Raw genomic sequence first — 57671 nt, 5'->3', positions numbered from 1 at the left:
ACATTTTCCACGTTAGTGAGCAGATTGATAGTGGTACAACTGTTAAGTTAATTAATAACTTATTAATTGGTTTTTATACAGCTGGTGTGAGTGAAGCTTTAACATTAGCGAAAAAGAACAATATGGATTTAGATAAAATGTTTGATATTTTAAATGTAAGTTACGGTCAAAGTAGAATTTATGAACGTAATTATAAAAGTTTTATAGCACCTGAAAACTACGAGCCAGGATTTACTGTGAACTTATTGAAGAAAGATTTAGGATTTGCAGTTGACTTAGCTAAGGAAAGCGAACTCCATTTACCGGTAAGCGAAATGTTATTAAACGTATATGACGAAGCGAGTCAAGCTGGATATGGTGAAAACGATATGGCTGCTTTATATAAGAAAGTTAGCGAGCAATTAATTTCTAATCAAAAATAAATTATACAAAGGAGAGAATACAATGATTACAACTGAAATTAAACGAGTAAAAAATCACATTAACGGTGAGTGGGTTGAATCGACAGGTACGGAAGTAGAAGCAGTTCCAAATCCAGCGACTGGAAAAATTATCGCTTACGTTCCACTATCTCCAAAAGAAGATGTTGAAAAAGCTGTTGAAGCGGCAAAAGCAGCATTCGAAACATGGTCTAAAGTACCAGTTCCAAATCGTTCAAGAAATTTATATAAATATTTACAGCTATTACAAGAAAACAAAGATGAGCTTGCAAAAATCATTACGCTAGAAAATGGTAAGACGCTAACGGATGCAACAGGTGAAGTACAGCGTGGTATTGAAGCGGTAGAACTTGCAACATCTACGCCAAATTTAATGATGGGTCAAGCACTTCCGAATATCGCTAGCGGAATTGATGGATCGATTTGGCGCTACCCAATTGGAGTTGTTGCTGGTATTACGCCGTTTAACTTCCCGATGATGATTCCGTTATGGATGTTCCCACTTGCAATTGCTTGCGGTAATACATTCGTATTAAAAACATCTGAAAGAACGCCACTTTTAGCGGAGCGACTTGTAGAATTATTCTATGAAGCAGGTTTCCCAAAAGGCGTATTAAATTTAGTACAAGGCGGAAAAGATGTTGTAAATAGCATTTTAGAAAATAAAGATATTCAGGCTGTTTCGTTCGTTGGCTCTGAGCCGGTAGCCCGTTACGTATATGAAACAGGTACGAAACACGGAAAACGTGTACAAGCGTTAGCAGGTGCGAAAAACCATGCGATTGTAATGCCAGATTGCAATCTTGAGAAAACAGTACAAGGTGTAATTGGATCTGCATTTGCAAGTAGTGGAGAGCGCTGCATGGCATGCTCAGTAGTAGCAGTAGTGGATGAAATTGCTGATGAATTCATTGATGTATTAGTAGCAGAAACGAAAAAATTAAAAGTAGGCGATGGCTTTAACGAAGAGAACTATGTTGGACCATTAATCCGTGAATCTCATAAAGAGCGCGTTTTAGGCTACATTAATAGCGGTGTAGCAGATGGGGCAACTTTATTAGTAGATGGCCGTAAAATTAATGAAGAAGTTGGAGAAGGTTACTTTGTAGGTGCGACAATCTTTGATGGCGTGAATCAAGAAATGAAAATTTGGCAAGATGAGATTTTTGCTCCAGTATTAAGCATTGTACGAGTTAAAGATTTAGAAGAAGGTATTAAACTAACAAATCAATCTAAATTTGCAAATGGTGCAGTTATTTATACGTCAAACGGTAAACATGCACAAACGTTCCGTGATAATATCGATGCTGGTATGATCGGTGTAAACGTAAATGTCCCAGCACCAATGGCATTCTTCGCATTTGCAGGAAATAAAGCGTCATTCTTTGGTGATTTAGGTACAAATGGTACAGATGGCGTTCAATTCTATACACGTAAAAAAGTTGTAACTGAGCGCTGGTTTTAATATAAAATAAACAGCCAAATTAGTTATTAAATGAAAACCACCACTATTAATAGTGGTGGTTTTCATCTTGTTAATTACTTTTTTCAAAAGCAAGTTTAATACCAAAACCAATTAAGACGACTCCCGTTAACCCTTGAATATAACGCTGCGTCTTCGGTTTTTTCATAAAAGCACTAATTTTATCAATTAAAAATATATAAAAAGCGAACCAAATGGCTGTTAAAACGAGGTAAGTAAGGCCCATTACGAGTAGTTGGATAAACGTATTATGATTTGGATTTAAAAATTGCGGTAAAAACGTTAAAAAGAATACTGCAACTTTAGGGTTTAATAAATTCGTAAGAAACCCTTGTCGAAAGCAAGAGGTGTGTTCATCTTCATTATTTAAAGATATATCGTTCGTATCAATGCCTTCTTTATTTCTTACTGCTAAAAGGGCTTTAATACCAATATAAATTAAATATAGAGCCCCAACGTACTTGAAAATAGAAAATAAAAGAGCTGACTTTACAATAAGTGCAGAAAGACCAATTACAGCAGCTAAAGTATGAATTAATAGTGCAATACATGTACCAAACACTGTTTTCACTCCACCGACTTTACCAGCAACCAATGTATTTTTCGTAGCCATTGCTGTATCTGGACCAGGTAAAATGATAAGGCAAATAGACATAATGATGAAAAGAAGATAATTTTCTATCATAGCCGCCCCTCCTTTTTATTTTTAGAATATTTGATTAAAATCAGTGTAGCACAAAAATGGATTTAATAAAATTAAATTTTGTTAAAAATAATTAAATAAAAAAGGCTATATAGTAGCTGTAATTACACTACTATATAGCTTCGATTTTATACCGCTATTTGCGGGTAGTAAAATTTTCACCGCACAAGATTTAGCTGAAGCAAAGAAGTTAGGTAGGGGATGAACGAAACACCCCCTCATGACAATTTCATTTTATGCATTAAGTAAGTTAAAGAAACGATTCACATCTTCTTCTGAAACGTCACTTAACTGTTTATATTTATAATTCGGATTTTGATCTTTATCAACGACAACGGAGCGTACTCCTTCGAAGAAATCTTCATGTCTCATGAAATTTTTAGCAAGTATAAGGTCCGTAGCGAAACATTCTTCAACGGATTTATCTTTTCCATCAATAAACTGTTTTAATGTTACTTTTAGTGAAATAGGGGATTTTGATAACAGTGTTTCTTTCGTTTTTAGAGCAAAGGAACTTTCATCTTTCTCCAATGAATGGATGATTTCTTCAATTGTATCGAAAGCAAAATGTGAATTAATTACTTCTAATGAAGGAGCGAGCTCGCTTTCTAAGTTTGGAGCAGTTGCAAATATACGAATAACTTCTTTTAAATTAGTATGTACATCATCTTCTTTATGCCAATTTACACTTTCAAGTTCAGTAAGAAACTCTGGTAATGAATCAGATGTCATAAAGTAATCAGCAGCATTAATAAATAATACGTCAGAAGCTTTTAAAATAGATGCTGTTAAAGCAACGAATCGTCCTGTATATCCAGGCGTTTTATTTAAGAAATATGCAGCTCCGACGTCTGGGAAGAAGCCGATATTCATCTCTGGCATTGCCCATTTCGTACGCTCAGTTACAATGCGATACTTCGCACCATTTGTAAGACCGACACCACCGCCCATTACAATTCCATCTAAACAAGCAATAATCGGTTTTGTATATTGATAAATATATGTATCAATTTCATACTCTTCTTCAAAAAAACGTTCTGCATGTTGCAATGCCACTTCATTGGAACGTGCTTCATAAAGAGTTTTAATGTCGCCGCCTGCACAAAAACCTTTTGTGCCAGCTCCTTTTAACACGATAAGTGCAATACGCTCATTGTGTTCCCACTCTTTAAGTTTTTGTCCGATAGGCTGTAACATGTCATAAGATAAAGAATTAAGTGCTTTTGGACGGTTTAAAGTAATTGTCGCAACGCCGTTTTCACTAACAGAAAATAAAACGTGTTCAGTCATAATGCATCCTCCCTTACATATCTTCTTATTCTTAATTCTTGATATGTACTGAAATGTCCTTTATAAATTTTGTCAAAAGTTGACGGTAAATATTAATTTGGTCACTGCATATTTTGACGAGTTATCTTTGCAGGATTTCAGAGACTGAGGGGGAATATTACAACATTACTGTAAGTGTAATTATTTGAAGTTATAATGATAAAAGCGCTATTATATAGGTGTGAATTGTTCATTATCAATTCTAAAAGAGTGTTTGAAGAAAAAATAAATCGTACAATTGTAATAAAAAATTTTACACTGAATTAGAAATAGAGAAAGGAGAAATCGGAATGCCAGGACCTTTACTATTGTCGGTTATTATTTTGTCTTTTTTAATGATAGGAATAACGCAGTATTTTCATCATACAGATACGACAGAAGAAGTGAAGGATAAAGTACGTCTCGTATTTCCGATTTTTATAATATCTATTTCATTCTGTATTTTATTAAATAAAGATGGCTACATTGTCGCAGTGTTCTCATTTTTCGTCGCAATCGTCTTAATTACCGTTTTATATTATGTAATGAAAGACTTTATACAAAAATAAAGATGTCATAATAGGCATTTTTATTTTGGGGAAAATATAAAATTTCACATACCGTATTTTATATAAAATACATAAAACATATAACAATAGAAAAGTGTGTACTTTGCTGTGTATGTACTTGTCAATCTTGCATAGCCACTATACTATTAAAATGTAGAGATTATAAAAAGGGGTTGTATCTATCATGAAATTTGAGATGCACACAAAAATTATTTCAAATGAAAAAGAAGTAAGATTACATATTGAAGAAAATATATTTCAATTAATATTGGATGGTTATCACTTATTTACAGTTCAAGAAATATTACCTTTATATAAATCAAATGAAGAAAGAATTGGAAGTGCAACGATATTGAAGCTAGAGTGGGAGAACGGAAAAACTACAATAAACTATCAACTCGTTTCACTAAAATCAGTAAATTAAAAGGAGTAGAAAAATATGAAGTTATTTCATACAGCGGATTGGCATTTAGGGAAGCTTGTTCATGGCGTGTATATGACTGAAGACCAAAAGATTGTATTAGATCAGTTTGTACAGGCTGTTGAAGAAGAAAAACCAGATGCTGTAATTATTGCAGGGGATTTATATGACCGAGCAATTCCACCTACAGAAGCAGTAGACTTATTAAATGATGTGCTGCAAAAAATAGTTATTGATTTGCAAACACCAGTTATTGCAGTAGCTGGTAATCATGATAGTCCGGATCGTATCCATTTTGGAAGTAGTTTAATGAAAAAACAGGGATTACATATTGCAGGTCAATTTCAATTCCCGTATGAACCTGTCGTACTAAATGATGAATATGGAGAGGTTCACTTCCATCTAATACCGTATGCAGACCCAAGCATAGTAAGGCACGTGTTGAAAAATGAAGACGTACGTTCTCATGATGATGCGATGCGCATTTTTATGAATGAGCTCTCTGAAACGATGGATAAAGAAGCTAGACATGTATTTGTTGGACATGCATTTGTAACTTCTTCAGGAGAAGCGGAGGAGAATACAAGTGATGCAGAAAGACCACTTTCAATTGGTGGTGCTGAATATGTAAATAGTCATTATTTTGATAAGTTTCATTACACAGCGCTTGGACATTTACATCAAGCGCATTTCGTACGTAATGAGACGATTCGATATTCAGGTTCACCACTTGCCTATTCAATTTCTGAAGAGAAACATAAAAAAGGTTATTACATTGTAGAACTGAATGAAACTGGTGAAGTAGCAATTGAAAAAAGGTTACTTTCACCACGTCGTAAAATGCGAACAGTAGAAGCGAAAATAGATGAATTATTACAGCACCCAGTAAGTGAAGATTACGTATTTGTAAAATTATTAGACGAAAACCCTGTCTTACAGCCAATGGAGAAAATACGATCTGTATATCCAAATGCAATGCACGTTGAAAGAGCGATGCAAAGACGAGAACTCACAGATACAAATGAAGTAACTGTTTCAAGACATAAAACGGATGATTTATCTCTTTTAAAGGCTTTCTATAAAGAAATGAAGGGGTTAGATTTATCAGAAGAGAAAGAACGCCTATTTATAGATGTATTACAAACAGTGCAAGAACGGGAAGGTGAACGAGGATGAGACCGATTCAGCTTATTATGACAGCATTCGGGCCATATAAACAGAAAGAAATAATCGATTTTGAAGATCTTGGAGAACATCGTATTTTCGCTATTTCTGGGAATACAGGAGCTGGAAAAACAACGATTTTTGATGCGATTTGTTATGTGTTATATGGTGAGGCTAGTGGAGAAGAACGTAGTGATACGAGCATGCTTCGAAGTCAATTTGCTGATGATAATGTTTATACAAGTGTTGAATTAACCTTTCAGTTAAAAGGGAAACGCTATGAAATAAAACGACAACTTGGACATAAAAAACAAGGGAATAAGACTATTACAGGACATGCAGTAGAATTATATGAAGTTATTGATGGAGAAAACGTTCCAGCCGTCGATCGTTTTCATGTAACAGACGTAAACAAAAAAGTGGAAGATTTAATTGGGTTAAGTAAACATCAATTTAGCCAAATTGTTATGTTACCCCAAGGGGAATTCCGAAAACTATTAACATCTGAGACGGAAAACAAAGAAGAGATTTTACGTCGTATTTTTAAAACGGATCGTTATAAATTAATGCGTGAGTTACTTGATCAAAAGAGAAAACAATGGAAAGACGTCTTACAAGAAAAACAAAAAGAGAGAGAGCTCTATTTCCGTAATGTTTTTAAATTACCAATCCGTGATGGAGCATTATTAGAGACATTAGTGGCACAAGAACATGTAAATACGCATCAAGTAGTAGAAGCGTTAGAACAAGAAACAACCGTGTATAAGGCAGAGGTTGAGCAATTACAAGTAGAACAAGATGTTCAAACGAAGCAATTAAAGGATGCAGAAACACGTTTTCATGCAGCAAAATCTGTAAATGAGAAATTTATAGATTTACAACAAAAGAATGAGAAATATAACACTTTACAAGAGAACCGTGCAGCAATTGAAAGGAAAGAAAAATTCTTTAAACGTGCGGAACAAGCAAAGCACTTATTACCATTTGAACAATGGTATGAAGAAGCGATGGAAAATGAGCAGAAAGCTGAAAGTTTGTTAAAACAGATAATCGTCAAACAAGAACAGATAATGAATAGCTTTGAACTTGCTCAGGAGAAGTATGAAGTAGTAAAGAATAAAGAAGCTGAACGAGAAGAGGCTAAAAAACTTGTTCAAAGATTAAAAGAGTTACAAGCGATTATTGAATCATTAGCTGAGAGAAAGCTGAATTTACAAAATGCCGAAATTCAAATAGGGAAATTAAAAGAAAGTATGCAAAAGTTAGATCAACAACTAGAAGAGCATACAAACCAAAAACAGAGAATGTCTGATGAATTGCAGCAATTAGAACAAGCACTTGAGCAATATGTAGCTAAAGTGGAAGAACTAACGAATATGCGAGAAGATGCAAAAGTTTTAAAACAAGCATATGATGTTTGGCAAGAAAAACAAAAATTCGAGCAAGAAAAAGAAGCGGCAAATAATAAAATGCAAGTGGCAGTTCGTGCATATGAAAACATGGAGCGCCGCTGGTTAAGTGAACAAGCTGGTATATTAGCTCTTCATTTACATGACGGTGAATCTTGTCCGGTATGTGGTAGTACGAGTCATCCACAAAAAGCTACAGAGCAAAGTAATGCGATCGATGAAAAAGAGTTAAACGATTTAAGAGATAAGAAGAACATTGCTGAAAAATTCCATGTGCAAGTAGAGGAGAAATGGAATTTCTATCGACTACAATATGAACAAGTGATAGAAGAAGTTGTGAAGCGCGGCTACAATTCGGAAAAATTAGCTGAAACATATAGTGCACTTGTTCAAAAAGGAAAACAATTAGCTGCAGATGTTAATACGTTAAAAGCAAGTGAAAAAACACGTAAGCAGATTGCTGCGAACATGAAAAGCGTAGAAGAAAAAATAGAAGAACTTCAGAAACAAAAACGAGAATTGGAAACAATGCAGCACCGTACAGAAATGGAGTGTATGCAACTTCGTACGTCATATGAACATGATAAACGAAATATTCCAGAAAACTTACAAACAGTACAAGCTTGGAAAGCACAGTTTGACCAAGCTATGCAGGAACTTAGGTTAATGGAGGACGAATGGAAGAAAGTGCAGGAAGCGTATCAGCATTGGCAAAATGAAAATATACGTATTCAAGCAGAACAAAAAGGTGCTTCTAATCAATTTGAAAGTGCAAAATTAAAGAAAGAAGAGACTTTCGCACGCTTTATGAAAGAGCTAGAACAAAGCGGGTTTACAGATGAATTCACGTATAAAAAAGCCAAATTAAGCGATCCCGAGATGGAGATGTTACAAAAAGAAATTCAAGGTTATTATTCATCGCTTGAAGTGCTTGCAAAACAAATTGAAGAGTTAAACTCAGAATTAAAAGATAAAGAGTATATGGATATTACATCTTTAGGTGAACACATAAAAGAACTAGAAATTAATCTCGATATCATTAAAGAAAAACGTCAACGTGCGCAAAATGCGGTAACATATATTTCTGATTTACATGAAAACATTAGACGTATTGACGAACAAATTCACGAGGAAGAAAAAGCCTTCCAAGAACTTGTTGATTTATATGAAGTAATGAAAGGTGATAACGAAAGTCGTATATCATTTGAACGTTACATCTTAATTGAGTATTTAGAACAAATTGTTCAAATCGCAAACGAACGACTACGTAAATTATCAAATGGACAATTTTATTTAAAACGAAGTGAGCGAGTTGAAAAAAGAAACCGTCAAAGTGGATTAGGTTTAGATGTGTACGATGCATACACTGGCCAAACACGCGATGTAAAAACACTATCCGGTGGAGAGAAATTTAACGCATCACTTTGCCTAGCGCTAGGAATGGCAGATGTCATTCAAGCATATGAAGGCGGTATTTCCATCGAAACGATGTTCATCGATGAAGGGTTCGGTTCATTAGATGAAGAATCGTTAACGAAAGCGGTAGATGCCTTAATTGACTTACAAAAATCAGGCCGATTTATCGGTGTCATCTCACACGTTCAAGAGCTGAAAAACGCAATGCCAGCTGTATTAGAAGTAACGAAGCAGAAGGATGGGTGTAGTCAGACTAGGTTTGTGGTGAAGTAAGCTTAGAAAATGGAGTAGGGAATCTACCGATACTTTTAGTGTCATATGTATGAATAATAAAACGTCGTCTCTTCATATTGGAGGCGACGTTTTATTTTATAAAATATCTATGAATTATCTGTAGAAGGCGGCGTATTCTCCAAACGATTATAAGTTTTAAAGGCTGAAATTGCTGAGATAACCCCGCCTACTAAAAATAAAGCGGATCCTCCAACTAAGATGATACGACTGACATATGTTTCCCGTGCTTCTTCGACTTCTTCTTGTAACGCTGTAGGCATATGAATCCCCCCTTTATAAAAGTTGTTTTATAAATAGTATATACAAACGCCTAAAATGTGTTAAAATAACTGATGATTTTATGCAGTGGGTAATTAGATGAGTAGGATGCGAGTGGCTAAGTAAATCTTCATCATAAATTTATGTGAACTTCACATAGAGCACATATTAACATTGTATTATGTATATGTACCAAATAAATAAATAAAGTGAATGTAAGTTCTGTTTTCAAAAATTTAAAATCCTTTTATTTCTATATGAAAGTTTTAATCAAGGGTTTTAAAAAATTTGGAAATAGATCTTATGAATATGGAATTCATATAAAAGGGGAATGTCTTATGACAACATATACGAGTGAAATGAGAAAAACTTTAGTTTCAGAAGAAGATGTAGATATTTTAAAAATTATGGCGCATCCAATCCGACTGCAAATTGTAAATGAATTAAGTACGAGAAAAACTTGTAATGTAACACAATTAACAGAGTTACTGAATATTCCGCAATCTACTGTTTCACAACATTTATCAAAAATGAAGGGTAAAGTGTTACGAGCAGAGAGAAGAGGTTTAGAAATTTATTATCATATTAACAATTTAAAAGCGAGTAAGATTGTTAATGTTTTAGGGTATATAAACTAGTGAAATATTTTTATATAAAATAGCCCCTGCTGTTGAGCAGGGGCTATTTTGTGTTGTTTTATGTATTTGTATTTAAAACTTTATAGTTTTTATGATTTACAATTGTTCGATCAAATTCAAAAGTACCACCGCTTACATTTGTAATTTCAACTAAGACCGATTCAGTATAAAGTTTTAATACAGATCCTGTAATCTTTAAATTATTTCGTTGAAAAAGTATAGTATCCCCTACGTTTGCTTTCATAGTACCTCCTCATTAAAGACAGAAATATTTTTTTATTATATATATTAAACCACGGATAGATATATTAGTGAATATTTAGTTTTATTTATTGGAAAAAAATTTGTGATTTTATAAAAAATAAGGTGGATTGAAGTATAAAAAATTTTTCTATTGTATTTAATCAGTAGTTTTTTGTATTTCATCCTTCGTTTTTTGTAACTGATTCCATGTTTTTGACGCTCTATCTTGTAAGTGCTTACATAAACAAAAACATCTTATACAATGAAGGTGTCAAATCAAAAGAGGTGACCAAAATGAACATAAAAAAAGTAAATTTAGCGAATAGCATTGAAATAGAAAGAGGAGGCGGAAAGGTATGAAAAAATCAACTGTTAATCCATGGCTTGTTGTCCTTGGCACAGTTATAGTACAAATGGGGCTTGGGACGATATATACATGGAGTTTATTCAATCAGCCTTTAGTTAGTAAATATGGTTGGAGTCTTAACGCTGTTGCGATAACTTTCTCAATTACTAGTCTTTCTTTAGCATTTTCAACTTTATTTGCGAGTAAATTGCAAGAAAAATGGGGACTTCGTAAACTTATTATGATAGCTGGATTAGCATTAGGACTAGGATTAATACTTAGTTCACAAGCATCCTCACTAATATTACTTTATGTACTAGCGGGAGTTGTTGTAGGTTATGCAGATGGTACAGCATATATCACTTCACTATCAAATTTAATAAAGTGGTTTCCAGAGCGTAAAGGTTTAATTGCTGGTATTTCTGTCTCTGCATATGGTTCAGGTAGCTTAATCTTTAAATACGTTAACGCACAGTTGATTGAATCAGTTGGTGTATCCCAAGCATTTATATACTGGGGTTTAATTGTTACAGCTATGATTGTAATTGGTGCTTGTTTAATCCATCAAGCTGCAGATCAAGGAGCAGTTCATGAAACAAAAACTGAGGAATACACAACGAAAGAAATGTTAGGCACAAAACAAGTATACTTATTATTTATCATGTTATTTACATCATGTATGAGTGGCTTATACTTAATTGGTATGGTAAAAGACATTGGTGTTCAACTTGTAGGACTTAGCGCAGCAACAGCAGCTAATGCGGTGGCTATGGTTGCAATCTTCAATACATTAGGTCGTATCATTTTAGGACCGTTATCGGATAAAATTGGGCGTTTAAAAATCGTTACTGGTACTTTTGTTGTTATGGCGAGTTCAGTCTTAGTTCTAAGTTTTGTAGATTTAAATTATGGTATTTACTTCGTATGTGTAGCAAGTGTAGCGTTTTGCTTTGGTGGAAATATCACTATTTTCCCAGCTATTGTTGGTGATTTCTTCGGTATGAAAAACCATAGTAAGAACTACGGAATTGTGTATCAAGGATTTGGATTTGGGGCGCTTGCAGGTTCCTTTATCGGTGCACTTCTAGGTGGATTCAAACCAACGTTTATGGTAATAGGTGTATTATGTGTCGTGTCATTCATTATCGCAATTTTAATTCAAGCACCTAAGCAGAAAAAAGAAAAAGAAGAAGAGTATCGCAGCGTAGCATAAGTATATAAATCTTCTATAACAATATGATTACGAAAAAGCATCCTATTCTATTAATTAGGATGCTTTTTTTTTATGAGTTATTTTAACAAGGTTAAATTACTTTTATGATTTTCATAGATGTAAAAGTGAGTGAAATGCCTATTTGGATTATATTGAAATACAATAAATTGATACATCGTATTCAAAATATATATTAAATCTTAAATGACAAAAAAGACATTCATTAGTATTTGTAAGATATATTTTTAGAAAAATATTGAGAAAATATATACTTGAGTTTTTCATAAAGCATTGTAAATGAACGTATCTCTAGTTTAGTTTCTTCAATTTTAAAAAGAGGACTTTGAATTTTATTTATAATATAAGTACTTTTAATGCGTTTACATATGATTTTATTAAGAAGCATTAAAATGGTTTATCTGAAAAATAAAAAAAGATTGACAAGTTTATTGAGAAACATTATCATTTCGGTGTAAGATGGTAAATGAAAAACATTATCAATAAAATGGATTTTAAAGTAATGCGCACTTGACCAATTAGTTTAGTAAGTGTATTATTTTTTACAACACAACTGATAATGAAAATCAATATCATCGGTGTTACTTAATGAAATTAATGTTTATGTGAAAGGATAGAGAAAATGAACTTAGGGGAATTTGATGGGAAAACAGTTTTAGTAACAGGTGCAGCACAAGGCATAGGCAGTGTCGTTGCCAAAATGTTTTTAGAAAGAGGAGCCACAGTTATTGCGGTTGATCAAAATGAAGAGGGGTTAAATGTACTCTTAAATCAAAATGAATTAAACAATACACGTATGAAACGTATGAAAACGTTTCGTTTAGATGTGAGTGATAGCGCCGCTGTTGAAGACATGGTAAATCATATTGCAAATGAAATAGCGCCAATAGATATTTTAATAAATGTTGCAGGTGTTTTACGTATGGGACCAATTCATTCGTTAAGTGATGAAGATTGGAATAAAACATTCTCTGTAAATACTACAGGGGTTTTCAATATGTCCCGAGCGGTAAGTAAAAATATGATGTTAAGAAAATCGGGGGCAATTGTTACAGTCGGTTCAAATGCGGCAAATACGCCAAGAATGGAGATGGCTGCGTATGCTGCGTCAAAGGCCGCAACGACGATGTTTATGAAATGTTTAGGACTAGAGCTTGCGGCATACAATATACGCTGCAACTTAGTTTCTCCAGGTTCTACTGAAACTGAGATGCAAAGATTACTATGGGCTGATGAGAATGGAGCTAAAAATATAATTGCTGGTTCTCAAAATACATATAGACTTGGAATTCCATTACAAAAAATTGCACAACCTTCAGAAGTTGCTGAAGCAGTGTTATTTTTAGCCTCAGATAGAGCAAGTCATATTACAATGCACAATTTATGTGTTGATGGCGGTGCTACGTTAGGAGTTTAATAAAAATTCAGGAGGTTATTATATTATGAATGAACATATAGCTGTAAAGGAATTGTCAGAAAAACTTTTAGAAGATTATAAGACTGAATCTTCATTCTTTTTCGCTTCACCAACTCGAACGATATTAGCAGAAGGAGAGTTTACTACAGTAAAGCATCGTGAAATTGAAAGTTTCCCAGAGCTTGTGCAAGCGACATTAAGTAATGCGAAACAAGCTGGAAATCCAAATCCTATCGTTGTGGGTGCTTTGCCATTTGATCGTAGAAAAGAAGTCCAACTCATCGTACCAGAATATAGCAGAATTTCTGAGCGTTTACAATTGGATACAACAAATCAGCTTGAAACAAATGAGAATGTAACATTTGAAATGACACCAGTGCCAGACCCTGAAGTTTATATGAATGGTGTGAAGCAAGGAATTGAAAAAATACAGGACGGTGATTTAAAGAAAATCGTTCTATCCAGATCGTTAGATGTTAAATCTTCCGAAAAGATTGATAAGCAAAAACTTCTGCGAGAATTAGCAGAGCATAATAAGCATGGTTATACATTTGCTGTAAATTTACCGAAAGATGAAAAAGAGAACAGTAAGACGCTAATTGGAGCAAGCCCTGAATTACTTGTTTCACGTAATGGTATGCAAGTTATTTCTAACCCGTTAGCTGGTTCAAGGCCACGTAGTGAGGACCCAGTAGAAGATAAAAGAAGAGCAGAGGAATTACTTTCTTCGCCAAAAGATTTACATGAACATGCGGTAGTAGTTGAAGCGGTTGCCGCTGCACTTCGTCCGTATTGTCATACATTACATGTTCCAGAAAAGCCATCAGTTATTCATAGTGAAGCGATGTGGCATTTGTCTACAGAAGTGAAAGGTGAACTTAAGGATCCAAATACTTCTTCTTTACAATTAGCAATTGCCCTTCATCCTACGCCAGCAGTTTGCGGAACTCCGATGGAAAAAGCAAGAGAAGCTATACAGCATATTGAGCCATTTGACCGCGAGTTCTTTACAGGAATGCTAGGATGGAGCGATTTAAATGGAGATGGAGAATGGATTGTTACAATTCGTTGTGCTGAAGTACAAGAAAATACACTTCGTTTATATGCAGGAGCTGGAGTTGTTGCTGAGTCAAAACCAGAAGATGAGTTAGCAGAAACATCAGCTAAGTTCCAAACAATGCTAAAAGCTTTAGGGTTAAGAGATAGTTCACTTAATGAAAAATAGGGGGAAGAAAGAATGCTAGTAGGTTATACAGAATGGCCAAAAGAATTTGCCGATCGTTACCGAGAAGCAGGATGTTGGCTTGGTGAAACATTTGGAGGAGTGTTAAGAGAGCGGGTTGAGAAATATGGAGATCGAATCGCGGTTGTAAGTGGTAAGAAGCATATAACATATAGTGAACTTAATAAAAAGGTAGATCGTTTAGCAGCAGGTTTACTGAATTTAGGAATAAAGAAAGAGGACAGAGTTGTAATCCAGTTACCTAACATTATCGAGTTTTTCGAAATATGTTTTGCACTATTTCGAATTGGAGCGCTTCCTGTCTTTGCACTACCTTCACATCGAAGCAGTGAAATTAGTTATTTTTGTGAGTTTGGCGAGGCGAGCGCTTACGTTATTTCAGATAAGGCTCTCGGTTTTGATTATCGAAAATTAGCAAGAGAAGTGAAAGAGAAAGTGCCAACTTTACAACATGTAATTGTAGTGGGAGAAGAAGAAGAGTTTGTGAACATAAATGATCTGTATATGGATCCCGTCTCATTACCAGAAGTTCAGCCAAGTGATGTTGCATTTCTCCAATTATCAGGAGGCACAACAGGTCTTTCTAAATTAATTCCTAGAACACATGATGACTATATTTATAGTTTACGTGTTAGCGCTGAAATTTGTAATTTGAATGCAGAAAGCGTCTATATGGCAGTTCTTCCAGTAGCACACAATTACCCAATGAGTTCTCCAGGGACATTTGGAACTTTCTATGCGGGTGGAAAAGTGGTATTGGCAACTGGTGGTAGTCCAGATGAGGCCTTTGCTCTTATCGAAAAAGAAAAAGTTACAATTACAGCGCTCGTTCCGCCATTAGCAATGATTTGGCTTGATGCTGCATCTTCTCGTAATGCCGATTTATCAAGCCTAGAGGTTATTCAAGTAGGTGGTGCTAAGTTTAGCGCTGAGGTTGCAAAACGTATACGTCCTACATTTGGATGTACGTTACAGCAAGTGTTCGGTATGGCGGAAGGATTAGTGAACTATACAAGATTAGATGATCCGGAAGAATTTATTATTTATACACAAGGTAGACCAATGTCTGCACTCGATGAAGTACGAGTTGTTGATGAAAATGACAACGATGTACAACCTGGCGAAGTAGGTAGTTTATTAACAAGAGGTCCATATACAATTCGTGGTTACTATAAAGCCGAAGAGCATAATGCACGATCATTTACAAAGGATGGATTTTATCGCACAGGTGATCTTGTAAAAGTAAATGAACAAGGATACATCATTGTAGAAGGAAGAGATAAAGATCAAATTAACCGCGGTGGTGAGAAAGTTGCTGCGGAAGAAGTTGAAAATCATCTATTAGCACACGATGCGGTCCATGACGTAGCAATTGTATCTATGCCTGACGATTATTTAGGTGAACGCACCTGTGCTTTTGTTATAGCTCGCGGACAAGTTCCAGCAGTAAGTGAATTAAAAATGTTTTTAAGAGAACGTGGTATAGCGGCTTATAAAATTCCAGATCGAATTGAATTTATTGAAGCATTCCCGCAAACAGGAGTCGGAAAAGTCAGCAAAAAAGAACTACGTAAAGTCATTGCTGAAAAGCTTATTACAGTAAAACAATAATAAAAACCGGAAGGAAGTGATTAGATGGCTATCCCATCTATTTCAGTATATAAAATGCCAATTGAATCAGAACTACCAAAAAATAAAGTGAATTGGACACCAGATCCGAAACGTGCAGTACTTTTAATTCATGACATGCAAGAATATTTTCTTGATGCATATAGCGATAAAGAATCACCAAAAGTAGAACTTATTTCAAATATAAAAATGATAAGAGAAAAATGTAAGGAACTTGGTATACCAGTTGTTTATACAGCACAACCTGGTGGGCAAACGTTAGAACAACGAGGTTTATTACAAGACTTTTGGGGTGACGGTATACCTGCTGGACCAGATAAAAAGAAAATTGTTGATGAACTTACTCCTGATGAGGATGATATATTCCTCACAAAATGGAGATATAGTGCATTTAAAAAGACAAATCTATTAGAAATTTTAAATGAACAAGGAAAAGATCAACTCATTATTTGCGGTATTTATGCGCATATTGGCTGTCTTTTAACAGCTTGTGAAGCATTTATGGATGGTATAGAGCCGTTCTTTGTAGCAGATGCAGTTGCTGATTTTTCACTAGAGCATCATAAACAAGCATTGGAGTATGCATCTAATAGATGTGCAGTAACGACATCAACAAACCTACTGCTAAACGATTTACAAAGTGTAAAAGATGATGAGAGTGAAGGAATCACTATACAGGAAGTGCATGAACTAGTTGCACAACTACTTCGTGAGCCAGTAGAGAGTATTGATATTGATGAGGACTTATTAAATAGAGGGCTTGATTCGGTCAGAATTATGAGTTTAGTAGAGAAGTGGCGTCGTGAAGGGAAAGAAATCACTTTTGCACATTTAGCAGAACGTCCAACTGTTGCAGGTTGGTACAGTTTACTATCTTCACAAACAGCACAGGTGCTGTAACAAATAGACTACATAATAAAGGGGTAGTAAAGAATGCCTAACAGTCAAAAGATTCGTCATTCGTTATCATCTGCGCAGTCTGGTATGTGGTTTGCGCAACAATTAGATCCGCTTAATCCGATATATAATACTGGGGAATATGTAGAAATAAACGGGAATATTCATCAAGACATTTTTGAATTAGCTGTACGTAAAGTTGTAATGGAAGCAGAAGCACTTCACGTTCGCTTCGAAGAGGATGAAATTGGCCCATGGCAAGTTATTGAAGAATCACAGTTTCATATGCATTTTATTGACGTTCGGAAAGAAGAAAACCCTGAAGAAGCTGCTAAAGTATGGATGAAAAATGATTTATCTATGCCAGTCGATTTGAAAAAAGATACTTTATTTACTGAAGCACTTATTCAAGTTGAAAATAATCGTTTCTTTTGGTATCAGCGCATCCATCACATTGTGATGGATGGCTATGGATTTTCACTTCTTAGCCAAAAAGTGGCGAATGAGTATACATCACTTATAGAAGAAACAAACAAGAATGAAAAGCCGTTTGGTTCTCTTACAAAAGTCGTGCAAGAAGATATTGAGTATCGTGAGTCTAAAAAATTTCAGGAAGATCGTACTTTTTGGTTAGAAAAATTTGCGGATGAACCAGAAGTTGTAAGCTTGGCAGAGCGAGCACCGAGAACATCAAATGGATTTTCACGAGAAACAGCTTATTTATCTAGTTCTAGCACGAAAACTTTATTAGAAGATATCAATATTTCGTTAACAAGTTGGCCGGAATTCATTGTCGCTGTAACAAGTATTTATATGCATAAGTTAACAGGTGCAAATGATATTGTTTTAGGTTTACCGATGATGGGACGTCTAGGTTCGGTATCTATTCATACACCAAGTATGGTAATGAATTTAGTGCCACTTCGTATTACAGTAACTCCAAATATAACTCTTGCGGAATTATTGCAGCAAGTTTCTAAAGAAATCCGAGATGTACGTCGCCATTATAAATACCGTCATGAGGAATTAAGAAGAGACTTAAAGTTACTAGGTGAAAATCAAAGGTTGTTTGGACCGTTAGTGAATGTTATGCCTTTTGATTACGGGCTAAATTTTGCTGGAAATCGTGGTATTACGCATAATTTATCAGCAGGACCTGTCGATGATTTATCAATAAATGTATATAAACGTTTTGATCAAAATGAGCTAATGATTCATTTTGATGCAAATCCTGAAGTATATAATGGCGCGGAGCTAGCATTGCATAAAGAAAGATTTATGAGTCTATTTGAATTAGTAGTAAATAATTATGAGAAAAACGAGTCGATTGGAAAAATAAACATTACTCTGCCTGAAGAAAATCATAAAGTTTTATTGGAATGGAATGAAACGAAGGAAGACGATGAGTTAATCAGTCTGTCTATATCATTTGAAAAACAAGTGCAAAAAAATCCCAATAAACTAGCCATTACTTGTGACGGTGTAAACCTTACGTATAAAGAGCTAAATGAACGAGCGAATGAACTAGCACATTATTTAGTAGAAGAAGGAATACGACCAAACCAGTTTGTAGCTTTAGTATTCCCTAGATCAATAGAAATGGTAGTTAGTATGCTAGCAGTCTTAAAGGCTGGTGCAGCGTATTTACCAATAGATCCAGAATACCCAGCAGAAAGAATTAATTATATAGTAAATGATGCAAAACCAGTTTGTATCATAACACATTCATCTGTTTCATCTAAGTTAGTTATAGAAAATGATATGAAAAAAATTGTATTAGATGAAGAAGAAACGAAACTAGCGTTACATACATATTCTCGTATGAATATAGCATGTAAGAATGATGTATCACTTTTAAACCCAGCCTATACAATATATACTTCAGGCTCAACAGGAAACCCAAAAGGTGTAATTATTCCTATGAGAGGTTTAAGTAACTTTTTAATGGCTATGCAACAAAAGTTTTCATTAAATGAAAATGATCATTTATTAGCAGTTACAACGTTTGCGTTTGATATTTCTGCTCTAGAAATTTATTTACCTCTTATTAGTGGTGCAAGTTTAACAATTGCGCAAAAAGAAGACATACAAGAGCCATCGGCATTAACGACACTTTTACAAGAAGAAAGAGTGACCATTATGCAGGCTACACCGACGCTTTGGCAGGCGTTAGTAATTGATTATCCAGAGAAGCTACAAGGGCTAAATATACTTGTTGGTGGTGAAGCTCTTCCAGCGCATTTAGCAAATAAATTAAAAGAATTAGGTTGCTCAATAACTAATTTATATGGACCAACTGAAACGACGATTTGGTCTACTTTCATGAACATTGATGAAGGTGAAAAGGGTATACCTCCTATTGGAAAGCCAATTTCCAATACAGAAGTGTATGTATTGGATGCAGGGTTACAACCAGTTCCACCTGAAGTTATTGGGGAATTATATATTGCAGGGGAGGGACTTGCAAGCGGATATTTAGGAAAACCTGAGTTAACAGCTGAACGGTTTGTTGCAAATCCTTATGGAGAATCAGGGAAGCGCATGTACCGTACAGGAGATCTTGTGAAATGGCGTAGTGATGGTGCGTTAGAGTACATTAGTCGCGCAGATCATCAAATTAAAATTCGTGGATTCCGAATTGAATTAGCTGAAATTGAAACGGTATTACAACGACATGAAAATATTCAACAAGCGGTAGTAATGGTACGAGAAGATCGTCCAAATGATAAACGCATCATTGCGTATATCGTTGCAGAAGAAAAGGAACTGATTAATCTTTCAGAAATTCGTTCTTATGTTTCAGAAAGTTTAGCGAATTATATGATACCATCGGCATTTGTTGTGCTAGAAGAATTACCATTAACGCCAAATGGTAAGGTTGACAGAAAGAAATTACCTGCTCCTGATTTTAATGGAATGAACAACGAGAGAGTTGCTAGAAATCCGAAAGAAGAAATATTATGTGATTTATTTGCAGAAGTACTTGGTGTTTCTCGAATTAGCATTGATGATAATTTCTTTGAAATGGGTGGACATTCACTTCTCGCATCTCGTTTAATGGCAAGAATTCGTGAAACGTTAAGTGTGGAATTAGGAATTGGGAAACTATTTGAATCACCAACTGTTGCCGAACTGGCGAAACAATTAAACCATGCAAAAAGCGCAAGACCAGCTATTCAGAAAGCAAGTAGGCCAAATGAAGTTCCACTTTCATTTGCACAGCGCAGGTTATGGTTCTTAAATTGTTTAGAAGGTCCAAGTCCTACTTATAATATTCCGCTAGTCATTCGTATGAATGGAATATTGAATCGGGAAGCATTACAAGGTGCTTTTTATGATGTAGTTGAGAAACATGAAACACTTAGAACAATTTTCCCTAACGTATTAGGTAGTTCCTATCAGAAAATTTTAGATATGGAAAACTTAAATCTAGAAATGGTTATAACTAATACATGTAAAGATGAATTAGAAAGTGTACTTTCAGAGGCGGTAAGATATAGCTTTAACCTCGATTTTGAGCCGGCAGTTCGTTTGCAACTTTTTACAGTGAGTGAAAACGAACATGTATTATTAATTTTATTACATCATATTGTAGGTGATGGCTGGTCATTACAGCCGTTAACGAGAGACTTTACAGTGGCGTATAAAGCGCGATGTCAAGGTGACAGAATTCAGCTGGAGTCACTTCCCGTTCAATACGCAGATTATGCACTTTGGCAACAGCAATTGCTAGGTGATGAAACGACACCAGAGAGTCTTATTTCAACACAATTAGATTTTTGGAAAGAAGAACTTAAAGGTTTACCAGACCAAATGGAGTTACCTACAGATTTCCAGCGTCCAATTGAGACGAGTTACCGCGGGGAAACAATTCATTTTCATATAGATGAAGGTATGCATAGTAGGTTAGTAGAGCTTGCACGTGAAAATGGAGCTAGTTTGTTTATGGTATTGCAAGCAGGGCTTAGTGCACTATTTACAAGATTAGGTGCAGGCACTGATATACCAATTGGAAGTCCGATTGCTGGAAGAAATGATGATGTACTTTCAGATATTGTTGGTTTATTTGTAAATACATTAGTGTTACGTACAAATACGTCAGGAGATCCAAGTTTTAAAGAATTATTAAATAGAGTGAAGCAGGTAAATCTTGCAGCTTATGAAAATCAAGATGTTCCATTTGAAAGGCTTGTTGAAGTGTTAAATCCAGTACGTACTCGAAACAGCCACCCGTTGTTTCAAGTTATGTTAGCTTTTCAAAATACACCAGAAGCAACGTTTCATGTACCAGGTTTAGAAGCGAGCCTTGAAATTCAAAGCGTCGGTTCTGCAAAATTTGATTTAACATTTGAAATTAGTGAGAGTAACGGGGTTGATGGTACTCCGAACGGTTTACATGGATTACTAGAGTTTAGTACCGATTTATATAAACGTGAAACGGTTCAAAAACTAATAGAACGATTCATTTTGTTATTAGATGATGCAGCTACAAATCCGGATCAATCAATTGGCAGATTAGAAATATTAACTGTAGCAGAGAAAAATACAGTGTTAGAAAAGTGGAATGGTGGTTTTCAAATTGCACCAGAAATGACATTGCCACAATTGTTTGAAAAGCAGGTTCATATAAATCCAAATTCTATTGCTGTTGTCTTTGAAGATAAGAAATTAACTTATGAAGAGTTAAATAGAAAAGCAAATAAAATAGCTCGATTCCTAATAGCAAAAGGGATTGGTCCTGATCAACTCGTTGCTTTAGCGATGCCAAGATCATTAAACATGGTTGTAAGCTTATTAGCTGTTCTTAAAGCTGGTGCTGGATACCTTCCGTTAGATCCAGATTACCCAGCAGACCGTATTTCATTTATGCTACACGATGCGAAACCAACATGTGTTTTAACGAATTCAGAAGTGGAAATTGAATGTGATGAGGCACTAAAAGTTTTAGTTGATGATGTAAAAGTAATAGCAGAAGTTGAGAAATATAGTGGAGAAAATATTGATGAAGTGGAACGCATTAAGCCATTATCTCCATCACATATTGCTTACGTTATTTATACGTCAGGCTCAACGGGTAGACCGAAAGGCGTTATGATACCTCATCAAAATGTAGTAAGACTTTTAGGAGCAACTGATCATTGGTTCCAGTTTGACGGAAACGATGTTTGGACGATGTTCCATTCATACGCTTTTGATTTCTCGGTTTGGGAAATTTGGGGACCTTTATTATACGGAGGGCGTTTAGTTGTAGTGCCACATACTGTAAGTCGCTCACCGAAAGAATTTTTACAGCTTCTTGTTAAAGAAAAGGTTACGGTTTTAAACCAAACTCCATCAGCGTTCTATCAATTGATGCAAGCAGATCGTGAAAATGAAGAGATTGGCCAAAAATTATCTTTACGATATGTTGTTTTTGGAGGAGAAGCACTTGAGCTAAGTCGCTTAGAAGATTGGTATAGTCGACATCCTCATAACGCACCAAAGCTTATTAATATGTACGGTATTACGGAGACGACAGTACATGTTAGTTATATTGAATTAGATGAAACTATCGTCTCTTTACGAGCAAATAGTTTAATTGGGTGCAGTATACCTGACCTTAAAGTGTATGTGTTAGACAACTATTTACAACCAGTGCCACCTGGAGTAGTTGGAGAAATGTATGTTGCAGGTGCAGGGCTTGCGCGTGGATATTTAGGAAGAGCAGGATTAACGGCTGAACGCTTTATCGCAGATCCATTTGGAAAGCCAGGTACAAGAATGTATCGTACAGGAGACTTAGCTCGCTGGCGTAAAGATGGGACGCTAGATTATATAGGACGTGCAGATCATCAAATAAAAATTCGTGGATTCCGAATTGAATTAGGAGAAATAGAAGCAGTCATAATGAAGCACCCTAAAGTTGAGCAAGTAGCCGTTATTGTACGGGAAGATCAACCAGGGGATAAACGGTTAGTTTCCTATATCGTTGCATCAAATAATGAAGCGATTGATACGAATGAAATGCGTCAGTTTGCTAGTGGTAGTTTACCAGATTATATGGTTCCATACGCTTTTGTAGTAGTAAATGAGTTACCTTTAACTCCAAACGGTAAATTAGATAGAAAGGCATTGCCAGCTCCAGAATTTATCGCATCATCTTCTAGTCGTGGTCCAAGAACACCGCAAGAAGAAATGTTATGTGACTTGTTTACAGAAGTGCTAAGTGTACCTCAAATTGGAATTGATGACGGATTCTTTGATCTTGGTGGCCATTCACTCCTTGCAGTGCAGCTTATGAGCCGCATGAAAGAGGCGCTTGGAGTGGAACTAAATATTGGCACTTTATTTGCAGCACCGACTGTTGCAGGGTTAGCTGAAAGACTTGAGATGGGGAATGGTCAAAGTGCACTTGATGTGTTGCTTCCATTACGAGCAAGCGGGGATCAATTACCACTATTTTGTGTACATCCAGCAGGTGGATTAAGTTGGTGCTATGCAGGACTTATGAAATCTTTAGGAACAGATTATCCAATCTATGGTGTACAAGCACGTGGTATCGCTAAAAATGAAGAACTTCCAAAAAGTTTAGAGGAGATGGCGGCGGATTACTTGAAACACGTTCGTGAAGTACAGCCTCATGGACCATATCGTTTATTAGGTTGGTCGCTTGGAGGAAATGTTGTGCATGCAATGGCAGCGCAATTACAAAATGAAGGGGAAGAAGTAGAATTACTCGTTATGCTTGATTCTTATCCTGGACACTTCTTACCGAATACGGAAGCGCCTACTGAAGAGGAAGCGTTAATCGCATTACTTGCTTTAGGCGGATATGACCCAGATAACATGGATGGTAAACCACTTACAATGGAAAGTGCAGTTGAAATCCTTCGTAAAGATGGAAGTGCATTAGCAAGTCTTGAAGAAGAGACTATATTGAACTTGAAAGAAACATATGTAAATTCAGTAGGGTTGTTAGGGAAATATGTACCGAAAGTTTATAACGGAGATATCTTATTCTTTAGATCTACTGTTATACCAGACTGGTTTGATCCTATTTCTCCAAATACGTGGCTAAATTATTTAGATGGGCAAATTGTGCAGCACGATATTGATTGTAGACATAAAGATCTATGTCAGCCAGGTCCACTTACGGAAATTGGACAAGTATTAGCGAAATATTTGCAGAATAAGAAAGGGGTAAGTAGAGTATGACGAATCCATTTGAAAATGATAATTACACATATAAAGTATTAATAAATGAGGAGGGCCAGTATTCTCTCTGGCCTGCTTTTCTCGATGTACCTATTGGCTGGAATGTCGTATATGAAGAAGCTAGTAGGCAGAGTTGCTTAGAATATGTTGAATATAACTGGAAAGATTTGAATCCACAAGGTAATCAAGTTCGCGAAAAAACATTAGTAGGAAAACGATAATGAAAGAAAAACTAAATCCAAAAGTAGTTGTAAGTATCGTTTATATAACTGCGATGTTTATGGCTGCGATGGACGCAACGATTGTAAATGTAGCACTGCAAACGATAAGTAGAGAACTACAAGTACCTCCATCTGCAATGGGGACGGTGAATGTTGGATATTTAGTTAGTTTAGCTGTTTTCCTTCCGATTTCTGGTTGGTTAGGAGATCGTTTTGGTACGAAAAGAGTATTTTTAATTGCTCTTTTCGTATTTACAATTGCATCTGCTTTATGCGGAATGGCTAACGATATTACTTCATTGAATATTTTCCGTATTATTCAAGGTGCTGGCGGAGGGCTTTTAACACCGGTTGGAATGGCGATGTTATTTCGAACATTTTCACCCGAGGAAAGACCGAAGATTTCCCGGTTCATTATACTTCCAATTGCTGTAGCACCAGCAATTGGTCCTATCATCGGTGGTTTCTTTGTAGATCAAATGTCTTGGCGTTGGGCATTTTATATTAATCTACCGTTTGGAATCGTTGCATTGCTATTTGGACTTCTATTTTTAGCAGAACATGTTGAAAAATCAGCTGGTCGCTTTGATTCGCGCGGCTTTATTTTATCAGCACCAGGATTTGCGATGCTCATATATGCACTCAGCCAGGGACCATCAAAAGGGTGGATTTCTCCAGAAATTATGAGTACTGGGATAGCTGGGGTTGTATTCATTACATTGTTTATAATTGTAGAACTGAAAGTAAAGCAACCGATGTTAGATTTACGCTTATTAAAAGAACCAGTCTTTAGAAAGATGAGCATTATATCATTATTTTCATCAGCTGGTTTATTAGGAATGTTATTTGTTTTTCCTCTTATGTATCAAAATGTGATAGGAGTTTCTGCACTGGAATCAGGACTTACGACATTTCCAGAGGCGATTGGATTAATGATTTCTTCACAAATTGTACCATGGTCATATAAGAAATTAGGAGCTCGAAAGGTAATTTCTATTGGATTAATATGTACGGCGGTTATATTTGTTTTATTGAGTTTTGTAAATCACGATACGAATCCGTGGCAAATCCGGGCATTATTGTTTGGTATCGGTATTTTCTTAGGTCAATCTGTCGGTGCGGTTCAATTTTCTGCCTTTAACAATATCACGCCGCCTTCTATGGGGAGAGCGACTACTATATTCAATGTGCAAAATCGACTAGGTTCAGCAATAGGAGTAGCGGTTTTAGCTAGTATACTAGCTGGTTTTGGAGGTAATAACGTTCAATCCGATTTTTTACCATATCAAGCAGCATTAATTGGGTCAGCAATATTTTTGCTCATAGCACTACTATTTTCTTTACGTATTTCCGATAAAGAGGTAATGTCAAAGAAGAAAGAAAAAACATTATCTGTATCAGAAAAAGAGAAAGTACTTGTCAATGAATAACAATATACGTATGCTTTTTTATGAAAATTGATATTCGTTGAATAAAGGAGAGTTTACATGATAGAAAGTAAAGTTGTAGATTCTATTCCAACTTTGAATGAGAATGATTGTCAAATATGGTGGGCAAGAATTTCGGATTTACAATCATGGCATTACAATTTACTAAATGATATAGAGCGAGAGAAAGCAAATTCGTATCATCATTCGGCAGATCGAGCTCGTTTTATAATAGGTTGCGTAATAAGTAGATTAGTTCTCGGCAAGATACTTTCTATGTCACCAGTCCAAGTACCAATTGATCGAATGTGCTCAGTATGTAAATTGCAGCATGGAAGACCACAATTACCAGAAGGTATGCCGCAATTATCCGTTTCGCATTCAGGTGAGTGGGTTGTCGTTGCATTTACAAAATCTGCACCTGTTGGCATAGATGTAGAACAAATGAATCCAAGTATAGATGTTATGAAAATGGCAGAAGGTGTATTAACAGACATTGAAATAGCGCAAGTTATGAAACTGCCAAATGAACAGAAAATAGAAGGTTTTTTAACATATTGGACTCGAAAAGAAGCGGTGCTGAAAGCGACAGGTGAAGGACTAATGATTCCACCAGTACATATTACAGTATCAGCTCCAAATGATCCTCCAAACTTGTTGGTTTTTAAGGATAGACAAGAGTTAGCAAGTAATACAATGATGGAAGATGTAAGGCCTAGTTTAGATTATAGGGCTTCTGTTGCAATATTCAGTAAGGAAGTGACTGAAATTACGCAATTAGACGCGGTAGCACTTTTAAATCTTAAATAAAAAAATTACAGAAGAGGTGTTCCTCATGTTAGTAGCGGAAAATAGAAAGAATGAATTCACTTATAATGTACAAGCAATTAAAAATATTTTATTTTCTGGAGATACATCATCCATTCATGCTTTAGAAAAGCTTTTAAATGATACAGTTCAGTTTGATGTTCTTGAACAAGAGGCACTTGGTAGACAGTACATTCCGAAAGAAGCAAAGAATTTCTTTGATAAAGATGGAACATTTCTTTACCGTGTATCTAATGTTAGTTATAAAGGAAAGGTGTTATCTGAAAATCTAATTTTTGCAGACACTTCGTTTTTACCGGACGCAATAAAGAGTGAATTAGAGAGTGGAAATATTCCTGTTGAAAAGCTCATAGAAAAGATGGAAGTAAGAAGAAACGTATTATATGAAGGATATCAGCCATCTGGAAATATTATTGAATTGTTTGATGGATGTTCTGTTACAGCGAATGTGTATCCAACTAGAAAGTATCAAATTGTAAGTAACTGCAAATGTGTATTTTATATTTGTGAAGTGTATCATGCAGAGAATATAAAGCAATTGCTTAAATAAAAACAAGAAACCAGCCTATAAAATGGCTGGTTTCTTGTTTTTATTTAACAGCTTCTTTTAATTCTTTACCCGCTTTAAATGCAGGAACTTTACCAGCGGCGATTTGAATTTCTTCGCCAGTTTGCGGATTACGTCCTGTACGAGCAGATCTTTCGCGTACTTCAAAAGTTCCAAACCCGATTAGTTGAACTTTATCTCCAGATTGTAATGCATTAGCAATTGTGTCAAATACGGATTGTACAGCTGCAGAAGCGTCCTTTTGAGAAATATCAGCTGATTGAGCTACGTTTTTAATTAATTCTGTTTTGTTCATGTTTTCACCTCATAAAAAAATTTTTGGAATGAATGTTTTAGTATAATAGATAGTAAAGATAAAGCTATCACTATGATTAGAAAGAATACTATATAATTATGTTAATTTCGTTGCAAGAGACTGAATCCCTTCTATTATTTAGGGATTAATTAAGAATCGATGCATATAAAAAGCTTTAATATGAGGATGAGGGGGAGTATACGAATGATTTTTCGTGAAAAAAATGAGAAGGAAAGTATTTTAATTCGTCAACATGATCATGGTTTTTTAGCTGGAGAGATTGCAAAGCATATAAAAGAAGACTTTTTTGAAGATAAAACATATTTAAAAGAAACAGTTGATGCAATATATGAGCATGACAGAGGATGGATAGAGCTTGATAAAGTACCAATTTTGAATGATGCTAAAAATATTCCATATACATTTATGGATTGTCCAAGCCCATTACGTTTTGTTTTTTATACGATTGGATTGAATGAAATTGAAAATTCTAATCCATACGGGGCATTGCTTTGTAGTAAACATTTTTTATCATTTCCACTAAACGAGGAAGATGAAGAGATGATGTCATTTTATAAACATGAATTAGAACGACAAAAAAGAATTTTGAAAACGTTAACAAAGGAGCAGTTTGCGATGTTCGATAAGCATTATAGATTATTAAAGTTTTGTGATGAACTTTCTTTATACGTATGTATGAATAAGCCTGGTGTCAAAAAGAAAGATGAAATTGACTTATTTAAAGATGGTTTTGAAGGAACAGAAATGTTCAATAGTAAAGAGGAGAAACTTATTCAAGCTCAATGGGTGGACGAGGAAACAATTCGGATTACACCATTTCCATTTCAAACGGAATTTTATACGTATGTAAAATATAAAACGATAAATAAGCATGAAATGAAAGAAAAAGGGATTGCAAAGGCTGATAGAGAATCAGAAATGAAGAAACAAACCATTCGTTTCATACAATAAGGAGGTAATATAAATTGAAAGAGTATATATTAAAACAGTGTGATTATCATGCTTGGGCTAATACTAGATTATTCAATCGATTAAAAGAGTTACCAAACTATGAGACAATTTTTAATGAGCAGATACAGAGTGTATTCCCATCCATTAAGGATACTTTTGTGCATATTTATATTACAGATCAAGTGTGGTTACATATATTGCATGGTAAAAGTATGAATGAAGCAATACAAGACCGAGAAGATTTACGAAAACAAATTGAAACTAAATCGTTACATGAATTAGAAAAAATGTTTGAAAACATGGCAAATCAATATAAAGAGTTTTTAATTACAATACAAGATGTGAATGCTGTATTTGTTATTGAGAATCCATACGTAGGGAAATTAGAAACTTCGATTTTAGAATTAGTGCAACATGTCGTAAATCATGGTACATATCATAGAGGAAATATAACAGCGATGATTCGTCAACTTGGTCATTCATCGACAATGATGGATTTTGTACTGTATTTACATATGGTTAAAAAGCAGGGAGAGTAATATAGTTTGTAAGAAGGAGAGGCTTTAATTATAGAAGTCTCTCCTTCTATTTTATTCTGCATTCATGGTAGATCGACTGATTAAAGTTTTCTTAAGAAGCTTTATTTTCTTGTAATTGCTTAGCGTATTGTACAGCCTTATATGCATTGACTCTACCGTTTTTCCAGTACGTACCTGTACCACTAATTTTATCAGTAGTAGACTCAATAATTTGGCGGATTTGCGTATTGCTATATCCTTGATTTGCTAAAAGAGCTGCGACTCCTGCAACATGAGGTGTTGCCATAGATGTACCACTTAATGATTGATACGTGCTTCCTTTATATGTTGAATATATATTTGAACCTGGTGCTGCAACATCTACCCAGCTACCATAAGTAGAGAATGAAGATTTTCTATCTGATTGATCTGTAGAAGCAACTGCAATTACTTCGCTGTAATAAGCAGGGTAATTAGCTTTTGTATTTCCAGCATTTCCAGCAGCTGCAACTATAACAGAGCCTTTATTCCATGCATATTGAACGGCTTGTTGTAATGCAGTACCACCATTTGGAGCTCCTAAACTTAAACTAATTACTTTTGCACCCGAATCAGCAGCTTCTCGAATACCTTGCGCTACAGCATCAAGAGTACCACTTCCTTGATTATCTAATACGCGGACAGCATAAATTGAAGTTTGTGGGGCAACACCAGCAATTCCGACGCTGTTATTCGTAAGTGCTCCAGTAATTCCAGCGCAATGTGTACCATGACCATTACCATCATCAGATGTATTGTCGTTATCAACATAATCATGCCCGTAAATTACTTTCGAAGCCAGATCAGGGTGTGAGCCTTGAACCCCTGTATCAATAATAGCTACTTTTACACCAGGATCACTTCGTTGGCTATCCCAAGCTTGTGGAGCTTGAATCTTTTGTAACCCGTATTGATTATTAAAATATGGGTCGTTTGGAGTCCAAAAGGCGTGAACGTAATAATTCGGTTCTGCATATTCCACATCTGGATTATTTTTATAGCTCTTTATTTTTTCTTTTACAGTACCTTTTGAAAATTGTACGACTTCAAAACCTAACTTATCATCTTTAGATAAGACATTAGCTCCGACAGATTTATGAAAAGATTGCACATTACTTAAAGATGCATTTTGTTTGAACTTAACGATTAATTGGTTAGGAACGTAATCAGTAGATGATGCTTCAGCGCTTGAAGTATTCGTGTTAAAGAAGAAACCACCAATAATAAATGACAAAACAGATAGGAAAACGATGATTTTGTTTTTCAAAAGATTTTTCCTCCCTTTTCTTGGATGAGTTTTTCAGTGACACCTTAATGTCGCATTCCTTTTCAACTATATAGTTAGACCATACGATTTATGACATTTATGTGAAAAACTTTTGAAGGAATAAAAAGGAGTAAATATTGATATAAATATATTTTTAATGATAGTAATTAAGTAAAAGAGGGGATGAAAAAAGGAATGCTCATCATGTATGAGTCATTCCTTTTTTCATAGATTAACTTGCCTGTTTTTTATTATTTTCTTTCAATTTCTCTGCTTGTAAAAAGCGATTCGTTTCAGCAACAACAATACTACTTAATCCAATTAGACCAATCAAGTTTGGAATTGCCATAAGTCCATTTGCAATATCAGCAAATGTCCATACGATTCCTAGCTTTAAATTAGCACCAATTGCAATCATGACAATAAAGATTGCTTTATAATATTTAACTGCACTTTCTCCGAATAAATAAGCTACACATTTTTCTCCATAATACGACCAACCTAAAATAGTAGAGTAGGCAAATAAAATAATTGCGATACCGAGAATCATACTACCAGCAGTACCAAATACAGATTGGAATGCAAGTGTTGTAGCTTCAACGCCAGTTTTACCAGATTTCCAAGCACCTGTAGTAATTAATACTAGTCCTGTAATTGTACATACAATAAACGTATCTAGAAAAGTACCAGTCATTGAAACTAAAGCTTGCTTTGCAGGCGAATCAGTTTTTGCAGCCGCCGCGGCAATAGGTGCACTTCCTAAACCAGCTTCGTTCGCAAATACACCACGCGCCATTCCGATTTGGATAGCTGATGCAACTGTTGCCCCAATAAAACCACCAGCAGCTGCTGTACCATTAAATGCACCAGAAAAAATAAGTGAAAATGCTTCTGGAATTTGGTCGTAGTGATAGAAAATAATTATAAGACCAGCAATTATATAAAAGAAAGCTTTAATAGGAACGACATATCCCGTCACTTTCCCAATTTTTTTTACACCGCCTAAAATAACAATTGCGATTAAAAATGACATTACTATACCAGTTAAAGCAGGAGGGAAAGAGAAATTAATTCGCATTGCCTCTGCAACTGAGTTAGATTGCACCATATTACCAATACCGAAAGAAGCAGTTGTGCCGAATATAGCGAATAATACTGCCAGCCATTTCTTACCTAAACCACGCTCTAAATAATACATTGGTCCACCTGAATATTCACCATTTTCATTACTAACACGGTATTTCACTGCAAGTATTGCCTCGGCATACTTTGTTGCCATACCGAATAAAGCGGTAATCCACATCCAAAATATTGCACCAGGACCACCAATTGTAACAGCTGTTGCAACACCGGCTATATTTCCCATACCAATCGTTGCGGCCATAGCTGTCATAAGTGCTTGGAAGTGACTAATATCTCCAGAAGAAGAGGTATCTTCTGATTTTTTAAATGCTAGTTTGTGAGCGTATAATAGTTTACTAAACTGTAAACCCTTTAAACGCACTGTGAGAATGATACCTGTTCCAACGAGTAGCAACAAAGTTGGTAATCCCCACACGTATTGATTCATTTGTTCTAATACTTTACTTACTGTCTCCATCTTTATTCTCCTTTATTTAGAAAAAATAAAAACCACTTCAAGTAAATGAAATGGTCTCTGGAGAAACAAGGGATAGAAAAATAAACCGATACAAATCGGCATTTTCTTTCGCTTGTCTCTGTCCTTTTACCTGAGAGATTATCCGCTATAGTAGCGGATTTGCTCCTTCGGTGCTCGTTTTCCTCCGCGCTCTATGAAAGCGAGAGGGAGTCTCTCCAGAGATTCGTCCCCATGCAGTTCTACTTGTAACCAAGACCTGAGAGTTTCAAAGTTGGTATAACAACTTTTTGCCCCGTCGGTAGATCAATAGACCTTCTCCTGAATGGTTCATCCGAATTATAAAATTTATAAACACATTGATTGTAAATCAATAAAAACATTATAGACATACAAATTGTGAATTGCAATCATTTTTTATTTTAAAATAGTAAATAGTTTTATTTTTTTGTAAGTCCTAATTTATCTTCAACTTCATTTAAAGTAGATAAAGCGATGACAATATGTTGATCCGCAAGTCCTAAAGCTTGTTTTGTTTTTTCAATAGTTTCATCGGTTGGAGTAGAGTTATTTGCTCCGTCTATAATTAAATTTGCTGCATTTTTCATGAAATTTGATGCGGATTTAAACTGAGTTGTGAACTGAAGTAGTTGTTTTTGTATATCTATATCTGTTATGTTTTCTTCAATTTTAAGCGTGTCTATTTCGTTCATAATTGTTTCGTACTGCTTGGAAACAGCACTCATTGTAACTAATAGTTTATTTCGATCTACTGAATCTCCATTCGTGTTAATCTCTTCCCAGGCAGGTAACCAATCTTTTTCGATGATGTCATTATAATGAGTAGTCAATTCATTAATTTTAGGTTGTAATTTAGTTTTGAAAGTTTTTGTCTCCGCTGTTTCTACAGTTGCTTTTTCGTTGTTATTTTTAACATTAGTAACGTAGAAAATTGTACCAAAAATGATGAAAATAGAAATAACAACTGTCCATTTAGTAAAAAGTAATTTCTGCAATATGTAACGCCTCCAAAATTTAAAAACTTATAATTATAATATATAATAATGATGTTGTTTTAAGTAGAGAAAATAGGTTAGAAATGATTTAAAATATATCTTTTCTATACATAAATAATTAAAGTTAGTAAAATGATGAAAGTTATATGTGAGAAAAGAGGGTTTTTAGTGAAAATGAATAGAAGAAAACTAGTTTCAAGTATTTCAATGGCTATGTTATTAGTTGGTGTAGTTGCATTCATATTTATGAATAAAGAATCTAAAATTAAAGATTTTCCAGTGCCAATGTCAGCAATCCATATTAACGATGATAAGGAAGAGGACTATCAATATATAAGTGTAATGCCAATTACAAAGGCGAGTGGATGGGAGAACTTAGGGGAAAACGGGCATACTGTTAGTTTTAAAAAAGGGGAGCGGAAGGTAACGGTATTACATTATCCAGGAGAAATTACGTATTATTTATTTGAGAAAAAGATGAATAAGGGAGATTAGCTAAAGATGTAATTCATTAAGAGTTACATCTTTTTCGTTCTGAATTATTTGAAATTAAATTCGATAGATGTTTTGATAGATGTAGTGATAAATATGATTAGTTCTATATGTCTATAAAGAGTATTAGGGTGATTATAAAAATATTATGCGAACTAATTATTGTGAGAAGAAGATAAATTATATGCTAAAGGGGGAATTAAAAATGCTACTAAAAACAATCTACTGTAAGGTGGAAGAAGAGAAAAAGGAATTGTTTTCAAATGCGCAAGGAAAATGGCGTGATATACGGCACCTAGATGGTTTTCATGGACAATTTGGTGGATGGTATGAAGATGAGGCATGTGTATTTACTTTATGGGAAGATAGAAGTACATATCAATCATTTATGAATGGTGCTCACGATACAATTTATTTAAATAGTAATCAAGAGGATACGTTTCTTTCATGTGAAATTGAATTATTTCAAACGTTGTATGATATAACTGATACGCATTTGAAAGACGTTGTTACAGAAGGATCATTCGTAAGAGTTGCTATATGTGATGTAAAGGTGGAAAAGGAAAATCATTTTTTACAGAAGCAAGAAACAATTTGGAATAAAGGAATGGAAAAAGCAAAAGGAATGTTAGGTGGAGTAGTTGGGAAGTCTTTAAAAAATGAAAATCGTTACATAGTGTTAACGTATTGGAAAGATGAAAAGACGCATCAACATTATGTGGAAGAGATTTTCCCAGGTTTATATAAATTAGCTAATATTCATGAAGAGATAGAAGAGATAAAAGGAAAACAAGCTGTATGTAAGGAAGAATGGCTTGTATATTAAACGCTGAAAAAGTGCATAAATGAATGTATAATAAAGATATTTTCTTATAAACAAGTAATTAATAGAAGACGTTATATACCCTTTCATGTTAATATATTTAAGTTATAATAGGAGGCTTACCCTTTTGTATTGTACGGTAGAAGCAGTGTGAGCTTGAAATTTTTTTTAGAAAAGGATGTGCCTAATTTGCGTATCAATAAATTTATTAGTGAAGCTGGAAAAGCGTCTCGACGTGGAGCGGATAAACTAATTAATGAGAGAAGAGTAATTATTAACGGTAAGGTTGCAAAAATTGGTGACCAAGTGAACCCAGGTGATGATGTACGAGTAAATGGAGAGCAGCTTCGAATTGCTCGAGATCACGTATATATCGCTTTAAATAAACCAGTAGGTATTACATGTACGAGTGAAAAATCAGTAAAAGGTAATATTATTGATTTAGTGAATCATCCTTTACGAATTAGTCACATTGGACGTCTTGATAAAGACTCTGACGGTTTAATTTTGTTAACGAATGATGGCGATATTGTTAATGAGATTTTACGTGCTGAAAACAAACATGAGAAAGAATATATCGTTTCAGTAGATAAGCCAATTACACCTGATTTCTTAGAGAAAATGGCAGCGGGTGTTAAAATTTTAGGAACAAAAACGCTTCCTTGTGAGATTACACAGTTATCAAAATATGAGTTCCAAATTATTTTAACACAAGGGCTAAATCGCCAAATTCGCCGTATGTGTGAAGCTTTAGGTTATCAAGTATACACGTTAAAACGTACGAGAATTATGAATATCGAATTGAATAATTTACCAGTTGGGCAGTGGAGAGATTTAACGAAGAAAGAGAAAAGACGTCTATTTGCAGACTTAAATTACGAACCACAAGATTGGTAAAATTGTGAAGTGAAACCAAAAAAATTTGGTTTCACTTTTTTAAATTAAATAAATAATTTTTTTAAACACTTGCAAAAATAAAATGAATAAGATATATTAAATAACAATAAATGGATGTTTTACAAAAGCGAAGAAAAGGACATGAGTTATTTTACCCGGTTATACAGAGAAGGAAGGAAAGCTGAGAACTTCCTAACGCAGAAAAATAACTTACCACCTTAGAGCTGCACTAGGGAAATGAAGTATCTAGTGCCGTGTATGCGACGTTATCGCAAAAGAAGCCATTATGTTTTTTGTGATGGGAATCTGGGTGGAACCACGGATATAAGCATATTCGTCCCTATATTTAGGGATGAATATGCTTTTTTGCATTCAATTTCATAATAAGCGAAGAAAAGGACACGAGTTATTTTACCCGGTTATACAGAGAAGGAAGGAAAGCTGAGAACTTCCTAACGCAGAAAAATAACTTACCACCTTAGAGCTGCACTAGGGAAATGAAGTATCTAGTGCCGTGTAAACGACGTTACCGTAAATGAAGCCATTGTATATTTACAATGGGAATCTGGGTGGAACCACGGGTAAAAGCACGCTCGTCCCTATTTTAGGGATGAGTGTGCTTTTTATTATGAAATGGAGAGATGAAAAATGAAAGAACAAATGATTGAAATTAAATTTCCAGATGGTAGCGTTAAAGAATTTGTAAATGGAGTTACTTTAGAAGAAATTGCTGGATCCATTAGCAGTAGTTTGAAAAAGAAAGCAGTCGCGGGGAAAGTAAATGATGGATTATATGATTTACGCCGAAATATTGAAGAAAATGCGGAAGTGGAAATCATTACTATAGATTCAAATGAAGGGGTAGAAATTGCAAGACACTCCGCGGCACATATTTTAGCGCAAGCTGTAAAAAGATTGTATGGTGATATAAATCTTGGAGTAGGACCTGTTATTGAAAATGGATTTTATTATGATATGGATCTTCCAAGTAGTGTAAACATAGAAGATTTACGAAAAATCGAAAAAGAAATGAAAAAGGTCATAAATGAAAATATAAAGATAGAACGAGTTGAGGTTTCTCGAGAAGAAGCAGCTAAACTGTTTCAAGAAATGAACGACCGCTTGAAATTAGAACTTTTAGAAGCAATTCCTAGTGGGGAAAGTGTAACACTATATAAACAAGGTGAATTTGTAGATTTATGTAGAGGACCACATTTACCATCTACAGGTTATTTGAAAGCATTTCAATTAACTCACGTTTCCGGTGCATATTGGCGAGGTGATAGTAATAACCAAGTGCTTCAGCGCATATATGGTGTTGCATTCTCTTCTCAAAAAGAATTAGAAGAGTATTTACATTTCGTTGAAGAAGCAGCAAAAAGAAATCATCGTAAGTTAGGCAGTGAGCTTGAGTTATTTATGTTTTCTGAAGAGGCTCCGGGAATGCCGTTTTATTTACCGAAAGGACAAATGATTCGTAACGAATTGGAAGCATTTTTAAGAGAAATTCAAAAAGAGTATAAGTATCAAGAAGTACGCACTCCGTTCATGATGAACCAAGAAGTATGGGAGAGATCAGGGCACTGGGGACATTATAAAGATAATATGTATTTCTCTGAAGTAGATAATAAAAGTTTTGCATTAAAACCGATGAACTGCCCAGGGCACATGCTTATGTTTAAAAATAAATTACATTCTTATCGTGAATTACCGATTCGTATGTGTGAATTTGGTCAAGTACATCGTCATGAATTTAGTGGTGCGTTAAACGGATTATTAAGAGTACGTACTTTCTGCCAAGATGATGCACATTTATTTGTAACTCCAAAACAAATTGAAGATGAAATTAAATCAGTAATGGCACAAATTGATTACGTATATAAAACTTTTGGATTCGAATATGAAGTAGAGCTTTCTACTCGTCCAGAAGATTCAATGGGTGATGATAAATTATGGGAGCAAGCAGAAGCGGCATTAGAAAATGTATTACAATCGCTAAATTATAAATATAGACTAAATGAAGGTGACGGTGCATTTTACGGGCCGAAAATTGATTTTCATATTAAAGATGCTTTAAATAGAAGCCACCAGTGCGGAACAATCCAGCTTGATTTCCAAATGCCAGAGAAATTTGATTTAAATTATATAGATGAAAATAATGAAAAGAAAAGACCAGTTGTTATTCACAGGGCAGTTTTAGGGTCATTAGATCGCTTCTTAGCAATATTAATTGAGCACTTTGGAGGTGCGTTCCCGGCATGGGTGGCACCAGTTCAAGTGAAAGTAATTCCAGTTTCAAATGCAGTACATGAACAATATGCCAATGAGATTGCACATAAATTAGCACAAGCTGGAGTTCGTGTTGAACAAGATGCACGAGATGAAAAATTAGGATATAAAATAAGAGAAGCACAAATGCAAAAAGTACCGTATGTTCTTGTTATTGGTGATAAGGAAATGGAAAACGGAGCTGTAAATGTACGTAAATATGGGGAAGAGAAGTCAGAAGTTATTGCGCTAGATGTATTTGTGGCAACTATTGAAGAGGAAATAAAGAATAGAAAATATTGATTGTAAAGAAAACACACTATTAGCAATTAGTGTGTTTTCTTTTTTATCTTACAAAAATGTAAGGTAAATGTAAGCGAAATCGAGGGAACGAGTTGTAGAAAAATGAGAATATGAAGTAGGAAAAAGGTTCATGTTACAGGTGTAACTCTTCTTGAATGAATAATTAAAAAATTCTTAAGAATTCACATGACAAAATAATAAGAAATATGTGAGAAATTAATTTTATACAAAAGGGATGGAGTGAAAGAGATGTCAACAAATGTAGTTACTGTAGAAAGTGTAGAAAAAACGTATGGGAAAAGAAATGAGAATCAGTCAAAAGCATTAAGGGGTGTATCGTTAAGTATTAAAGAAGGAGAATTTGTCGGGATCATGGGACCTTCTGGGTCTGGAAAAACGACTTTACTTAATGTGATAAGTACACTTGACCAAGCGACAGGTGGTAGTGTGACGATAGCTGGTACAAATATTACTTCTATGAAGGGCAATGCGTTATCTGATTTTCGCTCTCAAAAATTAGGTTTCATTTTTCAAGATTTTAATCTTCTAGAAAACTTATCAATTTATGAAAATATAGCTTTACCACTTTCTTTGCAAGGCGTACCGTCAAGTGAGATTACTGGAAAGGTAAATGACGTTGCGAAGAAATTAGGCATCACCGAAATTTTAACAAAATATCCGACGGCTGTTTCTGGAGGACAAAAGCAAAGAACAGCGGCGGCAAGAGCTTTAGTACATAATCCAGCAATTGTATTAGCAGATGAACCGACAGGTGCGCTTGATAGTAAAAACGCAAAAAGTTTATTAGAAGCGATGCAAGATTTACATGAAAATCACAATGTAAGTATTTTGATGGTTACACACGATGCATTTAGTGCAAGTTATTGTGAGCGTATTTTATTTATTCAAGATGGTCTTCTTTATAAAGAATTAAACCGTCAAGGTACTCGAGAGAATTTCTATCAAGACATTTTAGGTGTGCTCGCTCATATGGGCTCAGCTGCTGAGTCTAAGTAGGGGATGAAACTATGTTATTTAAATTATCACGTCATAGTATGAAAAAGATGTTAAAAGATTATATGGTTTTACTTATTGGCCTCGTTATTAGTATTAGTATTTTCTACATGTTCCAAACGATGGCGATGAATAGTGAATTTACAAAAGATAATAGTCTAATTAGTAGTATAAGGCTCGTCTTCTGGGTAGGTGCAATACTATTATCCTTCATTACTGTATTTTATATTATATATGCCAACTCTTTCTTGCTCACGTTAAGAAGAAAAGAACTCGGTATGTACATGATGCTTGGTGCGAAAAAGAAAAAAGTAGCACAGTTATTATTTATTGAAACATTCGGTATGGGTATTGTCAGTATTATTATCGGTATTTTAGTAGGGATGTTACTTGCAAGTGTAGCAGGGAACTTTTTAATGAATGGAATGGAAATTTCAGCAAAAGGTAGTTACGCATCTGTATACACACCAGCAATTTTAGTTACAGCTATTTTCTTCTTAATATTATTTTTCATTACTGGCATAATGAACAGTGTCCGATTGTTACGAAAAACTGAACTAGAGTTAATTCGTGAAGATGAAACACTAGATGAAGTGAAGAAAAGTAAAACTCGCATTATTATAATGACAGTACTTGGTGTATTACTAGTAAGTACAGGGTACTATTTTATGATCAATGTAAAAATATATGCTGAATTAGGTTTTATTATAGCAACCATCGTTACAACACTTGGAACATATTTTATCTTTAGTTCATTACTTCCATTTTTTGTGATGAAAATTAAGGGGAATAAAAAACGAAATGAAACTGGTCTAAATAGTTTTACATATGCACAGCTACGCTTTCGAGTAAATAGTTTATCGAGAGTATTAGGTACTGTAGCAATGTTAATTGCATTAGGCGCAGGTGCGATGACGGCAGGTATGGCGTTCCAAAAAAATGTAGGTATTATGACAGACTTTTCTCGTGTATATGATGTTGTAATTCATGATCCGAATGATCAAGACAAAGCTGCCTTGAAAGAAATGGAAATTGTTGAAGAAAGCAAGTACAAATATAAAGTAGATGGAGAAGCGGTTTATTATTTACGTAACGACTTAACTGCGAAACCGCCACTTGTTTCAGACCATTTTGATACAAAAACTTTAAAAGAGCCTGTTCGCAAACGTGTGACTGAACCTTTAACTGAACCTGTATATTCAGCTTTAGAGGCTCCTGAATTAGCAAAATTCCCTCATATGCCAAAGGATTGGGAAGACGCAGTTGTAAGAGAGATACAAATTACGCATAATCAATTTAGCGGAAAACCAGTAAGAATTGCAGACGAAGAGCATTATAAAGGGATTCAAGGAACAGAACATACTGTAACATTAGCAAAAGTAGATGATATGAAAAAATATAAACCGTTATTGATCGAAATAGACAAGAGACAAAAAGAACAAATTGAAAAAGCAACAGGTGAAAAGGTAGACTTATTTACGAAAATGACAATTTATCAGTTTATGAACAGCTTCATGAGCGGAACAATGTTTATGGGATTTTTCCTCGGAATTGCGTTTTTAGCAATGATGGCAAGTTCCCTTATGTTCAAAATATTAACAGGTGCTTCTCGCGACGTACGCCGTTATGAAATGTTACGAAAAATTGGTGTGAGACGCAGTATGTTAACGAAAAGTATATATAAAGAAATTTCATATTTATTTATCTTCCCAGCGATCATTGGCATTTCTCACGTTTTAGTAGGGCTTAACTTATTCAGCTTTATATTAGTTGACCCGTTTGTGAAAGTGTGGGTGCCAATAGAAATCTTCTTAGTCATTTATTTCATGTATTACTGGATAACTGTTCAACTTTATAAAGGTATGGTAATGCCGAAAGAAGAAGTAGCTAAATAGTTTATGAAAAGAGTCCTTGTGTTGAAAGCAAGGGCTCTTTTCTATGTGTTTTTATAAAAATGTGTATGCGAGATGTTTTCAAATCTTTCTGTAATGAATATAACTTGTTAGACGTAATTCGTTATAACGTTGGATTATCACATTCTCAAACTGTCTTATTAGAAAAGGATTTAAAAAATCCATTGCCTACTAAGGTGATTGAAATGAAGCTACCGTTTTATTGCCTTATGGGGAAATATGACTATAACACTTCATTCCATGCAGCAAAAACATATTTTGATAAGATAGAAGCAGATCAAAAACAATTTATTACTTTTGAGAAATCAGCTCATTATCCACAATTTGAAGAGAAAGAAAAATTCTATAAGTGGATGTACGATACATTCATAAAATAAAGTATATCCGAACTTTAGAGAATTGAAATAGTTAGCGAGATGTATAAAGATTTTTAGATGCATAGTATTACATAGTATTAACTGAAGCGAAATTAAATAAAAAGACTCTTGATAAAAAATAAGAGTCTTAAGTACAACCAACTATGAATGACTTTTCTTTTTATAAAGAGATACAAAAATAAAAAAAGATAGCTGAAGACAAATTGTTTTCAGCTATCTTTTTTCGCCTAAAGTGGAGGTAAATCAATCTTACCTTCTTCAAATAATTCTTTTATCATATGCTTCGTATAACCAGCGGCTTGACCAAATGTGATTTTTGCTGGCATTGGTGCTTCGTTAGCATCTACAACTACATCAATAATACACGGTTTATTTTGTTTTACTGCATTTTCGAAAGCGGGAAGGAGTTCATCTAAATTCTCAACACGGTATCCAATACCTCCACACGCCTCTGCATATTTTGCAAAATCAGGGTTCGTTAAATCTGTTTCGAATTCGATATTACCCATGACTTCTTGCTCGAATTTAATCATCGCAATTTTATTATTGTTTAATACGACGACAACGATTGGTAATTTATATTTTACAGCTGTTACGAAGTCATTCATCGTCATTCCAAATCCGCCATCACCACAAACTGCAAATACTTGTTTATCCGGGAATGCAATTTTTCCAGCAAGAGCACCAGGTAAACCGCAACCAAGTGTTGCGAGCCAGCTAGAAATGACAAATTGCTGGTTTGTCATACGGAAGTGTCTTGCGGTCCATACTGTTACATTTCCGACATCGACTGATAGAATTGCGTCATCATGTGCTACTTGCTGCAGAGCATGCATAACGCGTTGTGGTTTAATTGGAATGGAAGAGTCTTCTTCTTGATCGTGTAATTTATCTTCCCACTTTTTCATCATTTCTTGGTGCTGTTCTAAGAAGGAATGATCTGTGTGTTCTTTAACATTTTCAATTAACCATCGTAATGTTTTATCAGCATCACCAGCTAAACCAATATCTGTCGCATAACGTTTCCCAATTTGGGCAGGATCTGTATCGATATGAATTGTTTTTGCTTTTTCAGGTAAGAAGCCGGTGAACGGATAAGAAGTACCGACCATAATTAAAGTATCTGCATGCTTCATTGCTTCATAAGAAGGTTTCGTTCCAATTAATCCTAATCCACCAATACAAAGAGGGTGTTCATCAGGAATAATTCCTTTAGCTGGTAATGTAAGTACGATTGGAGCACCAATTTGTTCTGCCAATGCAAGTAAAGATTCTCTCGCATGTTTTGTTCCTTTTCCAGCTAAAATCACAGGCTTTTTCGCTTCATTTATTGCGAGTTTCGCTGCATCTAAATCTTCTTTTTGTGGAAACAACTCAGGCAAAGTAAAAGAAGTATTTGTAACACGGGCACCATTTTTCACTTCAAATTTCGGGACATCATCTGGAATAGTAAGAACGGATACACCTTTTTTCGTATAAGCCATTCGAATTGCTTGATTCACTACGGCAGGTAGTTGCTCTGCTGACATAATACGCTGGTTATAAACCGCAACATCATCAAACATTCTTTCTAAATTTACTTCTTGGAAAAAGTCCGTTCCAAGTAAATCGGTTTCTACTTGACCTGAAATTGCTAGAACAGGGGCTTTATCGAGTTTCGCATCATATAAACCATTTAATAAATGAATAGCACCAGGTCCTGCAATTGCCATACAAACGCCAAGTTTTCCTGTTAATTTCGCATAGGCAGCCGCTGCTAATGCACCAGCTTCTTCATGGCGAACTTGAATGAATTTAATTTTATCTTGTTTTTTTCTTAAAGCTTCAATGATAGAATTAATGGAATCTCCAGGCATACCGTATATGTGCTCTACTCCCCAATCAATTAATAAATCAACTAATGCTTCACCTGCTGTTTTCCCAAACATAATTGTTCCTCCTTATAATAGGTATATAACATTATGTTTTGAATAAAAAGGAAAAATATACAAGTAAGAAATTTATCTAGTTATTTGTAATCCAAGAATCAGTGTGGGAGGAACAAAAGCTTCACTTTAGCAACTTTAATGATGACCAGCGAATAAAGTGAACACTGTTATTAGTAAAAAACCACTAGTTGCCCACATTAGAAATGTAAGGAAAGAGAGCTGTTTCTTAGCTTTCCAAAGCATTTCATGAATTGTGACATATCCAAGTGAACCAATAGCACTTCCCATAATGAGGCCTTGCAGGTGAAGAGCTTTTCCTTCCATCAAAATGCCAAAAACTGTGCCAGTACCGAGAATAAGAGAAAGTAATAAAGTCGTTAATAAAAAGGAAATATATTTATGTTTTGTAAAAAGAAATGGAATAATTAAAGCTAATCCTTCTGGAATATGGTGAACGACGATTGCTATTAAAAAGGGAATGGCAGAGTCATTATGATTTATAAAAGCTGTACCTAACGCAAATCCACTCGGTATATTATGAATAAATATAGCGAAAGAGAGAAAAAGAAAGGTTTGCCATGCTTGTTGATCTTTTTTATGTATCATTGGATGGTGACAATAGTTATCTAATAAGCCCATAACTAAAATACCGATAGCTATACCAAGTATAGGTCCAATCATTTCATAGCTTGAAAATGTTTCAGGAATAATTTCAAGTGATAATAATCCGAATAAAATACCGCCACATAATGCGTATAAACGATGCATCTTTTCTTCAATGAGTTGGTGTGTTGCTACTCCAACAGCACCTCCTAATAGTAATCCACCGAACGAAAAAAATGTTACAATCATTGGAATCCATAAACGTTCCATAGTATCACACTCCGATTCTATTCCCTTATTTTTAGCTTACGAAAAGGAAAGTTAGATTAGTCCAAGTAATTGTGTTTGATTATAGAGAAAAAAGTAGTGATTCGTTATAATTTATATATTAATTTTAAGTGAGAAAATGAAAAGGGGAATTGGTTATGCAACAAATTAAAAAAATAGGAAACTCATTTTGGTATATGACACCTGTTTCTGAAACAGATAGACCTATCTTAGGAATGGTCGTTGGACAAGAAAAAACGTTAATGATTGATGCAGGAAATTCAGAAGAACATGCACAATTATTTTTAGAAATGTTAAAAGAACAAAATGTATCGAATCCTGATTTTGTAGCATTAACGCATTGGCATTGGGATCATATTTTTGGATTATCTGTATTACAGAATGCATTAACTATTTCGCACGCTGAAACGAAAAAAGAAATGCAGGCAATAGTATCTTATGAATGGACAGATGAAGCGTTGGACGCACGCGTAAAAGAGGGTACTGAAATTGCATTTTGTGCGGATTGTATCAAGAAAGAGTTTGAAGAAAAAGCGAGAAATATTAACATTATTCCTCCAACCTTATCATTCCAGGATCAAATGGAATTAGACCTTGGTGAAGTGACATGCATGTTAAAACATGTGGGCGGAGATCATGCACATGATTCTGTTGTTATGTACATAAAAGAAGAAAAGATATTGTTTTTAGGAGACTGTATATATGCAGATATTTTTTCTTCAAAGTGGAACTATACGACGAAAAGAACGTTTAAATTGATAGATGAATTAGAGAAATTTGATGCTGAGACATATATTCTTTCTCATGGGACAGCTATAAATCGAGAAGAGTTTTTACAAGAAATTCATTTGCTAAAAACAGTAGGAACATATACAGAAGCTCATAAAGGCGATGAAGAGAAGATAAAGGCAGCGTATAAACAAGAGCTAGATAGAGAATTAAATGCAGATGAGTTAGAAACAATAACGTATTTTGTCAATGGTTATGAAATGAATAATCTGTAAGACACTACATTAATCAAATATAATTAAATTGCACAAAAAGAGTATTGAAATTTAATTCAATACTCTTTTAAATATTAAGTTCCAAGCAATTTCTAAATTTTTTGGCTGGTTCATCATCTGGATTTATACCACTTTCAAAACTGGTAGTGAAAGGTAACCACTGCCAATCTTCGCATCCTACAAAAGCTACTCTTGACCAATTCTCAATGAATTCAATGAAATTATTCGCAATCTTATACCCATGTCCTTCTCCATCGTCGTGGCTTAGGTAAATTATCGGAGCATCTATATCATCTTTCATATCAAATGCTAAATAATCTCCATTTCCCACTTCACAAAATGCTAATTTGTTGTGCCAAACTACATCATATTCATCATCTAGATTTGAAAAAACCTCGTCAACCAAGTCTTTACGTTCTTTTTCGAATTCAGAAAGACTTTCTAAACTCCAGTGGGGTGTTCCGCAAAAAATATCAGTAAATTCATTTGGTAGCTCTACATCGTCAGGTAAAAACCAGCGTAAGCTAAAATTTCCTGAGAACTCTAAAAGTACTTTTTTGAAGCTATTTGGTAGTTTAATACCCAGTTTTTCTTCTACTTGGATTATTTGTTCAAGGGAAGATGGTTCATCTATACAAACTTCTTGAACTTCATCACCTATGTATTTAATTCTAGAAGTTATAATTTCTATTCGTTCTTTTAGTAACTCATAATCCATCTTATCACCTTATGTTATATTAATTAAAGTATATCATTCTTAATAAATTTTTTCGTGTTATTGAGGTTTTAAGTAGCAGCTTTCTTTGCTAATTCAGTAATATATTCAAAGAAAACATCATGTTTTACATCATAAACGACATTTACAGGTCGTCCATCAGTAGTTTCTTCTGTACGTCCTTGGCTTGGTCCGTATGTATGAACGATACTATTAATCGTTTCAGTTTTTGCAAGGCTAGTGTTTCCGACAAAAGCGGTAGTTAGTACATCCCATAAATAGTAAGTAGAGTTCGTTGAGAAGTGAACGAGAGGAGGGACCATTGCATAGCATTGACCAAGGAAATCCATACCAATATACTTTCGCTCTTTTGCCCACTGTTCACGTATGTTTATAGTTAACGGAACTTGGTTTGTACTTTCTAGTGTCACTAAGTCGATTTTAATTTTTGCATCCCATACACGAGCCACTGCTTCAGGGTCCCAAAACGAATTCCACTCAGCTGTTCCATCATGCTCTGGTTCATGTACATTGCCAGCTTTAAGAAATGTACCACCCATCCAAACGAGGCGTTCAATTTTATCTTCGATTATGGGAGCTTCATATAATGCACGAGCAAGGTCAGTTAGGGGCCCAGTAAATAATAAAGTTGTTTTTCCTTCCGTTTGTAGAAGCGTTTCTATTAAATGATGATACGCGGGTTTTGCCACCACGGGTGTTACAACTTTTCCAGACTCATTTAAAATTGGTAGAGCATCTACATAAAATGCATGCATCCGCCAGTCTTTCGGAAACGGGTTTTGCCCGCGAGAGTTTGAAGCGGCTACGGCAATATTACCTTTGCCGAAGCGATCGATAATTTTACGACTGGCAGACATTGCGGGTTCTAAATAGCAGTCTGCTGGGATAACAGATACCCCCGTAAGTTCAATGTTTTCCATTTGAAGTAATAAAAATAATGAAATTAAATCATCTACGCCGCCATCATGATTGAAGTACACTTTTTTCTTCATTGTAATCTCCATCCTATATGATTTAGTTAGAAATTAAATATGAATTGAGGAAAAGTCATCAATAATTTCCACCACTTCAATTTCTCCATTAATCAGTAGCTCAGGAAGATCATTTCTAATATTTCCTTTCCAATACTCTCTAGCTTGTTCGATTTTTTGAGAAAAAGGAATTCCATCTTCTTTCGGTAAAAGATTCCCGTCACCTTCAAAAGAATTTCCGATCACTCGTAGTTTAACAATCTGTAAAACTTCTCGATTGTAAGAATCAAATAATGTTTTCCATTTTAAAGCATCTTCATAGCTTTTTGAAGCGTATAAACAAGATAACCTGGAAGGGTATTCAGGGAATTCTTGTAGTCTAACCATTTCTACAATTGTTTCTCTAACTGCTCTAATTGTTTGATCCATATAACTCATAACTACTTTAGTATTTTCATTATTTATATGTAATTCGTTATTTTTATAGTGTTTATTTAAAATTTGTATGCCATCTTCACCACTAGCATTTAATTGTTCTCTTTCAAAAAAGAAGTGATATAGAGTATTGTGTTGATTTTTGTTAAAAAGAATGATTTGTCCGATATGCATTTTTTTCCTTGTTACGATGTGATATGCGTAAAATTCTGCTTCATTCATGGTTATCCTCCTAGTAATAGTGTAATGCAATGTTAAATTTAGTAATTCAACATTGCGATATATATAACCTCTATAAGTAAAAGTGAGAATTTGAGTAGAAAGGAAAAAATGAAAACGTTTTAAATTTGTTCACAAAATGTTCACTTACGAAGGGGTTTCCAATGTCGATATAATGACAAAGACTCAAAGAGAAAGGATGATGAAATTTGCCAACAACAAGAAAGGAAAACCTCCAATTTGGCATGATGATGTGCCTTGGGATGGTTATCGTAATGACGTTTTACAATTTACTAATGAATGAAACAGGAGGACCAATTTATATTAAAGAGATTGCATTAGAACTATTAATTGGCTTTATTATTGCACTATTAATTGAAATATGTATCGTTGGACCTTGTGCGAAAAAAATTGTATTCATATTGCCATTTGATAAATCTAAAAAAATAAATATTATCGTTGCAATGGCGACAACTATGGTAATTGGAATGGTGTTCTTTATGTCATTTTTCGGTATGGCTATGATGTATTTACATGGTGGACTACAAGGAGATTCATTTGTTTCCATTTATTTTTCGATTTTTATTAAAAATTTCATAATGGCATATCCATTACAATTAATTATTATGGGACCGCTTGTACGTTTCTTATTTGCAAAGTTTGTTATGAAAAAGAAATCTTTTAATGTAGCGTAATTTTCATTTATAAAACATTATATATAAATAATAAAAAACACATCTCGCATTTTTGAGGTGTGTTTTTTTGTTTATTCCAAGTTATTTTCATAGTGATGTGACATTTGTCCTTTTGCCATTATAGGATGATGGTTTTTAATTAAGTCAGAAATAAAGGATGAGGAGATGATTTTTTGAAAGGTATTATATTTGCTATTTTTGCGGGGATATTTATAACACTTCAAGGAACCTTTAATGCGAAACTTAGTTCACATATCGGTATATGGTCGACGAGTATTATAACCCATTTAATTGGATTCAGTATTGCAACAACTGTATTTTTGTTAAAGAAAGAAGAGAAAATAACGGATTTAAAGAGTGTGAAAAAAATATATTTAACAGCGGGTGCATTTGGTGGATTCATTATTTGTGCAGAAACTATGGCGATATATGCACTAGGAGTTACATTGACAGCTGGCACACTTATGGTTGCTCAATTGTTAACGGCAACAGTTATTGAAATGAAAGGACTGTTTCATATAAAAAAGATACAGATGGAGAGATATCATATTGTGGGAACAATAGTAATGATTATAGGTATTGTTGTATTTAATATGTAAATGAAAGGAGAAATGAATATGGAGGATAAATCAGGTTTAATTACGCATTATTTGAAAACCAATAAAACGCTCGAGATTTTTTCAGAAATAGATACAGCTTATTTTCAATTAAATCACTTTGAAAAAGGCGAGCTTATTTGCAATATAGATGACGAAATGGATCGTTTATATTTTGTTGTTAAAGGTAAAGTAAAAGTTTACACGATTACACCTGAAGGGAAGAAACTAATCCTTCGCTTTATCAATCCATTGGCCATTGTTGGTGATATTGAATTAATTCAAAATAGCAAAGCACATAATATCGTTGAGGCTTGTTCAGATGTTGTAGCAATCTCTATTTCTAATACGGTTATTAGAAACAAGTTATTACATGATCCTATATTTATGAAGTTCTTGCTTGAAAACATTGCGAACACGTTAAAAATATCGACTCGTTTTACTGCTCTTAATTTACTTTATCCTGTAGAAGTACGTGTAGCTAGTTATTTGCTTTCAATTTCAACAGATAGTAACGGGAATATGTATAAAGGGGATTTGGATGCAACTTCAGTAACGAGTATTGCAGATTTTATAGGGGTAAGTTATAGGCACGTAATTCGGGTATTACAAAGATTTTATAATGAAAAACTAATTGAAAAGAGTAATGGAGTTATTGTAATTAAAGATTTTTCTAGAATGAAGGAAGTCGCTAAAGATAATATATATGAGCAATGAAAGGGAGAGGAAGATTTTGATTGGATTTAGTTTAGCTATATTAGCAGGAATATTAATTAGCGTACAATCTGTTTTTAATGCAAAAGTAAATGAAAATGTAGGACAGTGGTTAACAACTACATGTGTCCTTGGGATAGGTCTCATTAGCTCTATTCTATTTTATATCATTACAGAAAACAGTATTAGCATTAAAGTGTATACTGCAAATTATTTGTTTTATGTAAGTGGACTGTTTGGTATCGGGTTAATTATTTGTATAATGGGTGCAATAAAGAGTCTAGGTCCAGCATATACGGTGCTAATTAGTCTTATTACTCAATTGGTTGTTGCGTTATGCATTGATACATTTGGATTATTTGGAATGGAGAGCATTCCATTACAAATAAATAAATTAGTTGGTATAGGTTTATTAATTGTGGGAGTAGGAATTTTTAAAAATCTATTTTTGAATAAGAAAGCTATTCATATAAATGAGGATAGTGTCTAAAGGATATAAAGGGGAAAAGTGTGAATGGTCAGAACTTATACATTTAGATAGTAATAAGTGAGCGATGAGGAGAGAGGATAAATGAATCAGTTAATGTTGCAAGATGGTGTACATGATTTGGAAATCGGTGAGATTCAACATTTTAGCTCCTACGTAAAGTGCATGCAAGATTTTATCCCGCTATTTGTCGGGCAGTAAGACCCCTACCTCAAAATTCAGCGAAAGCAAAGAAGTTAGGTGGGGTTCGGGCTGCCGTAAAAGCTCGATTGGTGAGGGCTAATAATCAGTGGGGGATGAGCAAAGCCCCCACTGATTAAATTTTCACTTCACAATTATGTTTCTGCCTTTGATTTTATTGAAATTAACATTTATAACCTAAGTATAAATGTATTGAGCTCTTCTTTACTTATTATTTTTTGAACCGTAAATGAACAAACTTCAACATTTTTATTAAGTTTACAATTCTCATCATTATACGCGTACTACCGTCCCAATCTTTATTTGTAGGTATATCTTTAAAGAAAGGGGAGCAGCTTAATACTTTTATTGTAGAGGACCATTTTTCTATTAATTTTGGATTGTTTACGTAAAAATACATCATAGCACCATTATTACCGGATTTCTTTACAGTAGCATTCGAAAGATTCAGTGCGAACTTTGATTCAGCGTCAAAATATAATTCTCCTCCAGGGAAACGTTTTGACATAGCGACTACGATCTTTTTTAAATCTTCTTCTTTAAAGTAATAAAACACACCTGCTGATATAAAAAGAATACCGTCGTTTGAATTATATTTTATATCGTCAAACCAAGAAGTATCAAATAGTGATTTAGCAATGCTAATGTTTCTAGGCGTATCTTCAATTAAAGTTTTGCGAAAAGAGATTGCATCGGGCAAATCAAGGTTGTACCAATGTATTGTACCGTTATCGATTCTTGAAAAAGTAGTGTCTAGTCCGGAACCGATGTTTACAATAGTAGCATTCGGGTGTTTTATTATAAATTGTTTTATCGTATCGTCAATTTTTCGTGCACGGGTAATGTATGTGATACATCCGTATTCGCCAAATATATTTGCTATTGTTGAGAAGTCAAAATTACATTCTTTAATAATTCGAATAGCCTCTATATCATCTAAAATATCCTTATTTTTCTCACTGCCATATGCTCTTCCCCATAAGGGAATAAGCATCGTACCTTGCACGGATTGTAAATCTAATTCTTTAGCCATGAAACATCCTCCGTTTAGTAATAAACAATATATTTAGTCGTTATTTAACATTTTTGAGAGCATTGTATTTGTTTTATATAGTCCATAAGTTAAATCCCGCCTATCTTCTTCAGATAACTTTTCGAGGTTTACTGTGAAATTATTATATATTTGTTTCCATCTCTCATAATGTACTTTTTCAGCTTTTTCTGTCAGAGAGATTAATATAGCTCTTTTGTCTACCATATCTTTCTTTTTTATGATGTATCCGTTTTGTTCTAAGTTACGTACTGTTACACTTAATTGTTGTTTAGGGATGTTTAAATAACTAGCAATCATTTTTAAATTTACAGGCACCTTTTGCTGGGCGATATACTCTACTACATGTTGTTCTAAATGTGTAAATTCTGAGGATTTCTCCGATAGTAATTTAAAAGTACCTGACATATTTAATAATAAATTCATGTATTCGTTTAATAATTCGTTTTGGTTCATTGTTTTTGATTCCTTTATGAGTTTAGTTATTATTTTATTACTAAATTCAATATAAATCAATTAAAATTACTCTTTATAGTAAATGAATGTTTACTAATAACTGTTTTTTGAATTTATGTGGACTGAATTATGAGGATGCGAGAAGTGGTTTTAGGGAACGAGAATATAACCGAATATAAAATATTACTAAACGTATATAACTAATGAATACAATGTCTTTTTCAGTTATTAAGTTGTAAATCATTTTATGATAAAATCTTTTACATAATTTAATAAAGGGGTAGTATTTAATGGGTTATTTCTCAAATGGTTTATTAGTTTTGTTTGTGCTTATCGTATGTAGTTGTATAATTTTTGGTTGATAATATAATGAGAGTCTTATATAAAAGAAGTTATCTTAAGTGAGATAACTTCTTTTTATTTTATATTGAGAAGGAATTCTATCTTTCTTATTGAAGTTTGTTCTAGTTATTTTTACATCGATCAGATTTGTGTAAAGGGAATTTTATGAAATATAAACAAGCCAGAGAATAGGGAGTGTTTACATGGAAAATAGTATACGCTACACAAGTGAACACCCTACAGATTTTAATGGATTATTATCCTTATACGAATCTTTAGGATGGAATTCTCTTAAATTAACGGTTAACGAGTTAGAACGAATGTGTAAGCAAAGTTGGTATGCAATTTATGTTTTTGATGATAAGAGGTTAGTAGGGATGGGGCGTGTCATATCAGATGGAGTCATAACAGGCATTATTTGTGGAGTTGGTGTATTGCCAAAATATCAGTCTAGTGGCATCGGAAAAGAAATAGTGAAACGATTAATCCAGCACTGTGAACAAAACAAGGTTATTCCACAACTTATGTGTGTAGAAAAATTGTAATCTTACTATGAATCTATAGGGTTTGAAGCATTCTCTATTGGGATGACAAAACATATTATAAGATAGAGGTGCTTTATCCTGCTATTTGTCGGGTAGTAAAACCCCACGGATTAAAGTTTCACTTTATATTTTCAGTTTACTTGTACATATTTTCAAACTTCAACATAAAGGAGAATGGCTGTATGGAGATTGCTAAAGGAGTAGAAATGTTACAACTTGAATTTCAAGAATTTGTTATTCATCCAATTCTTTTATGGAATGATGAAATGGCAGTATTAATAGATACGGGTTTCCCAGGACAAATTGAAGATATACAAGTAAAGATGGAAAAGGTTGGGGTATCATTTGATAAGTTAAAAGTCGTGATTTTGACGCATCAGGATATTGATCATATAGGTAGTCTGCCAGAATTGTTGCAGCGCTGTCGAAGTAATATTAAAGTTTATGCGCACGAACTAGATAAGCCATATATCGAGGGGGATTTACCTTTATTGAAGGACGGAAATGTAGAGAACCGCCCAAAAGGAAAAGTGAGTGAGACTGTGATTGACGGGCAAGAACTTCCGTATTGCGGTGGAATACTAATTCTTCATACTCCAGGGCATACTCCGGGTCATATTAGTTTATATTTGAAACAAAGCAAAATTCTTATTGCAGGAGACTCTATGTATAGTGTGAATGGGATGTTAGGAGGAATTCACGCCCAAACAACTATAAATATTAAGGAAGCAAAGCAGTCTTTGAAGAAGTATTTAAATTTACATATTGAATCTGTAGTTTGTTACCATGGGGGATTAAGTAAGGAGAATATAAATGTTCAACTTCAAAATTTGTAAAGTTAAAATGGAGTTTTTTGTTAATTGACGTTGAAGTATAATCTGATTATTAGTATATAAATAAATTATAAAAGAGCATGTTTGAAAAAATTCAAACATGCTCTTTTATTAAAGCAAATCAGTTTAATATGAATGACCTAATCCGTTCCAATAAAAAGAAACGATTTCTTGTGCTAATTCATCTATATTTGCAAGAATAGGATTGTGATTTTCATCTTTAAAATTCCCAATTGATAATAAAGATACGAAAGCATGAGCCGCAAATTTAGCGTTTCCTTTCGGAATTTCTCCGATGTGCATCGCATTATCGAGTGCTTTTTCTAGTACTTCATACATATTATCTTCAGCATTTTTTAATTGTTTCAATTGTTCTTCAGATAACGACAGTTTAGCATCTTTCATAAAATTTTTCATATCAATATCCATCGTTGCGTGTAAGTAAACTTTGGCGAAGTCTAATAATCTTTCTTCTAAAGTTTTGTTTGTAGAGAGTATTTGAGACATATTCTCTCGTATACGTATCATCATTTGGGTCATAGTAGCGGTAAATAAATCGGCTTTTGTTGAATAGTAATAGTAGACGGTTGCTTTCGTAACACCACAAACTTTTGCGACTTCATCCATAGAAACGACTTGATAATTTTGTGTAAGAAATAAGCGAGTTGCCACTTCTAAAATGGTTTCTTTTGTAGATTTTGTATTTTTATTTTGCCGTGGCCTTCCGAGAGGACGTTGTTTTTGTTCCAAATCCATTCGCTCCTGACATTTATTCTTGAGATAATTATAACATAATTTTCAATCATTCTTGATTAATTAACCTACCAGTATATATAATTAATAATGAAGGAAAAAAGGAAGGTGGGTTTTTATGAAAAAGCACCCGTTACATATGTTAGGGAGGCTTGTAGCAGGGAAAAATACGCAATGGATCACTTTATCGGTGTGGGTTCTTATTACATTATTACTTTCATTTACGTTACCACAAGTAAACAGTACGAAAGAACCGAATCCAAAAAATTTACTTGAAACAGCTATGTCACAGCAAGCGGAAGCGCTTATGAAAAAAGAGTTTCCGAATAATGCAGGGAATCCGTTGTTAGTAGTGTGGTATAGAGATGGTGGATTACAGTCACAGGATTATAAACTCATACAAGACGTTTATAAAGAGTTAAAAGCTAGTCCTTTAAAAGAACAATCAACGTTACCGCCATTTGATACAATTCCAGAGCAAGTATTATCAAAAAGTGCATCAAAAGATGGTACATCATTTGTTACACCGGTATTCTTTAATAAATCTGCTGGTACGGATATATTAAAAGGAAATCTGGAAGAGTTTAGAAAAATAGTGAATAGTAAGGTGGATGAAGATCCATTTAAACAAAAAATAAGTGAATCTGGTTTACATGTTCGATTATCTGGGCCTGTAGGTATTCAAACGGATGCAGTTAGTTTATTTAGTCAAGCAGATGTGAAATTGTTAGTGGCTACTGTATTATTAGTCTTGGTCCTATTAATTTTGCTTTACCGTTCGCCAATTTTAGCAATTTTACCTATACTTGTTGTTGGCTTTGCATACGGTATCATTAGTCCTACACTCGGTTTTTTAGCTGATCATGGATGGATTAAAGTAGATGCCCAAGCAATATCAATTATGACAGTATTATTGTTTGGTGCTGGAACAGACTATTGTCTATTTTTAATTTCGAGATATAGAGAGTACTTGTTAGAAGAAGAAAGTAAATATAAAGCATTACAACTTGCGATTAAAGCTTCTGGCGGTGCAATAATAATGAGTGCGTTAACTGTTGTACTTGGATTAGGGACATTATTACTTGCTCATTATGGTGCCTTTCATCGATTTGCAGTACCATTTAGTGTTGCTGTATTTATAATGGGAATCGCGGCTTTAACGATTTTACCAGCACTATTATTAATTTTCGGTAGGATTGCATTTTTCCCGTTTATACCGAGAACAACTTCAATGAATGAGGAGTTTGCAATAAAGAAAAAGAGGGCTGTAAAAGTTGAAAAATCAAAAGGCTCCTTTAGTAAAAAACTTGGAGATGTAGTAGTACGAAGACCGTGGACAATAATTATGCTAACTGTGTTTGTATTAGGTGGATTGGCTTCGTTCGTACCACGTATTCAATACACATATGACTTATTAGAATCGTTTCCAAAGGATATGCCTTCTCGCGAAGGGTTTACGTTAATTAGTGATCATTTCTCGGCTGGTGAACTAGCACCAGTAAAAGTGGTTGTTGATACGAAAGGAAAAGAGCTTCCTATTAAACAAGAACTAGAGAAATTTTCTTTCATAAATACAGTGAAAGAGCCAAAAGAGGGAAAAGAAAATAAGCAAATACAAATGTATGAAGTTTCTTTAGCGGAAAATCCATACTCAATTGAAGCGTTAGATCAAATTCCTAAATTGAAAAGTAATGTAGAAAAAGTATTAAAAGATGCTGGGATTAGTAATGCTGAAGAGCAATTGTGGATTGGTGGAGAAACAGCTTCATTATATGATACAAAGCAAATTACTGAACGTGATGAATCAGTAATTATTCCAGTAATGATTAGCATTATCGCTTTACTATTACTTGTCTACTTACGATCGGTTGTTGCGATGATTTATTTAATTGTAACTGTCGTTTTATCATTCTTCTCAGCGTTAGGAGCAGGATGGATATTGCTTCATTACGGTATGGGAGCGCCGGCCATTCAAGGTGCGATACCGTTGTACGCATTCGTATTTTTAGTTGCTTTAGGTGAAGATTATAATATCTTTATGGTTTCAGAAATATGGAAAAACAGAAAGACACAAAATCACTTGGATGCAGTAAAAAATGGTGTAATACAAACAGGTAGTGTTATTACATCGGCAGGTTTAATTTTAGCAGGAACTTTTGCAGTGTTAGGTACACTTCCAATTCAAGTATTAGTTCAATTTGGTATTGTAACTGCAATTGGCGTATTACTAGATACGTTTATCGTAAGACCGTTACTTGTACCCGCAATTACAGTTGTGTTAGGCCGATTTGCTTTTTGGCCAGGTAAACTTTCAAGAAAGAGTGAAGAAATACAAAAGGTGGATGCATAGTGAAAAAAGCCAAGGGTATTTTCCTTGGCTTTTTTCAATGTAGTTAATTAATTTTTTGAAGTCAAATCATCAGCTGCAGCGTGATCAGCATCTTCAATTGTTGTTTCGGGCATTCCGTATAAGCCGTTCATTGCTTGTTCTTCAATAGTAAGGTTTGCAGTATTATTATTTTGAATAGATGTAGTATTTTCAGTAACATTTTCCTTTTTATTCATATTTTTGTTATTCATGTATGTATCCTCCAAATTTCATTTGATTTATCTATAGTATGTGGATGGATTTCAAGAAATATGTGAATTGATTCTTACATATGTTATATAATTAAATAAATAATTAGGGTGAAATGTAAACTGTTAGGAGTGAACAATTATGGTGAAAGCAAGGGAAATAGCCTTCTAAAATAAAAAGAAAATTTTAGGAGGCTATTAGAATGAAGTTTCATGTAATTGATAGAGAAGATTGGAGTAGAGAGCAGTATTTTGAGCATTATTTAAAGTTGAAATGTACATTTAGTATGACTGTTAATGTTGATATCACGATGTTATTAGAGGAAGTATATCAAAAGGGAATAAAATTTTATCCCGTTTTTATATATTTAATTTCTAGAGTAGTAAATAATCATAAAAAATTTCGAACATGTTTTAACGATGAAGGAGTTTTAGGCTATTGGGAGGAAATGATACCGAGTTATACAATCTTTCATAAAGATGATAAGTCTTTTTCAAGTATATGGACGGATTATTCAAGTGATTTCCGCACTTTCTATAAAAATTATGAAGACGATATGAGATGCTATGCTAGTGTTCATGGTCTTTTCACGAAAGAAAATATTCCTCCTAATGTATTTCCGATTTCTAGCATACCTTGGAATAGTTTTACTGGATTTAATCTTAATATTAATAATGATGAAAATTTTCTATTGCCAATTATAACTTGTGGGAAATATTTTAACGAAGGAAATAAGGTTATGCTACCAGTTTCATTGCAAGTACATCATTCGGTTTGTGATGGATATGATGCGAGTCAATTTATAGAAGATTTACAGCAGTTAAGTAACACTTGCAACGATTGGCTTAAGTAATATCTAATTTTTAATTATATAAAGTGAAACTTTAATCAGTGGGGTGTCAGCCCCCGCTGATTATTAGCCCGACCCCCACCTAACTTCTTTGCTTTCGCTGAATTTTGAGATGGGGGTCTTACTGCCCGGCAAATAGCGGAATAAAATTGAAAATGAATAAAAGAAGAGACCATGTGGTCATCTCCCTGTCAAGTAGACAGTAATAAAAAGAGTATTATGCCACGGCCTTTTCCCGATATTCTATC

At 34.3% G+C, this 57671-nt stretch carries 50 protein-coding genes, 2 pseudogenes, 1 riboswitch and 2 other annotated features (1 of these 55 running past the window's edge); of the genes and pseudogenes, 35 read left to right on the top strand and 17 right to left on the bottom strand.

Annotation, left to right across the window (positions count from 1 at the left end; all coding sequences use genetic code 11):
• Both QO049_RS13845 and QO049_RS13840 read left to right on the top strand, forming a co-directional pair.
• Positions 1-422, top strand: partial view of an NAD(P)-dependent oxidoreductase gene (locus QO049_RS13845; protein ID WP_000719408.1) — the 3' portion only. Its footprint begins 469 nt before the window's first position; the window shows 422 of its 891 coding nt (coding positions 470-891); its start codon lies beyond the left edge, outside the window; its stop codon occupies positions 420-422.
• A gap of 22 nt (positions 423-444) precedes the next feature.
• Positions 445-1905, top strand: a complete 1461-nt coding sequence (locus QO049_RS13840; protein WP_000633347.1) for a CoA-acylating methylmalonate-semialdehyde dehydrogenase — start codon at positions 445-447, stop codon at positions 1903-1905.
• Positions 1906-1975: 70 nt separating this feature from the next.
• On the opposite strand, the gene QO049_RS13835 is transcribed toward QO049_RS13840, so the two are convergent.
• Positions 1976-2608, bottom strand: coding sequence for a LysE family translocator (locus QO049_RS13835; RefSeq protein WP_000572358.1), 633 nt, complete (start codon positions 2606-2608; stop codon positions 1976-1978).
• 252 nt (positions 2609-2860) lie between these two features.
• On the bottom strand, positions 2861-3916 hold the full coding sequence (locus QO049_RS13830; protein WP_144502063.1) for an enoyl-CoA hydratase/isomerase family protein: 1056 nt from the start codon (positions 3914-3916) through the stop codon (positions 2861-2863).
• A gap of 329 nt (positions 3917-4245) precedes the next feature.
• On the opposite strand from QO049_RS13830, the gene QO049_RS13825 reads away from it, so the two are divergent.
• From QO049_RS13825 to QO049_RS13810, 4 genes are all read left to right on the top strand, one after another.
• Positions 4246-4503 carry a hypothetical protein gene (locus tag QO049_RS13825; RefSeq protein WP_001119404.1) on the top strand — a complete coding sequence of 86 codons (258 nt, stop codon included), beginning with the start codon at positions 4246-4248 and terminating at the stop codon, positions 4501-4503.
• A gap of 184 nt (positions 4504-4687) precedes the next feature.
• On the top strand, positions 4688-4927 hold the full coding sequence (locus QO049_RS13820) for a DUF2584 family protein (protein ID WP_000667346.1): 240 nt from the start codon (positions 4688-4690) through the stop codon (positions 4925-4927).
• A gap of 15 nt (positions 4928-4942) precedes the next feature.
• Positions 4943-6100 (top strand): exonuclease SbcCD subunit D, encoded by a 1158-nt coding sequence (locus QO049_RS13815; RefSeq protein ID WP_000765150.1) that lies wholly within the window; start codon positions 4943-4945, stop codon positions 6098-6100.
• On the top strand, positions 6097-9186 hold the full coding sequence (locus QO049_RS13810) for an AAA family ATPase (RefSeq protein ID WP_144502062.1): 3090 nt from the start codon (positions 6097-6099) through the stop codon (positions 9184-9186). The genes QO049_RS13815 and QO049_RS13810 overlap by 4 nt, the downstream gene beginning before the upstream one ends.
• A 107-nt stretch (positions 9187-9293) precedes the next feature.
• Here the strand turns inward: QO049_RS13810 and QO049_RS13805 are convergent, their stop codons facing one another.
• Positions 9294-9467, bottom strand: coding sequence for a hypothetical protein (locus QO049_RS13805; RefSeq protein ID WP_001141667.1), 174 nt, complete (start codon positions 9465-9467; stop codon positions 9294-9296).
• Between the two features lie 336 nt (positions 9468-9803).
• On the opposite strand from QO049_RS13805, the gene QO049_RS13800 reads away from it, so the two are divergent.
• Complete coding sequence (locus QO049_RS13800; RefSeq protein WP_000214801.1) at positions 9804-10103, top strand: ArsR/SmtB family transcription factor; 300 nt, start codon at positions 9804-9806, stop codon at positions 10101-10103.
• A gap of 58 nt (positions 10104-10161) precedes the next feature.
• Here QO049_RS13800 and QO049_RS13795 read toward each other — a convergent pair whose 3' ends face one another.
• Positions 10162-10347, bottom strand: coding sequence for a YkvS family protein (locus QO049_RS13795; RefSeq protein ID WP_000646793.1), 186 nt, complete (start codon positions 10345-10347; stop codon positions 10162-10164).
• Positions 10348-10702: 355 nt separating this feature from the next.
• Between QO049_RS13795 and QO049_RS13790 the strand changes: the two genes are divergently transcribed.
• The 10 genes from QO049_RS13790 to QO049_RS13745 all read left to right on the top strand — a co-directional run bounded on the left by QO049_RS13790 (position 10703) and on the right by QO049_RS13745 (position 27329).
• Positions 10703-11905, top strand: coding sequence for an L-lactate MFS transporter (locus QO049_RS13790; protein WP_000750126.1), 1203 nt, complete (start codon positions 10703-10705; stop codon positions 11903-11905).
• Positions 11906-12545: 640 nt separating this feature from the next.
• On the top strand, positions 12546-13340 hold the full coding sequence (gene dhbA, locus QO049_RS13785) for a 2,3-dihydro-2,3-dihydroxybenzoate dehydrogenase (RefSeq protein ID WP_098020703.1): 795 nt from the start codon (positions 12546-12548) through the stop codon (positions 13338-13340).
• Between the two features lie 25 nt (positions 13341-13365).
• Positions 13366-14565: an isochorismate synthase DhbC gene (gene dhbC / locus QO049_RS13780; protein ID WP_001002075.1), complete on the top strand. Its 1200-nt coding sequence runs from the start codon at positions 13366-13368 to the stop codon at positions 14563-14565.
• A 12-nt stretch (positions 14566-14577) separates the two neighbouring features.
• Positions 14578-16194 carry a (2,3-dihydroxybenzoyl)adenylate synthase gene (locus QO049_RS13775; protein ID WP_246962659.1) on the top strand — a complete coding sequence of 539 codons (1617 nt, stop codon included), beginning with the start codon at positions 14578-14580 and terminating at the stop codon, positions 16192-16194.
• Positions 16195-16218: 24 nt separating this feature from the next.
• The gene (locus QO049_RS13770) at positions 16219-17112 is read left to right on the top strand and encodes an isochorismatase family protein (RefSeq protein WP_001007253.1); all 894 of its coding nucleotides are present in this window, start codon (positions 16219-16221) and stop codon (positions 17110-17112) included.
• A gap of 33 nt (positions 17113-17145) precedes the next feature.
• Complete coding sequence (locus QO049_RS13765; protein ID WP_284489300.1) at positions 17146-24303, top strand: amino acid adenylation domain-containing protein; 7158 nt, start codon at positions 17146-17148, stop codon at positions 24301-24303.
• Entirely contained in the window at positions 24300-24524 is a 225-nt protein-coding gene (locus QO049_RS13760) for an MbtH family protein (protein ID WP_000184059.1), read from the top strand. Before QO049_RS13765 ends, QO049_RS13760 begins: the two co-directional genes overlap by 4 nt.
• Complete coding sequence (locus tag QO049_RS13755; protein WP_144502058.1) at positions 24524-25954, top strand: MDR family MFS transporter; 1431 nt, start codon at positions 24524-24526, stop codon at positions 25952-25954. The genes QO049_RS13760 and QO049_RS13755 overlap by 1 nt, the downstream gene beginning before the upstream one ends.
• Before the next feature lie 57 nt (positions 25955-26011).
• A complete protein-coding gene (gene sfp, locus QO049_RS13750) occupies positions 26012-26761 on the top strand; it encodes a 4'-phosphopantetheinyl transferase Sfp (protein ID WP_000573000.1) in 750 nt (249 codons plus the stop codon).
• Between the two features lie 25 nt (positions 26762-26786).
• A complete protein-coding gene (locus QO049_RS13745; protein WP_000959126.1) occupies positions 26787-27329 on the top strand; it encodes a hypothetical protein in 543 nt (180 codons plus the stop codon).
• 40 nt (positions 27330-27369) lie between these two features.
• Here QO049_RS13745 and QO049_RS13740 read toward each other — a convergent pair whose 3' ends face one another.
• Positions 27370-27642, bottom strand: coding sequence for an HU family DNA-binding protein (locus QO049_RS13740; protein ID WP_001043905.1), 273 nt, complete (start codon positions 27640-27642; stop codon positions 27370-27372).
• Between the two features lie 204 nt (positions 27643-27846).
• Here QO049_RS13740 and QO049_RS13735 point away from each other — a divergent pair, with 204 nt between their 5' ends.
• Positions 27847-28614 (top strand): DUF3891 family protein, encoded by a 768-nt coding sequence (locus QO049_RS13735; RefSeq protein ID WP_065704202.1) that lies wholly within the window; start codon positions 27847-27849, stop codon positions 28612-28614.
• 14 nt (positions 28615-28628) lie between these two features.
• Positions 28629-29153 (top strand): DinB family protein, encoded by a 525-nt coding sequence (locus tag QO049_RS13730; protein WP_000666155.1) that lies wholly within the window; start codon positions 28629-28631, stop codon positions 29151-29153.
• A gap of 91 nt (positions 29154-29244) precedes the next feature.
• On the opposite strand, the gene QO049_RS13725 is transcribed toward QO049_RS13730, so the two are convergent.
• From QO049_RS13725 to QO049_RS13715, 3 genes are all read right to left on the bottom strand, one after another.
• The gene (locus tag QO049_RS13725) at positions 29245-30438 is read right to left on the bottom strand and encodes a S8 family peptidase (protein WP_000790924.1); all 1194 of its coding nucleotides are present in this window, start codon (positions 30436-30438) and stop codon (positions 29245-29247) included.
• Positions 30439-30670: 232 nt separating this feature from the next.
• Positions 30671-32038 carry an alanine/glycine:cation symporter family protein gene (locus QO049_RS13720; RefSeq protein WP_046392678.1) on the bottom strand — a complete coding sequence of 456 codons (1368 nt, stop codon included), beginning with the start codon at positions 32036-32038 and terminating at the stop codon, positions 30671-30673.
• A 108-nt stretch (positions 32039-32146) separates the two neighbouring features.
• Positions 32147-32267: riboswitch (glycine riboswitch) on the bottom strand.
• Between the two features lie 208 nt (positions 32268-32475).
• On the bottom strand, positions 32476-33051 hold the full coding sequence (locus QO049_RS13715; RefSeq protein ID WP_144502057.1) for a hypothetical protein: 576 nt from the start codon (positions 33049-33051) through the stop codon (positions 32476-32478).
• A 132-nt stretch (positions 33052-33183) separates the two neighbouring features.
• Here QO049_RS13715 and QO049_RS13710 point away from each other — a divergent pair, with 132 nt between their 5' ends.
• From QO049_RS13710 to QO049_RS13680, 7 genes and pseudogenes are all read left to right on the top strand, one after another.
• Positions 33184-33546 (top strand): hypothetical protein, encoded by a 363-nt coding sequence (locus tag QO049_RS13710; protein ID WP_058840413.1) that lies wholly within the window; start codon positions 33184-33186, stop codon positions 33544-33546.
• Between the two features lie 202 nt (positions 33547-33748).
• The gene (locus QO049_RS13705) at positions 33749-34369 is read left to right on the top strand and encodes a YdbC family protein (protein WP_061139318.1); all 621 of its coding nucleotides are present in this window, start codon (positions 33749-33751) and stop codon (positions 34367-34369) included.
• Positions 34370-34555: 186 nt separating this feature from the next.
• On the top strand, positions 34556-35263 hold the full coding sequence (rluF, locus tag QO049_RS13700) for a 23S rRNA pseudouridine(2604) synthase RluF (protein WP_001222170.1): 708 nt from the start codon (positions 34556-34558) through the stop codon (positions 35261-35263).
• A 121-nt stretch (positions 35264-35384) separates the two neighbouring features.
• Positions 35385-35608 (top strand) — a binding site (T-box leader).
• Between the two features lie 36 nt (positions 35609-35644).
• Positions 35645-35867 (top strand) — a binding site (T-box leader).
• 44 nt (positions 35868-35911) lie between these two features.
• Positions 35912-37834 carry a threonine--tRNA ligase gene (thrS, locus tag QO049_RS13695; RefSeq protein ID WP_065704198.1) on the top strand — a complete coding sequence of 641 codons (1923 nt, stop codon included), beginning with the start codon at positions 35912-35914 and terminating at the stop codon, positions 37832-37834.
• Between the two features lie 249 nt (positions 37835-38083).
• Complete coding sequence (locus tag QO049_RS13690; protein WP_000106426.1) at positions 38084-38851, top strand: ABC transporter ATP-binding protein; 768 nt, start codon at positions 38084-38086, stop codon at positions 38849-38851.
• A gap of 11 nt (positions 38852-38862) precedes the next feature.
• Entirely contained in the window at positions 38863-40743 is a 1881-nt protein-coding gene (locus QO049_RS13685) for an FtsX-like permease family protein (RefSeq protein WP_284489299.1), read from the top strand.
• 92 nt (positions 40744-40835) lie between these two features.
• Positions 40836-41138, top strand: a pseudogene (locus QO049_RS13680) (hypothetical protein); the annotation flags it as partial.
• Between the two features lie 227 nt (positions 41139-41365).
• Here the strand turns inward: QO049_RS13680 and QO049_RS13675 are convergent.
• On the bottom strand, positions 41366-43066 hold the full coding sequence (locus QO049_RS13675) for a pyruvate oxidase (RefSeq protein ID WP_061139314.1): 1701 nt from the start codon (positions 43064-43066) through the stop codon (positions 41366-41368).
• Positions 43067-43201: 135 nt separating this feature from the next.
• The gene (locus tag QO049_RS13670; protein WP_144502055.1) at positions 43202-43939 is read right to left on the bottom strand and encodes a ZIP family metal transporter; all 738 of its coding nucleotides are present in this window, start codon (positions 43937-43939) and stop codon (positions 43202-43204) included.
• Positions 43940-44094: 155 nt separating this feature from the next.
• Between QO049_RS13670 and QO049_RS13665 the strand changes: the two genes are divergently transcribed.
• Positions 44095-44961: an MBL fold metallo-hydrolase gene (locus QO049_RS13665; protein ID WP_118414484.1), complete on the top strand. Its 867-nt coding sequence runs from the start codon at positions 44095-44097 to the stop codon at positions 44959-44961.
• A 67-nt stretch (positions 44962-45028) separates the two neighbouring features.
• On the opposite strand, the gene QO049_RS13660 is transcribed toward QO049_RS13665, so the two are convergent.
• From QO049_RS13660 to QO049_RS13650, 3 genes are all read right to left on the bottom strand, one after another.
• Positions 45029-45679: an SMI1/KNR4 family protein gene (locus QO049_RS13660; protein ID WP_065704193.1), complete on the bottom strand. Its 651-nt coding sequence runs from the start codon at positions 45677-45679 to the stop codon at positions 45029-45031.
• A gap of 68 nt (positions 45680-45747) precedes the next feature.
• On the bottom strand, positions 45748-46701 hold the full coding sequence (locus QO049_RS13655) for a nucleoside hydrolase (RefSeq protein WP_144502054.1): 954 nt from the start codon (positions 46699-46701) through the stop codon (positions 45748-45750).
• Positions 46702-46722: 21 nt separating this feature from the next.
• On the bottom strand, positions 46723-47325 hold the full coding sequence (locus QO049_RS13650; protein ID WP_001001044.1) for a DUF2441 domain-containing protein: 603 nt from the start codon (positions 47323-47325) through the stop codon (positions 46723-46725).
• Between the two features lie 206 nt (positions 47326-47531).
• Between QO049_RS13650 and QO049_RS13645 the strand changes: the two genes are divergently transcribed.
• The 4 genes from QO049_RS13645 to QO049_RS13630 all read left to right on the top strand — a co-directional run bounded on the left by QO049_RS13645 (position 47532) and on the right by QO049_RS13630 (position 49817).
• A complete protein-coding gene (locus tag QO049_RS13645) occupies positions 47532-48017 on the top strand; it encodes a DUF2798 domain-containing protein (RefSeq protein WP_002103059.1) in 486 nt (161 codons plus the stop codon).
• Positions 48018-48190: 173 nt separating this feature from the next.
• Positions 48191-48616: a DMT family transporter gene (locus QO049_RS13640; protein WP_098020692.1), complete on the top strand. Its 426-nt coding sequence runs from the start codon at positions 48191-48193 to the stop codon at positions 48614-48616.
• An 18-nt stretch (positions 48617-48634) separates the two neighbouring features.
• Entirely contained in the window at positions 48635-49330 is a 696-nt protein-coding gene (locus QO049_RS13635) for a Crp/Fnr family transcriptional regulator (protein ID WP_246962663.1), read from the top strand.
• Between the two features lie 16 nt (positions 49331-49346).
• Positions 49347-49817, top strand: a complete 471-nt coding sequence (locus QO049_RS13630; protein WP_000579027.1) for a DMT family transporter — start codon at positions 49347-49349, stop codon at positions 49815-49817.
• A gap of 409 nt (positions 49818-50226) precedes the next feature.
• On the opposite strand, the gene QO049_RS13625 is transcribed toward QO049_RS13630, so the two are convergent.
• Together QO049_RS13625 and QO049_RS13620 are read right to left on the bottom strand one after the other, a co-directional pair.
• Positions 50227-51048 carry a class I SAM-dependent methyltransferase gene (locus tag QO049_RS13625; protein WP_001040747.1) on the bottom strand — a complete coding sequence of 274 codons (822 nt, stop codon included), beginning with the start codon at positions 51046-51048 and terminating at the stop codon, positions 50227-50229.
• A gap of 33 nt (positions 51049-51081) precedes the next feature.
• Positions 51082-51522: a MarR family winged helix-turn-helix transcriptional regulator gene (locus QO049_RS13620; RefSeq protein ID WP_001072998.1), complete on the bottom strand. Its 441-nt coding sequence runs from the start codon at positions 51520-51522 to the stop codon at positions 51082-51084.
• A gap of 545 nt (positions 51523-52067) precedes the next feature.
• Here QO049_RS13620 and QO049_RS13615 point away from each other — a divergent pair.
• Both QO049_RS13615 and QO049_RS13610 read left to right on the top strand, forming a co-directional pair.
• Positions 52068-52475 (top strand): annotated as a pseudogene (locus QO049_RS13615) (GNAT family N-acetyltransferase).
• Positions 52476-52591: 116 nt separating this feature from the next.
• Positions 52592-53245, top strand: a complete 654-nt coding sequence (locus QO049_RS13610) for an MBL fold metallo-hydrolase (protein ID WP_098023265.1) — start codon at positions 52592-52594, stop codon at positions 53243-53245.
• Between the two features lie 123 nt (positions 53246-53368).
• On the opposite strand, the gene QO049_RS13605 is transcribed toward QO049_RS13610, so the two are convergent.
• Positions 53369-53992 (bottom strand): TetR/AcrR family transcriptional regulator, encoded by a 624-nt coding sequence (locus QO049_RS13605; protein ID WP_070180117.1) that lies wholly within the window; start codon positions 53990-53992, stop codon positions 53369-53371.
• Between the two features lie 121 nt (positions 53993-54113).
• Between QO049_RS13605 and QO049_RS13600 the strand changes: the two genes are divergently transcribed.
• Positions 54114-56345 carry an MMPL family transporter gene (locus QO049_RS13600; protein ID WP_144502050.1) on the top strand — a complete coding sequence of 744 codons (2232 nt, stop codon included), beginning with the start codon at positions 54114-54116 and terminating at the stop codon, positions 56343-56345.
• 47 nt (positions 56346-56392) lie between these two features.
• On the opposite strand, the gene QO049_RS13595 is transcribed toward QO049_RS13600, so the two are convergent.
• Entirely contained in the window at positions 56393-56575 is a 183-nt protein-coding gene (locus QO049_RS13595; RefSeq protein ID WP_001060657.1) for a DUF4021 domain-containing protein, read from the bottom strand.
• Between the two features lie 200 nt (positions 56576-56775).
• On the opposite strand from QO049_RS13595, the gene catA reads away from it, so the two are divergent.
• On the top strand, positions 56776-57426 hold the full coding sequence (gene catA / locus QO049_RS13590; protein WP_144502049.1) for a type A chloramphenicol O-acetyltransferase: 651 nt from the start codon (positions 56776-56778) through the stop codon (positions 57424-57426).
• Positions 57427-57671 lie beyond the last annotated feature (245 nt).

It is taken from the genome of Bacillus sp. RB3 (assembly GCF_030164735.1).
Classification (GTDB): Bacteria; Bacillota; Bacilli; order Bacillales; family Bacillaceae_G; genus Bacillus_A; species Bacillus_A cereus.
This window is presented reverse-complemented; position numbering and strand designations above follow the sequence as displayed.

Coding starts and splice junctions, on each gene's coding strand:
- QO049_RS13720 (WP_046392678.1), bottom strand. CDS start 32,038: ATGGAGACAGTAAGTAAAGTATTAGAACAAATGAATCAATACGTGTGG.
- QO049_RS13650 (WP_001001044.1), bottom strand. CDS start 47,325: ATGAATGAAGCAGAATTTTACGCATATCACATCGTAACAAGGAAAAAA.
- QO049_RS13835 (WP_000572358.1), bottom strand. CDS start 2,608: ATGATAGAAAATTATCTTCTTTTCATCATTATGTCTATTTGCCTTATC.
- dhbA (WP_098020703.1), top strand. CDS start 12,546: ATGAACTTAGGGGAATTTGATGGGAAAACAGTTTTAGTAACAGGTGCA.
- QO049_RS13635 (WP_246962663.1), top strand. CDS start 48,635: ATGGAGGATAAATCAGGTTTAATTACGCATTATTTGAAAACCAATAAA.
- QO049_RS13625 (WP_001040747.1), bottom strand. CDS start 51,048: ATGGCTAAAGAATTAGATTTACAATCCGTGCAAGGTACGATGCTTATT.
- QO049_RS13735 (WP_065704202.1), top strand. CDS start 27,847: ATGATTTTTCGTGAAAAAAATGAGAAGGAAAGTATTTTAATTCGTCAA.
- QO049_RS13675 (WP_061139314.1), bottom strand. CDS start 43,066: ATGTTTGGGAAAACAGCAGGTGAAGCATTAGTTGATTTATTAATTGAT.
- QO049_RS13800 (WP_000214801.1), top strand. CDS start 9,804: ATGACAACATATACGAGTGAAATGAGAAAAACTTTAGTTTCAGAAGAA.
- QO049_RS13775 (WP_246962659.1), top strand. CDS start 14,578: ATGCTAGTAGGTTATACAGAATGGCCAAAAGAATTTGCCGATCGTTAC.
- QO049_RS13745 (WP_000959126.1), top strand. CDS start 26,787: ATGTTAGTAGCGGAAAATAGAAAGAATGAATTCACTTATAATGTACAA.
- QO049_RS13770 (WP_001007253.1), top strand. CDS start 16,219: ATGGCTATCCCATCTATTTCAGTATATAAAATGCCAATTGAATCAGAA.
- QO049_RS13655 (WP_144502054.1), bottom strand. CDS start 46,701: ATGGAGATTACAATGAAGAAAAAAGTGTACTTCAATCATGATGGCGGC.
- QO049_RS13815 (WP_000765150.1), top strand. CDS start 4,943: ATGAAGTTATTTCATACAGCGGATTGGCATTTAGGGAAGCTTGTTCAT.
- QO049_RS13660 (WP_065704193.1), bottom strand. CDS start 45,679: ATGGATTATGAGTTACTAAAAGAACGAATAGAAATTATAACTTCTAGA.
- QO049_RS13710 (WP_058840413.1), top strand. CDS start 33,184: ATGATGAAAGTTATATGTGAGAAAAGAGGGTTTTTAGTGAAAATGAAT.
- QO049_RS13755 (WP_144502058.1), top strand. CDS start 24,524: ATGAAAGAAAAACTAAATCCAAAAGTAGTTGTAAGTATCGTTTATATA.
- QO049_RS13685 (WP_284489299.1), top strand. CDS start 38,863: ATGTTATTTAAATTATCACGTCATAGTATGAAAAAGATGTTAAAAGAT.
- QO049_RS13825 (WP_001119404.1), top strand. CDS start 4,246: ATGCCAGGACCTTTACTATTGTCGGTTATTATTTTGTCTTTTTTAATG.
- QO049_RS13830 (WP_144502063.1), bottom strand. CDS start 3,916: ATGACTGAACACGTTTTATTTTCTGTTAGTGAAAACGGCGTTGCGACA.
- QO049_RS13705 (WP_061139318.1), top strand. CDS start 33,749: ATGCTACTAAAAACAATCTACTGTAAGGTGGAAGAAGAGAAAAAGGAA.
- dhbC (WP_001002075.1), top strand. CDS start 13,366: ATGAATGAACATATAGCTGTAAAGGAATTGTCAGAAAAACTTTTAGAA.
- QO049_RS13795 (WP_000646793.1), bottom strand. CDS start 10,347: ATGAAAGCAAACGTAGGGGATACTATACTTTTTCAACGAAATAATTTA.
- QO049_RS13665 (WP_118414484.1), top strand. CDS start 44,095: ATGCAACAAATTAAAAAAATAGGAAACTCATTTTGGTATATGACACCT.
- thrS (WP_065704198.1), top strand. CDS start 35,912: ATGAAAGAACAAATGATTGAAATTAAATTTCCAGATGGTAGCGTTAAA.
- QO049_RS13610 (WP_098023265.1), top strand. CDS start 52,592: ATGGAGATTGCTAAAGGAGTAGAAATGTTACAACTTGAATTTCAAGAA.
- QO049_RS13740 (WP_001043905.1), bottom strand. CDS start 27,642: ATGAACAAAACAGAATTAATTAAAAACGTAGCTCAATCAGCTGATATT.
- QO049_RS13690 (WP_000106426.1), top strand. CDS start 38,084: ATGTCAACAAATGTAGTTACTGTAGAAAGTGTAGAAAAAACGTATGGG.
- QO049_RS13790 (WP_000750126.1), top strand. CDS start 10,703: ATGAAAAAATCAACTGTTAATCCATGGCTTGTTGTCCTTGGCACAGTT.
- QO049_RS13810 (WP_144502062.1), top strand. CDS start 6,097: ATGAGACCGATTCAGCTTATTATGACAGCATTCGGGCCATATAAACAG.
- catA (WP_144502049.1), top strand. CDS start 56,776: ATGAAGTTTCATGTAATTGATAGAGAAGATTGGAGTAGAGAGCAGTAT.
- sfp (WP_000573000.1), top strand. CDS start 26,012: ATGATAGAAAGTAAAGTTGTAGATTCTATTCCAACTTTGAATGAGAAT.
- QO049_RS13600 (WP_144502050.1), top strand. CDS start 54,114: ATGAAAAAGCACCCGTTACATATGTTAGGGAGGCTTGTAGCAGGGAAA.
- QO049_RS13760 (WP_000184059.1), top strand. CDS start 24,300: ATGACGAATCCATTTGAAAATGATAATTACACATATAAAGTATTAATA.
- QO049_RS13620 (WP_001072998.1), bottom strand. CDS start 51,522: ATGAACCAAAACGAATTATTAAACGAATACATGAATTTATTATTAAAT.
- QO049_RS13765 (WP_284489300.1), top strand. CDS start 17,146: ATGCCTAACAGTCAAAAGATTCGTCATTCGTTATCATCTGCGCAGTCT.
- QO049_RS13820 (WP_000667346.1), top strand. CDS start 4,688: ATGAAATTTGAGATGCACACAAAAATTATTTCAAATGAAAAAGAAGTA.
- QO049_RS13805 (WP_001141667.1), bottom strand. CDS start 9,467: ATGCCTACAGCGTTACAAGAAGAAGTCGAAGAAGCACGGGAAACATAT.
- QO049_RS13840 (WP_000633347.1), top strand. CDS start 445: ATGATTACAACTGAAATTAAACGAGTAAAAAATCACATTAACGGTGAG.
- QO049_RS13595 (WP_001060657.1), bottom strand. CDS start 56,575: ATGAATAACAAAAATATGAATAAAAAGGAAAATGTTACTGAAAATACT.
- QO049_RS13670 (WP_144502055.1), bottom strand. CDS start 43,939: ATGGAACGTTTATGGATTCCAATGATTGTAACATTTTTTTCGTTCGGT.